Here is a 56,787-nt window from a genome sequence, read left to right on the forward strand (position 1 = left end):
GGGCAGTGTGTTTGCGTGGGTCAGTTTTGCGCGAGCATCACCCCGGTTGGCGGGTCAGTTTTCGGCGAGCGTCAACAGCTATAGATAATGCTGTTGCGTCGGTCGGAAAATTGAATCTATTGCAGCTTGGAGCGCAATATTGCACCAATTCTTTCTAGTGCAGCCTTCGGATAAGGGTTATTTTCTTCAACCCAGATCCAGTATTTTAGCCGGCCAATTATTCTATCTGCAAACAGTAAGTCATCAACTTTATCTCGATGATGAATCTCTGGCCTGCCTTCGGTGGAGAAGGCGCCTTGCCCCCCATCTACAATTGAATGCAAGTTCTTAATGAAAATATGGACTTGCATTCTAATTCTGCGCCTCACCTCCTTCGGCAGGCGTACTTCTCCGTCAATCAGCAAAAGTCCCGTGACATGCCGTGGGACAACCTTCTTGTCGTAGAATTTGGTCTTCTGGAAATTCAGCCTAAATCCAAATGATTCGGCCAAGACGTCAATTGAGGCAGGGACGCCGGATACGTCGGTGCCAGAAAATACCAAATCATCTGCGTATCGGGTGTAGATTAGATTATTTTCTTGGCAGAGCGCGGATGCTGCCACATCAAACTCACTCAGGACAATATTGCTTAGCAGAGGGCTGGTCGCAGCGCCTTGAGGCAAACTGCCATTCACGGTCAACAGCGCCGCGAGAGTCCTTGATACTGCGCCCGTATATCCTAGATCACTAAATACACGATAGATTTGCTGTGTCGATATTGATGGAAAAAAATCCTTAAAATCAAGCTTTACCAGTTGCTCGGCTTGAAGATGAGCACTAACGTGCGTCAATATAGACTTGCCCTTGGCATAGGCTGTAACACATTCTTCAACAGTAGGGTGTGCCGGTGTGAGCACATGTTTGAGGATCCACCTCTGCGCTGCATCCAGAGCTGGTGCAGGAGCCAAGATCTGCCTGACACCACCACTCTTCTTCGGGATGGAAAATTTCCGATAGAAAAGATGTGTCGCAAAGGACATTGCATGCAGCGTGTTGCCGTCCGTGCCCAGCATGGACGCCAAGTGCGAAAAACTCAATAGGGCAGGAAGGCCTTTGCTGGAAAGGCTCTCGATATAAGTATTATATCGACCAATTACCCTCGGCGCTTTATATCGCTTCGCGACGGCAGTAAGGAGTGCCGCGTTGCTTGAGCGATTAAATTCAAGCGTTGAAATAAGTGCTTCGCCCGCCACGATTAACAGAGATCGATAAACAACATAATACTTACCAGCAGCTAAGACCTTAGCTGCTCGCCACGTAGTGGCGACTAGTAGGACTCATGTACTCGTGAGGCCTACTAGTGGACCATATTCCACCATCTTCGAAAGAGGGCGAATACACCCACACTAGCGGGCGAAGCGGTCGAATCGTATTGACCATGCGTTTACAAGTCAAGTTTTTTTGGTAGCCGAAAACTGTCAGGGAGCGGCGCGTCACTAGGTAGAACGCCATCACTAGACAAGTCCGGCTGCGACATTATGTTTCTGTACCGCACTACAACTCGTGGCCAAAAGATGTTCCTTCTCTCTCGAATCGCCCACATACGCCCAGCTTTCGTTAGAGAAATTCCGTCTTCGCTTTCGGATGCATACCCCTCCTTTTGCAAAGCAGAAAATGAATGGGCAATCGCAGTTAGTGGCATCCTTAAGCGGTTCATCAGAAAACCGAGAGATGCCGGCTTTGTGGCGCCAAATAGAAAATGAATCAAGCGCCGATGCGCAACAATTCGCACTGACTCCTCATATTCCTCAAGCCAGTCATCGTCGGGCAAAAAGGGGGGTTCGTGGCCTTTTGTCTGCATATTCATCAGCCCAAAGAAGAGGGAAGTTATTATTGGGTATATTGAATCCTTCTAGGTAAAATGCTGCCTCGCTCTGCATGTAGCCGAAATTATATTTCCCGGGGTGATCGAAAATTTTCCCCTCGAGGGCGGACATGCCCGCAGCGAGCAAAGTCTTCCTAGGGTCGACGGCTTTGTCGGAAATGCATCTATCAAAATATCGATGGACGAGTAAATCGCCGTCCACCTGCGATGAAACTGCTGCGGCACCTTTGGACATTGCGGCGAAGCAGCAAATATGGATGCGATAGCTCTGTGTGTTAGGGTTCGCTTTCAACGCATCGATCTTCTTGGTGATCTTTTCACCAGTGCCGATGAAGTCATCAATAACCACAAGGTTCTTTCGCCCATTGCGCTGGCGAAAGGCAGAGTCAAAGGGAGTCCAGAACACGCCGTGCTCGCCCCATTTTCTAGGCAGCGCAACTTCAATAGCTCGGAGGTAAGCTCCAGAGCCGCAAGTCTTAGACCGCTCTGCCAAACCGACAACAAGCGTGTCGATGGGATTCAAGCACCAGCCAGACAAGATTTGTGTAGCGGCCTCCTGTGAGGCCGCTACCAGGTCTTCCGATGTGCAGTAGGTGAGAGCCTTAAGCACATGTTGAACTGCCTCTAGTTCGTCAGCAGATTCCGCATCTTTAAGAAGTGTGACCAAACCATGCTCGAAACGCTGCTTTGCCAGCCACGGCGCTTCTAGCACTGTGCTGAACATCGCTCGCAGTTTCGACTCTTGATCCATTCGGCCCCCTTGGCTTGTTGCTGGAATTTAGCCCGTTAAATGATCTCGTCGACCGTACTATGTCGGACGGCACGAGTATCTAGGAAAATAGCGGCGTTCACCCCGCAAGCAACGCGCTAGAGTCCAAGCCCTGCATCAGGTGATGTCTCGCCGGCGGCTGGCAATCGCGCTTGAAGACAACTTGTTGGGGCGCACGTCCGCTGTCGGTCGGGAGTTCGGCAGCCTTGACTTCGAGGGGTTGATAGCAGAAGACCATGGGCTTGGGCGGGGGGTGTTCGATCCTGCAGTTCGTCACGCCTTTGGAGACTCCTGAGCGTTTTGCGAACATTGAGGTTCCAGATGATCTGCCGCTGCAGCCGAAGGTGCCGATCTGACATGCCTTAGTCCTAGTTCATGCCGTTCGCGGACTGTGGATTTGTAAACATGCTTGGAGGCAGAAAATGGGGCGACTCCAAGAGCTATAGCTAAAAAAAGAGGCGACTTGTTAACAAACGCAAAAACATGAGCTCTAGAGGTGAAGTCGCAAATCTCTGACTAGACATCGTCAACAAGAAAAAAGCCCCAAGTGACAATCACTTAGGGCTACTTGTTGACAGATCCGAACCAGGTAGATCCTAGAACGGGATGTCGTCATCCATGTCGTCGAAGCCGGTCGACGCCTTGGGCGCCGGGGCCGGGGCGCGCTGGGGCGCCGGGCGTTGCGCCGCGGCCGGGCGGGCCGCCGGGCGGCTGCCGCCGCCGAAGTCGTCGCCACCGGCGTCGCCGCCACGGCCGTAGCCACCGCCGCCACCGCCGGCACCTGCACCGCGGCTGTAGCCGCCGCCACCCTCATCGCCGCCACCGCCGTCACGGCCGCCGAGCAGTTGCATTTCCTGGGCAATGATTTCGGTCGTGTACGTGTCACGGCCTTCCTTGTCCTGCCACTTGCGCGTCTTCAGGCGGCCCTCGACGTACAGCGGGCGGCCCTTCTTGACGTACTCGCCGACGATCTCGGCCAGGCGGTCGTTGAAGACGACGCGGTGCCATTCGGTCTCTTCCTGGCGCTCGCCGGTCTCGCGGTTCTTCCAGTTGCGGGTCGTGGCGATGCTCACGGTGCACCAGGCACCACCGCTGGGGTTGTAGCGGACCTCGGGGTCTTTGCCGACGTTGCCGATGATGATGACTTTGTTGACGCTGGCCATGACGCTCGCCTGAATTTCGATGGGGAAGGGGGCGAATTATGCCGGGCAGGGTTTGCCGCCCCTGTCAGCAACACCCCGCAGATTGCATCTTGCACCCTGGCCCCCGCACTTCGTCTCCCCACCCGCCGGGCGGCCGCCGGCCCTCCCTAAGATGACTGACATGACCCTGCCGGCCCCCCGTCACCGCAACCGCCGCCTCTGGATGGCGTACGGCGGCGCCTGCCTGCTGGCCTGGTGCCTGTTCGTGCTGGCCGGCAGCGAGTTCGACCGCGGGCTGGACCCGTTCTGGCTGGCCGTCTACCAGGCCACCACCATGCTGTGGGCGCCCATGCTGCTGGGCATCGCCGCGTGGCCGGTGGCGCGCCGCCTGCACGCCAGCGATGCCGCCGGGTCGGCCAACGCGATGGCCCACATCCTGGCTGCGGTGATCTTCTCGGCGCTGTGGCAGGCCGGGGAGTTCGGCGTCAACGCGGTGCTGTTCGGTGCCGACCATGCCGGCGCGGTGCTGGTGGCCGGGCTGCTGTGGCGCTCGGTGTGGGGGCTGGTGCTGTACGCGGCCATCGCGACGGCCTTCACGGCGGTGCTGCAGGCGCGCGCGGCGCGGGCGGCGGCCGTGGCCACGGCGCAGGCCGAGAGCGCGCTGGCCAAGGCCGAGCTGTCGGCCATCAGCGGCAAGCTGAACCCGCATTTCCTGTTCAACACGCTGAACTCGCTGATCGCGCTGACGCGCAAGGACCCGGCCGGCGCCGAGGCCGCGCTGCTGAAGTTCGCGTCCATGCTGCGCTACGTGCTGGACACCAAGCGCGGCGCCGAGGACCGCGTCATGCTGTCCGACGAGATCGACTTCCTGCGCGACTACCTCGCGCTGGAGGCGCTGCGCCTGGGCCAGCGCCTGCGCGTGGACTGGCAGCTGGAGGAGCGCGTGCTGGCCGACGAACTGCCGCCGCTCACACTCCAGCCGCTGGTCGAGAACTCCATCCTCCACGCCGTGGCGCCGCGCAAGGCCGGCGGCACCGTCACCATCACCGCGCGCCGCAATGCGCTCAACCAGGGCCTGGAACTGGCCGTGGCCGACGACGGCCCCGGCTGCGAGCCCGAGGCGCTGGAACCCAAGCCCGGCCAGCGCCGCGGCGTGGGCCTGGCGGCGCTGAAGAAGCGTTTCGCGCTGGACTATGGTGGCCAGGCCCGGCTGCGCATCCACACCGCTCCCGGCGCTGGCTTCCGCGTCGACCTCTTCATTCCCCAGAGCTGACCATGAGCACGACCACCGTCCTGATCGCCGAAGACGAACCGCTGGCCGCCGAGGCGCTGGCCGACTGGGTCAAGGCCACCCCGGGCCTGCAGCTGGTGGCGGTCTGCGAGGACGGCGAGGACGCGCTGGAGAAGATCCGCGCGCTCAAGCCCGCCCTCGTGCTGACCGACATCCAGATGCCCGGCCTGACCGGCCTGCAGGTGGTGCAGGCGCTGCAAGGCGATGCCCACCAGCCGCGCATCATCTTCACGACCGCCTACGACCAGCACGCGCTGACGGCCTTCGAGCTGCACGCGGTGGACTACCTGCTCAAGCCCTTCTCGCGCGAACGCTTCGACGAGGCCGTGGCGCACGCGCTGCGCGACGCCGCGCCCAGCACGGCCGAAGTCGCCCAGGCGCTGGGCACGCCGCACGACGCGCCGCTGACGCGCCTGCTGGTGCGCGACCAGGGCAAGATCTTCCCGCTGCAGGTGGCCGACATCGAGTGCCTGCGCTCCGACAACAAGTACACCGCCATCACAGCCAAGGGCCGCAGCTTCCTCGTGCGCCTGCCCATCGCCGACTTCGAGACGCGGCTGGACCCGGCGCGCTTCCTGCGCGTGCAGCGCGGCTGCATCGTCAACCTGGACTTCGTCGACAGCCTGACCCCCGACGAGAACTCGCAGCTCGTCGTGCAGCTGCGCGACGGCACGCGCATCACGGCCAACCGCGAGGTGTCCAAGATGCTGCGGGAGCAGTCGCTGTGAGGAACGCGCCGCTCGCCCAGTCTTGCCGCGCTGAACGCCGGCCAGCCCGATCGGCCCTCCGAGGGGCCGAGGCTGCCCGCGGCCTTGAGCCGCAGTCGGCCGCAGGGCGGGCCGGCTTGGGGGCGGCCCGGCGCGTGGCCCGCAGTGCGCTGCTGCTTGCGCTTGGAGTCGCCGCGGGCGCCGCGCTCGCGCAGACCCCGCCGGCGGCGCCCGCCGCGCCCGCGCAGCCCGCCCCGGCGGCCGCGCCGCAGCCTCCCGTGCCGCCGCTGCCGCCCGGGCCCGGCAAGGTCTACGCGCCGGGCGAGTTCGACCGCCTGGAGCTGGCCGGTGCCGCCCGCGTCGTGCTGGTGCAGGGCGAGCGCGACCAGGCCTTCGTTGCCGGCGACGCCGAGGCGCAGAAGGGCGTGGAAGTCGAGCTGCTGGACCGCATGCTGGTCATCCGCCCCGGCGGCGGCTGGAAGTTCTGGCACAGCGGCAAGCTGTTCGTGCAGGTGGAGGTTCGCCAGCTGCGCCAGTTGTCGGTCTCCGGCGCCAGCGACGTGCACGCGCCCGGCCCGCTGCGCACCGACCAGCTCAAGCTGACGATCAGCGGCGCCGGCGCCGTGCGGCTGGATCAGGTGCAGGCCCGCCAGCTCACCTTCGGCATCAGCGGCGCCGGCGACGGCCAACTGGGCGGCCGCGTGGACGAGCTGGCGCTGCAGATCTCCGGCAAGGGCAAGGTTGTCGCCGACCGGCTGCAGGCGCAGAAGGCCCGCGTCAACGTCAGCGGCCTGGGCAACGTCGTGCTGTGGGTGACGGACGACCTCGCTGCCCACATCTCCGGCGTCGGCACGGTCGACTACTTCGGCAACCCCAGCGTGCAGCGGTCGGTGTCGGGGATGGGGACGATCTCGGGCAAGGGCGAGAAGCGCTGAGCATCCGGGATATCCCGTCCCTGATTCCAGGAACAGGAAACCCCCTCGAACACCAGGCAGGGCCACTCCCCAGAATTCCGGCTTTGTGAAGCAGCGTAAAGAAGCTGCCCAAAGAGGGAGGTCGGGTGAAGTTTGCGTCGACATGCGCGCGGCGCGTGATGGTCGGCATGGCCGGTGTTTTGCTCCTGGCGGCAAGTCAGGCCCAGGATCGCAAGGAAGCGCTTGACGCCCTGGAGCGGGAGCGCGTTCAGCAGCTTCGTGACGCGCAGATCCGGTCCACACCGCAGTGGGCGGGGTCGCGAGGCGTTGCCTGGTTGGAGCCGGTCGCGGGCGAAGCGCCTTGCTTCATGGTTCAGCGCGTGCAATGGGAAGGGGCGCCGCGCGAACTGGCGGAGGCGCCGGACAACCTCGGTGCATTCGCCCAGGCCTGTCTGGGTACGCAGAGCCTCGAGCGCTTGCGCCAGAACCTCCGAGCGCGCCTGGTGGCGCTGGGCTATGTCACCAGCGACATCAGCCTGCCGCCGCAAAACCTCGCCGACGGCGTGTTGCGGCTGCAGGTACATCTTGGGCGCATCAGCCGCATCGAGCGTCGTGGCGCGGCGCAGGCGGTTGCCCGCAACGCGTTGGCCGTGCGGCCCGGCGAGGTCCTGAACCTGCGCGACATTGAGCAGTCGCTCGAGAACACGGCGCGCCTGCCCAGCCATGCCGCCCAGGTGCAGATTGAGGCGGCCGACACCGAAGGGGGCAGCGTGCTGGTGCTTGCCGCCGCCGAACGCCGCCGGTGGCGCGCGGTGCTTGGCGCCGACAACGCCGGCACGAGCGACTACGGCCGCTTGCAGCTCTCTGCCCAGGCGGTGCTGGATGCACCGCTGGGGCTGTCCGACCAGCTGTCGGCCTATGTCGCCGGAACGCCGGGTGGCGGCGCGTCCCATCAACGCACCGGCATGCTCAGCTACAGCATCCCGTGGGGCTATCACCTGTTCAGCCTGAACGGCACGCGCAGTTCGCATGCGCGACCCATCACGGGCCTGTCCACCACGTTCAGCCAGAACGGGCATGACAGCAGCTGGCAGGCGCGCTGGCAATGGACGGCCTGGCGCAGCTCTGTATCGCGCTGGGCCGTGTGGGCCGGGGCCAGCGCGCGCCGCACGCGCAGCTACATCGACGACGTCGAGCTGCTGCTGCAGCGGCGCAACGTGCGGTCCAACGACTGGGGATTCAACGGCTGGTGGCGGCGCGACCTGGGCGAGTTCCAGCTCGACTACGAGCAGGGCATCGGGCTGCGTCAGTCACTGGGGACCGACTTCGTGATCGACCCGCCTCCGCTGGCGCACACCCGGCGGGCACAGCTGGCGTGGCAGCGCGACATCGGCCCATGGCGACACGAAATGCGGCTCGCTTGGGCCGGCGTGCGCGATCCCGCCAGCGGCGCCGATTTCCAGACGCTCGGGTCGCGCTGGAGCGTGCGGGGCTTCGACGCACGCGGGCTGCTCAGCGGCACCGAACAGATCACGCTGAAGCAGGACCTACGGGCACCGGGCCTTGAATGGCGCGAGGGCTGGATGTTCCAGCCCTACGCCGCGCTGGACGTGGGACGCGTCGCGGGTGGCGCACCGGGTGGCCGCACTCTGGCCGGCATGGCCGCGGGCGTGCGGGTGCAGGCAGGCGGCTGGTTTGGCGACGTGGCCATCGCTGCGCCGCTGCACAAGCCCCAGGGTTTCGATGCGGCCGGTGCCGCGGTCTATGCCAGTTTGAATTTCAGTTACTGACACCGGGAGAGCCATGTTCAAGACGACAAAGGGCGCGACCAGAACGCGCATTGCACAGGCCGTGCTGCTGCTGGCGGGCCTGAGTGCCTGGCCGGTGGCGCAGGCCCAGACGGCCGCCGATCCGAACGCACCCGCCGGCCGCAAGCCCGTGGTGGACACGGCTGGCAACGGTGCCAGCGTCGTGCACATCGCGCCGGCCAACGGCTCGGGCGTGTCGCACAACCTGTTCAACCAGCTCAACGTGGGCGCGCCAGGCCTGGTGCTCAACAACGCGACTGGTGCGACCGGTACCCAGCTGGCCGGCACGATAGGCGGCAACGTGCTGTTCGGCGGCAACCCCGCCGCCCAGGCACGGCTGATCGTCAGCGAGGTGACCAGTGCCGCCGCCAGCACGCTGTCCGGTGGCATCGAGGTGGCCGGTCAGCGGGCAGACGTTGTCATCGCCAACCCCAACGGCATCACGTGCAATGGCTGCGGCTTCATCAACACGAACCGGGCCAGCCTGGTCAGCGGGCGGCCGTTGGTGGGGGCCACGCTGGATGGCTTCTCCGTCACCGGCGGGACGGTGGCCATTGGGGCGGGCGGCCTGAACGGCAGCGGCCTCACGTCGCTGGACCTGATCGGGGGCGCCGTCCGCGTGGATGGCAATGTCGACCTGCCCGCGGGCAACAGTGCCATCTACGCCGTGGCGGGGCCCAACCAGGTCAACTACGCCACGCTCGCCAGCACGCCCCAGGCGCGAGCGGGCGCCGCGCCGGCCGTGTCCATCGACATCGGTGCCGCCGTGGGCATGCGCGCGAACCAGATCTACCTGCTCGCCAACGAGAACGGGCCCGGCGTCAACGTCCGCGGGCGTGTGGAAGCCGGTAGCGGCGGCCTGACGCTGGATGCAGCCGGCAACCTGAGTTTCAGCGGCACGCTGAAGACGTCCGGCGGCGGCGCCGTGGTGGCCAGCAGCGCGGGCGTGTCGGCCACGGGCAGCGTGGATGCCTCCGGCTTCACGCTGGTCCAGTCGGCGGGAGGTTTGTCCTGGAGCGGCGGCGCAGTTAAGGGTAGCGACGTGATGCTGGCCTCCGCTGGCGCACTCATCGCGACCGACATGGCCGCTCAGGCCGGCGGTGACGTTCGCCTGAACAGCGGCGGCGACCTCACGCTGTGGGCGGGCAGCGTGAAGGCCGGCGGCGCGGTGGCCGCGACTGCTGTGGGCGACCTGACCTTCTCGCCGACCTCCAGCGCCAACCGTGTCTACGAAGGCAGCACCACACGAGACATCACGCGCTATACCCGCAGCACGGTGGACGCAGGCGGTTCGGTGGCGCTGCAGTCCACCGCCGGCATCGTCACGTTGGACGGCGCCCAGGTGCAGGCCGGCGGCAGCATCGCCGTGCAGGGCCACGGCGTGGCGCTGCTGGCCCGGAAGGACCTGACCAAGGAAACCACAGTCAACGGCAACACCACGTTGATGCCCACCACGGAGAACCTGGTGCAGGCCCGCCTGGTGGCCGACGGCGACATCGCGCTGCTGGCCAGCGGCGCTGGCACCGACCAGGGCAAGCTGTTCGTCACCGGCGCCAAGATCGAGTCCAGCAACGGCCACGTGTCGCTGCTGGCCGCCAAGGACCTGGACGTCGCGCATGACATCACGACCGACACCACCTACGAGCGCTTCTACGAGGTCAAGCGTGGCTGGTTCAGCAAGAAGGTGACGGACATCACCAAGACGACGCTTGCCGAGACCGCCAACCCCAGCGACATCAGCGGCCGTTCGGTGAGCCTGGGTGCCGGCGGCAACCTCAACGTCGTGGGCAGCCTCATCATGGCCGACGGCGCTGTGGGCTTGCATGCCGACCAGGACCTGAACCTGCTCGCCACCCAGGAGGCCAGCTACGCCTACGAGTCCCGCGCAGTCAAGAAGAGCGGCATCTTCGGCAATGGCGGCCTCTCCATCACCATCGGCTCCAAGAGCCGCACCGACATCACGCAGAGCCAGGAAACCCGCCAGGCCAGCACCAGCGTCGGCAGCCTCGCCGGCGACGTGCTGGCCACGGCCGGCGGCAGCTACCTGCAGCTGTCCAGCGACATCACGGCGCCGCTGGGCGACGTGCACGTGGCGGCGCAGAACGTTACGCTGCAGAGCAACAACAACACCCGCAGCGTGCTCAACATCATCCGCGAGCGGCAGAGCGGCCTGACGCTGGCTGCGTCCAGTTCACTGGTCAGCGCGGTGCAGACGGTGGACGAGATGGCCCGCGTGGCCAAGCGCACGCAGAGCGGCCGCTACCAGGCCATGGCGCTGCTCACCAGCGGGCTGACCGTCTACAACAACTACACCAGCTTCGCCAACCTGCTGCAGGCCAATACGCTGTCCGGCGCGGCAACGGCCGGCGGCTGGAGCTTCAGCGCCAGCATCGGCGCCAGCGCCAGCGACTTCGAAAGCCTCAGCAAGACCAGCACGCCCGTCGAGTCCAGCATCAACGCCGGCCGCAACGTCAGCCTGACGGCCACTGGCTCGGGCGAACTGGGCGATATCAACCTCGTCGGCAGCCGCGTCATTGCCAGCGAGAACCTCACGCTGCGTGCTGCGCGTGATGTCACGCTCGCGGCTGCCGTGGGCCGCGATACCGAGCAGACCAAGCGCACCAGCAGCTCGGCGTCCATTGGCATCAGCGTCGGGGCGAGTGGCAGCGGTGTCGGCGCCAACCTGAACCTGGCTGCCAGCCGCTCCAACGCCTGGAGCAACGGCTGGGGCACCACCTTCTTCAACAGCGAGCTGACGGCCGGCAAGCGGCTGGACGTCAGCAGCGGCCGCGACTGGACCCTGAATGGCGCCAAGGCCTCGGGTGAAACCGTCGTGGCCCGCGTGGGTACGTCGGGCAGCGGCAACCTGACGCTGGCCAGCCCGCAGGACGAATCGTTCTACCAGGCCAAGGAGCAGAGCTGGGGTGTCAACGTCAGCATCCCGTTGCCCAGCGGTGGCAATGCGCCACCCAGTCTTGGGCTGAATGTCAGCCAGCTCAAGCTGCTGGCCGAGTACGAATCCATCAAGCAGCAAAGCGCCATCGTGGCTGGCACGGGTGGCTTTGACGTGCGCGTCAACGGGCACACCCACCTCAAGGGCAGCGCGGTGGCCAGCAAGGCGGCCAGCAACTACTTCGAGACGCAGACGTTCACCCATGAGGACGTGGTGAACCGCGACGTGGCCAGCGGCCGCAGCTGGAGCGTGGGGCTATCGATCAGTGGTGACGCCAGCAAGGTGCCGGGCGTCAACCGCCAGGCCGGCATGGGCGGTTCGGCCATCGGTTTTGCCCGGCTGGACACCTACGAAACCTTCACCACCCGTAGCAGCATTGCCGGTGGCGTGAACCTCACACGGCCAGATCTGCAGGCCGTCAGGGCCACCGCCGAGCGCGCTCCGCTGGAGGCCCAGCGCAACAGCAAGCAGGCGCAGCTGGATGACCTGCTCGCCCACGAGCCCCCGCCTTGCAACGGCTGCGCCTACAGCGACCCGCAGGCCGTGCCCGCTCCGCGCGACGAGCTGCAGCTGCAGACCTCCACCGAAGCCTCATCGCCGAAGCTTCGCATCAGCAGCGCCAGCACCGCCATCGCCAAGCCGGTATTGGGCGGTGACGGAAGTGCCAGCCAGGCCGGGTGGGACCCCATCAACTACAACCCCGACTGGGTGGCGTGGCAGCAAGCCGTGCAGACCTTGCGCGACGAGATCTCGACGCTGGTGGGCCGCATCAGCGCCATCGACGCCAGGAACCTGGACCGCAGCACGTTGAGCACCAGCCCCAGCGGACTGCACCAGCCGCTGCTGCACACCTTCGACAAGAACAAGGCCACGCAGGAGCTCCGCGAAGGGGTGGCGGTGACGGCGGCGTTTGGGAAGGCGGCGTACAAGGCGGCAGGGGACTACGCGCAGAAGCAGTTCGACGACATCGTGTTGACGCAGTGCGGCGGGCAGCCTAAGGGCTGTGGGGCAGCGGACCCGTGGAGCGAGGGTGGCCGCTACCGCACCGCGCTGCACGCGGCCATCGGTGGCATCGCATTCGGCACGCCGGGCGCCACGGGAAACATTGCCGGCAGCTCGGCGCTGAACGCGATGGACAAGGTCGTCACGAGCCTGGGTATCACCGATCCGACGGCTATCAACACGCTGAAGAACTTGGCGGTGACGGTAGCAGGCGTTGGTGTCGGTGGCACGGCTGGAGCGGTGGCGGCGTTCAACGCGGACACGAACAATCGGCAGTTGCATCCGGATGAGTACGCGCGTGCGCGTTTGTTGGCGAAGAAGTGGGCCAGCCAGTTGAAGTTGTCGGAGTCCGAGTTGGAAGCGCGCATCCTGCGCGAAATTCAGCGCAATGTGGATTTCGAGATCGCCAAAGCTGATGGCTTTCGTATCGATGAATTTATCCGCTCCAAATTCGCGTGTATCGAGTTGAAGTGTGACTACTACAAAAGCAACTCGGATTACTACGATTCCACCGTCAATCAGCAGTTCATTCCGGCCAATCTAGCCGCCTACCGTGCTGCGGTTGCTCAGCGCGAGCGGGGTATATCGACGGCGGAACGGATCGAGCGAGCACAGCGCTCGTCGCTCCTTCTGAGCGTGGTGTCGGAGGTTTACAGCCTTGCCGAGTCGGCCTACATCTTGGCGGCGGGTAAGAATTTTTCCGGCGAAGATGACAGCCGCTTGTTAGCGAGCTTTGGCCTAGTCACGCTGAACGTAGGTCGCGTGGGCACCAAGCTCTATCAGTTGGAGCATGCAGAAAACTTTGGCAAGGTCCTTGTAGTCAACAGCTACAAGTTGGGTGGCAAGTGGGTTGATGGTGCTGGAAGCATCACTTGGCGAAACCCTTTAACCAATGCGATCGAGGCTGTGCCGGCTGGCAATGTGCTCACCGTGGATCATGTGCTGCCGAAGAACTTCATCGAAAATATGAAGGACTGGAACATCCTCTCGAAGACAGAACAAAGCGCGTTACTTAACAGCGTCGACAATCTGCAGCCTATGCTGAAGTCGCCCAACTGCTCCAAAGGCTGCAAAGTTGAGGTGCCTGGTGGCAGTGGCTGGGAGACTTGGCTTGGGCAACCGGTGAATGCCGACTACAGAAAGTGGCTTCAAGATTCGCAAGACGCGATTCGGAAAAAGATCGCTGAAGCGATTGAGGCAAAAAAGAGAGGATCTTAAAATGGGACAGGTTGCGTTGCCGAACGGTTACGGCCCAGGTCGCCGAGACGAGCTAGTGGATCGACATTACAGCATTGATGACGGCTTGGGCAGAGAGCTAGGGCCAGAGAGCCTGCACCTCATGGGACTAAGCCGCATTCAATTGAGTGATGTGGCGAATTGCATGTATGGAACCTCCGAGGAATATCAAGCTTTTAATTTGAGTGCTTATCAGGGAGTCCTCGAGAGCCTCCTGCCGGGTAATCGGCATCACCAATGGGCCATGCGGGTGCTGAACGCAGGGGTGGTTGGATGGTTTGACAGTTTTCGAGAACTGCAGCCGTTGTCTCACGCGATACTGACGGAGTCGGGTTCTCAATTGTTGAGTGGATTTCGACGCCTCTTTGTTAACGGTCCTCCCAACCCTGGCCATCATGTAATGGCTATGACGGTGCTGGTTGTGCGCGATCGCATCATCGAGTTAGTTCGCTACTACACCGACTGCCCCGAAGACGACGGCGTGGCAGGGTTTGAGAACGATGCATTGCCCGAAGTGCTGGTGCGCACTTGGTGGTATCGCACCGCCGGCTATCGGATCGTGCGCAGCGTGCCGTCATCCATCTACGAATGGGCTCAACCCTTGTTGCAGTATCCGGGTGCGGGCGGAACCGGCGTCAATCAGCTGGTTCAGGCGTTGGGGCCGAAGGCCAAGCGAACTTACATGCCGCTGCTGAAAGAGCAGTTTGGCGCGGAGGCGGTGACGAAGAACTTTCAATGCGGGAAAGTTGCCTTGCTTTGCATTTTGGATACGCGGCCGCCTGACACCATAGCATCAGCTTCGGGCGATCAGCTATTCATTCACATGGCGCGCAGTGACCAAACTGTTTACCACGTTCGCGCTTGTCGATTTGATCAAATGAAAAAAATAAATCCCGCGATGCTGGCTGAATGCTTTGATCGGTACTTCGCCCATGTTCTTGGTCGCAGTCCCGGTGAATTTGAGTTTTCGCCCTATCTTGTCCCCTTGTAGACGCCCGTGCAGCGGGGGCGCGTCTCGAATTCATAGCCGTCGTGATCCTAATAATGCAACGGCTGATGGATGACGCGGGGGGCTGGCCTTTATCGGCCTGTAGAACGAGTGCCCCTTCACGGCGAACCGAACGAATCGTAGGTGTAGTGAGGCGGGGCATTTGCGCTGCCTAATTATTAATCGTTATGCCTATGCTTCTTGAACTATCCATCCGCATTCGTTATCTGGGTTTCGCTGGTGTGGGTGCGTTCCTGTTGTCTGCCTGCGCTAGCGGATACCTGGCGCCAGGCAACGCGAAGTTGCCGCCCGACCGTTTGTCCGTCTCCTTTGCGCCAGATGCAGCGGTCTTGCAGTTGGCCGCACCGTTGGCCCGCGCCGATGTGATCAACATCAACGACCCGGCTCCTTGTGAACGCACCCTGCTAGGGGAACTGGTTGCCGACTACGCCAGGACGCCCGTGCAGGCGGTAGCGCCTGCGGGGTTGAGGGTCAAACCCGGAAGGCCCGTCAATCTGCACTTGATGAGTCAAGTCGGAGGGATGGCTTGTGGCGCAGCGCGAACTTTTGTCCTCGAAGCTCGACAAACGTATACGGTCTCGCCGGCAATCAGGCAGGGCGTCCCGATTGCACAAGCCTGTGACTTGCGGGTGGTCCGTGCCGATACCTTGGCGGAGTTGCCGCCTTCGACTGAACCTGTTCCTACAGACCCCAGTTGTCGGCAGTGAGCGCAAGCCGAGGGCTGGCGATGCCGGCTTCGTCAGCTCGTGCTGTATTGGCCCTGATGGGGCAGCTGCCCGCCAGCGACACAATGCCGCATGGACACCCCCAACGACTTCGAGAAGCGCCTCACGGACCTGGAGATCAAGGCCAGCTTCGCCGAGGACACCGTCGAGCAGCTCAATGCCGTCGTCGTGCGCCAGCAGGCGCAGATCGACCGGCTGATCCGCGAGCTGGTGGAGCTGCGCGACCGCGCGTCCGCCGCCGAACCCGGCGCGGCGCGCACGCCGCGCGACGAGCTGCCGCCGCACTACTGACGCCGGTTCAGGGCTCGCCGTCCCAGTAGTCCAGCCCCGCCTCGCGGCGCTGCAGCAGCCGCAGGCCGTCGCTGAACACGCCCACCTTGCCCGAGTCCGGGTACTCGCAGACCTCGGGCCGTGCCTGCGTGCTGATGGACAGGTAGTGCAGCGGCGCGTCGGACGTGTTGATGAGCTGGTGCGGGTACTCGGGCCCGGGCGGGATGGTGATGACGTCGCCGGCGCGCACGGGCACGCGCTCGCCCGCCACGCGCAGCGTGCCTTCGCCCTGCAGGATGATGAACATCTCCTCCTCGGCGTGGTGCAGGTGGTAGGGGCAGCTCATCTGGCCGGGCGCGACGGTGTCCACGCTCGCGCCCAGCTGGCGGGCGGCGGTGCCTTTCGTGAGGCTGGCGGCCTCGCTGTCGTACAGCGGCGCGCGCTGGAAGCGCTCGCGCGGCACGTCGTTGAAGTTGCGGATCAGCCGCTCGCGCAGTTCGGCAGGGGTGGGCATTCGAAGGCTCCTGGGACAATGGTTGAACCTGCATTCGGCAGTGGGCCGCTTGCTACTCATCGGAATGCTTGTCCAATCAACACTTTCGGCCATGGCCTCGTTCACCACTTCGGTGAACAACGCTGCACACCCGCTGGTCTGGCGCTTCGCGCCGCTGGCGGCGTTGCTCCTTCTTGTGGGCATGAGCCCACTTCGTCGTCGCGCCTTGCCAGCAGCGCGCCTCGCCAGCCCCTCGGGCGTGCCCCACTGCCGAATCCAGGTTGAATGAACCCGCCCGTGCATCTTCCAAGCCCCGCCGACGACCTGCAATCCGCTGCGCACCAGGTCCTGTCAGCAGTCTTCGGCTACACCGCCTTCCGCGGCCAGCAGGCCGAGATCGTCGAGCAGGTGGCCGCCGGCGGCGACGCGCTGGTGCTGATGCCCACAGGCGGCGGCAAGAGCCTGTGCTACCAGGTGCCCGCCATCGTTCGCCACACGCGTGGGCAGGGCGTGGCCATCGTCGTCAGCCCGCTGATCGCGCTGATGCACGACCAGGTCGGCGCGCTGGAGGAGGCCGGCGTGCACGCCGCCTTCCTGAACAGCAGCCTCACCGGCGAGGAGGCCAGCCGCATCGAGCGCGAGATGATGAGCGGGCGCCTGACGCTGCTGTACGCCGCGCCCGAGCGGCTGACGACGCCGCGCTTCCTGGCGCAGCTGGAGAGCCTGCGCGAGCGCGGTCTGCTGTCGATGTTCGCCATCGACGAGGCGCACTGCGTCAGCCAGTGGGGGCACGACTTCCGCTCGGAGTACCTGCAGCTGAGCCTGCTGCACGAGCGCTTCCCCGAGGTGCCGCGCGTCGCGCTGACGGCCACGGCCGACGACCTGACCCGCGCCGACATCATCGAGCGGCTGCAGCTGCAGGACGCGCGCGTCTTCATCAGCAGCTTCGACCGGCCCAACATCCGCTACCTCATCGTCGAGAAGAACGGCTCGCCGCGCGAGCAGCTGCTGCGCTTCATCCAGGACGACCACGACGGCGAGGCCGGCGTCATCTACTGCCAGAGCCGCAAGAAGGTGGAAGAAACCGCCGAGTGGCTGAAGAGCGAGGGCATCAACGCGCTGCCGTATCACGCGGGCCTGGACGCCGACGTGCGCCGCCGTCACCAGGACCGCTTCCTGCGCGAAGAAGGTCTCACCATCGTCGCCACCATCGCGTTCGGCATGGGCATCGACAAGCCCGACGTGCGCTTCGTCGCCCACCTGGACCTGCCCAAGAACATCGAGGCCTACTACCAGGAGACCGGCCGTGCCGGCCGCGACGGCGCGCCTGCCGAGGCGTGGATGACCTACGGCCTGGCCGACGTCGTCAACCAGCGCCGCATGATCGACGAGAGCCCGGCGGACGAGGTCTTCAAGCAGGGCCAGCGCGGCAAGCTGGACGCGCTGCTGGCGCTGTGCGAGGCGACGGACTGCCGGCGCGTGCGGCTGCTGAACTACTTCGGCGAGATGTCGACGGCCTGCGGCAACTGCGACAACTGCCTGAACCCGCCGGCCACGTGGGATGCCACCGAGGCGGCGCGCAAGCTGCTCTCGTGCATCTACCGCTTCCACCAGCGCGGCGAGCGCTTCGGCGCCGGCCACCTCATCGACGTGCTGCGCGGCAAGGCGACCGACAAGACCAAGCAGTACCGCCACGAGAGCCTGTCCACCTGGGGCTGCGGCGCCGACCTGTCCGAGCAGCAGTGGCGCGCCGTGCTGCGCCAGCTCATCGCGCTGGGGCATGTGGCAGCCGAGGGCGAGTTCCACACCCTGGCGCTGCAGGACAGCGCGCGCGGCGTGCTCAAGGGCGAGGTGGAGATCCGGCTGCGCGAGGCCGAGGAGAAGAAGCCGCGCGGCAAGGGGGCCAAGGCCGGCCGCACGGCCAAGCCGAAGGCCGACCCGGCGCTGGGGCTGGATGCCGACGCCACCGAGCGCTTCGAGGCGCTGAAGGCCTGGCGCTCCGAGGTGGCCAAGGAGCACGGACTGCCGGCCTATGTGATCTTCCAGAACACCACGCTGGCCGAGATGGCGCGGCAGATGCCGGCCGACCTGGCCGAGCTGGGCGAGATCAGCGGCGTGGGCGCCAAGAAGCTGGAGGCCTACGGCAGCGAGATCCTGCGCGTGCTGGGGCGTTAGCCGCCGCGCCGCCGGCCTGTCCGGCCGCCGCGCAGTTCGTCCGATCCGGGCTGCAGCCCGTCGGCCGCCGGGCGACCCGCCAGCGAGGGCTCCGAAGAATGCCGTGCGTCGCAACGGCATCACGGAGCTTCGCCATGGACACCTTCACCTCCGCCGGCCGGCCCAGCCGCCCGGTCGCGGCCGCCGCCGGCCTCTGGTACCTCGTCGCCGCCACGGGGCTGGCCATTTTTGCGCTGTACATCGGCGTCAGCTACGGGCGCGCTGCGCTGGGCGGGCCGCCGGGCGAGTCGCGTTGGGTGGCGGGCGACGGGCTGGGCAACGCGATGCTGAGCCTGCACCTGGTCTTCGCGCTGCTGATGACCGGCATCGGCGTACTGCAGCTCATCCCTCCGCTGCGCCGGCGCATGCCGGCCGTGCACCGCACGCTGGGCCGCGTGTTCCTCGCGGGCGCCCTGCTGGGCACGGTCAGCGGCTTCTACCTGATCTGGGTGCGCGGCACCGTGGGCGGCGTGGCCATGCAGCTGGCCACCAGTTTGAACGGCGTGTTCATCGTCACCTTCGCGGCGCTGGCGTGGCGGCATGCGCGGGCGCGGCAGTTCGAGGCGCACCGGCGCTGGGCGCTGCGGCTGTTCATCGCGGCCAACGGCGTGTGGTTCTTCCGCGTCGGCTTCATGCTGTGGATGCTGATCTGGCAGGCGCCCGTGGGCTTCGACCCCAAGACCTTCACCGGGCCCTTCGTCACGGCGATGAACTTCGCGCAGTTCCTGCTGCCGCTGGCGGTGCTGGAGCTCTACCTGCGCGCGCGCGGCCGGGGGCTGGTGCTGGCCTTCACGCTGGTGCTGCTGAGCGCGGCCACGGCCGTCGGCATCTTCGGCGCGACGCTGAGCATGTGGTTGCCGCGGCTGGTCTAGCCGCGGCGCTCAGTTCAGCGCGCTGCCGGCGCTGGCCAGCTGGGCGCCGTCGGCCGTCGGGTCGCGGCGGCCGGTGACCACCACGCGCGGCAGCTGCTTCACCTCGGCCACCTGGGTGTCGGCGCGCTTGCCTTCGACAACCACGCGCTCCAGCTGCACCACCGGCATGTCGTCGGCCGGCACCGTCAGCGTCATCCACGCGGCGCCGGTCAGCGCCACGAGGGCGACGAGGGCGGCGGCGCTGGCCGCCTGCAGGCGGGTGGCGACGCGGTGGCTGGTGGTGCTGATGCGGTTCATGTGGCTCTCCCGGTTTGGTGAGCGTGACTGTGCCCGCCAAGGGTTTGCCCGTCCTGGGGTTTGCGATAGGTCGTCGGAATCGGCGGATGAAATGCGGCTGGCGGCGATGAGGACCATCGTCACGCTTGGGGGCGACGGGCGTTCGGCCTGTCACGGCTAACGCGGATACTGCGCGCGCTCATCCAAGGGAGACAGAACATGGCACGCGGCAACGACGTCCAACTGGGCGGCATCACCGACCTCAACCTGCTGGCCGACATCAAGCGCGGCTTCGTCGACGCACTGGAAGTGGCCACCTACGTGGACCGGCTGCGCAAGGTGCTGAAGACGCTCAACGGCCTGCGCCTGGGCTCGCGCGAGAGCAGCGCGCCGGCGTCGCCCTACACCGACATCGTCGCGCGCTGGCGCATCGTCCACTCGTTCCGCTGGAGCATCGTGGAGGGCAAGGACGGCGCGCCCGACCGGCTGCTGCTGTGCGTCAACTTCGACGGCGGCTGGGAGCCCTACATGCGGGTCATCTGGGACCAGCTCGGCTCCACGCTGGACCTGATGCTGTGCCACACCGAGGGCTACACGCTGTCGCGCGACTGCAGCTTCGAGACCTACGCGCGCTGGGTGCGCGAGCACGAGGTGTCGGCGGATTTCCTGTTCATCGAATCGGGCCGCACCGTCAGCGATGGCGAGTACCTGGCCAGGCTGGAAGCCGCCCAGCGCGGCCGCGCCAGCGAGCTGGAGTTCAACCGCCTGCGCGCGCCGGCCTCCGGCGAGACGCAGCCGCTGCCCGCCGCCGACAAGGACCGCTTCGCGATGGCCGCGCGCGGCTTGGTGCCGCTGGCGGGGCTGTTCACGCTGCAGCGCTTCTTCGGCGCCGCCGCGCCCGACCGCGCCTGCCTGCTGCGCGCCACGCACGACATCCTGTTCGAGCTGCGCGAGCTGGACACTGCCAAGCAGTTCCCCAACGACGGCGGCAAGACGCCCGGCGGCGCGCTGCGCCAGCGGCACTACGAGATGCTGCAGTGGTTCGAGCAGCCGCTGCCCGAGCCGCAGCCCCAGGCGCGCGCGCTGTCGCTGAAGCCCGGAGACCTGCAGGCCTGCATCCTGACCAAGCCGCCCGGCAACCGCGGCGGCTTGGTGCTGCTGCGCGTGGCCAACGCGGCCCAGGCGGTGGCCTGGCTCAGCACGGCGCCGGTCAACCGTGACAACGACGGCACGAGCGCCGACGGCGTCTGGCGCCAGGTGGCGCTGACGCTGGCCGGACTGAAGGCGCTGGGCGTGCCCGCCGCGCGGCTGGAGCGCTTCCCGCAGGCCTTCAAGGAAGGCATGGCCGCCCGCGCCGGCCTGCTGGGCGACGTGCGTCACAACCACCCCACGCACTGGGCGCTGGCCCGCCACGTCAACGGCGTGGACCGCGTTGCGCCCGACAACACGCATGTGCTGGTGCAGCTGCGCTTCCCGGCCGCCGAGCCGGGCGACACTTTCACGGCGGCCGACGAGCAGCGCCTGCGCGCGCTGGCCGACGCGCTGACGGTGGGCACCGGCCTGGCGCTGGTGGCGCTGGAGCCCATGCGCAGCAACGCGGCCGACAAGGAGCACTTCGGCTTCAAGGATGGCATCAGCCAGCCCCAGCTCGCCGGGGCCGGCACGCCCGGCACCGCCTGGGACGACACCGTCAAGACCGGCGAGATCCTGCAGGGCTTCCCGACCGAGCGCGACAAGGGCTACGCGGTGCCCGAGCAGCCCGACGCGCTGCTGGACCGCGGCAGCTTCCTCGTCGTGCGCAAGCTGCGCCAGTACACCGGCCGCTTCGCCAAGCGCACCTACGAGCAGGCCAAGAAGATCGGGCTGGACCACGACCTCGTGCTCGCCAAGCTGATGGGCCGCTGGCAGGACGGCCGCGCGCTGGCCGCGCCGGCCGTGACCGGCAACGACTTCAACTACGCCAAGGACGCGCAGGGCGCCGCCTGCCCCTTCCACGCCCACATCCGTCGCGCCAACCCGCGCGACCTGGCCGGCACGGCGTTCTCGAAGAACCGCATGCCGCGCATCCTGCGCCGCGGCATGAGCTACGGCGCGCCGGTGCATGCCGACGCGCCCGACGACGAGGACCGCGGCCTGGTGTTCATGGCCTACAACGCCCACCTCGCCGAGCAGTTCGAGGTGGTGCAGCGCTGGATCGCCGGCGGCAACGCCAGCGGCGGCTACTCCGGCCAGCCGGACCCGCTGCTGGGCGTGGTGGACGGCAGCGCCGGCCCGCGGCTGTTCCCGTTCGAGCATGCCGGCAAGCCCTACGAGGTGGACCTGGGCCCCGACCCCTTCGTCACGCTGCAGTGGGGCGCCTACTTCTTCGTGCCGTCCATCGCCGCGCTGAAGGGCTTGCCGGGCCTCGTGGAGCTGGCCCTGCCGCTGCCGGCGCCCGTGCCGGTGCCCGAGCGCGTGCCCGACCTGCAGGACAAGGCCGCCATGCAGCTGTGGCTGGAAGACACCAACACCCGCGACCAGGCCTGGGCCTGGGTGCGTGCCCAGCCCGGCGGCGTGGTGGACACCGCCTACGGCGTGCTGGTGGGCGCGGCCGAGCGCGTCTGCGAGGTGCTGAGGAACGCCCCCGACCGCTACTCCAACAGCGGCTACGGCGAGCGCATGCACGACTCCATCGGCGTGGGCTTCCTGGGCCTGGACGACGACACCGGCCACCGCGAGCAGGCGCCGGCCGTCAATGCCGCCATCGAGGCCTACAGCGAGGCGCAGTGCTACGCCACGGCCTACAAGATCGCCAAGATGGGCCTGGAGAAGCTGAAGGGCGAGGCGCGTGCTTTGCTGGACGCCTTCCCCGCCAGCCAGAAACCCAAGGACCTGCCCGCCGACACGCCGCTGGACTTCGAGCGCCTGAGCGAAGGCGTGCTGGCCGCGCTGTGCACGGCCTGGTTCGGCCAGCCCGACGGCAAGCGCATCTGGGGCACGGAGTTCCATGCCGAGGCCTATGCCGGCGCGCCGGGTGTTGGTGCCGTGGCGCCGCGTTGCCCGCGTGACCTCTTCAAGGTGTCGCGCCATGTGTTCGGCCCCTACCCGACCGACGCCGTGAAGGCCGAGGGCCGTGCGGCGGGCCAGCGCTTCCTGGCGGCCACCCAGGCCTGGCTGGAGGAGCCGGGCACGCAGCTGCCACCGCTGGCTGCCAAGATCGTCGCCGCCGCCCAGGCCGTGCCCGGCGCCACGCCCGACCTGCCGGCGCGCACGCTGGCCGGCATCATGCTGGGCTTCCCGCCCACCACGCATGCCAACCTGTTGACCGTGCTGGCCGGCTGGGTGCAGACGAGGAAGCTGTGGGAACTGCAGCCGCTGTGGACCGAGGTGAAGCCCGACGCGGCCACCGGCATGCGGCCTTATGCCGAGGCCGTCGCGCGGCTGCGGCCCACGATGGTCGCGACGCTGAACCAGCGGCCCACACCGTTCCAGATCTGGCGCAAGGCGCGCGTGGCGCACAAGCTCGGGCAGGTGGACGTCGAGCCGGGCCGCGTGCTGGTGGTTGGCCTGGGCTCGGCCACGCAGCAGGACCCGCTGCGCCACCACATCGCCTTCGGCGGCGACCGCGCCGACCCCAACGGCGCGCCGCCGCACGCCTGCTCGGGCTACGGCATGGGCATGGGCGTGATGCTGGGCGTCATCGCGGCGGTGCTGGATGCCGGGGTCATGCGCTTCACGGGGGCGCCGACGGTGGTGGCGTTGGCGGTGTGATCGCCTTGCCGCTTGCCAAGCTCACCGAACGCCAGGAGCGTGTGACGCTGAGCGTGCTGCGCGTGGTGGGATATCTCAACCTGTTTGGGTTGGTCGCCCTGCTGCTCTCCATGAAAGGGCTGGCGCTGAATCAGCGGCTGCTGGCGGTGACTCCGCTCGTTGCGGTCTGTGGCTCCTTGTTTTACTACCTGGCTTGGAAGCATGCCGTTTCCCATGTGAGCAAGGGGGATGGGCGCAGCTACATGCGCCCGTATCTGATCGGCGCCTACTTGTTGGTGGCATCAGTCGCGTTGTTTGTACTTCTGTATCTCATCAAATGACTCCGCTGAGCCCGTTGGTGCCCTTCCGCTAAGGCGACCCTCACATTCAAGAAGGCATGAAAACTCTCTACGAAGCCGGCAGCGCCATCGAAGCCCACATGCTGGTGGACCTGCTGAAGCAGGAAGGCCTCACGGCGCACATTCATGGCGAATCGCTGCAGGGCGCCGTGGGCGAGATCCCGGCCAGCGGGCTGGTGCGCCTGGTGGTGGCCGACGAGGACCATGCCGCGGCCCGGGCCGTCATCGACCGCTGGGAGGCGACGCAGGTGGCGCCGACGCCCCGCGCTGCGCCCGCGCCGGCGCGCGGGTCGCGCGGCTGGGCCGGCCTGGCGCTGGGGCTGGCGATCGGCGTGGGCGCCACCTACGCGATGTACCGCGCGCCGGCGCGGTCCGACGGTGTCGACTACAACCGCGACGGCGAGCTCGACGAGACCTGGACCTTCTCGCCCAACGGCATGCCGCTCCAGATGACGCTGGACCGCAACCTGGATCGCAAGGTCGACTACATCGCACGCTACGACGCGCGCGGACACCTGGCGTCCGCCGAGTCGGACGACAACTTCGACGGCGTCTTCGAGACCCAGCAGTGGCTGAAGAACGGCAACGTCGAGATGACGCTGTCCGACTCGGATGGCGATGGCTACCCCGAGCTGCGCGCCACGTTCACGCATGGCGTGCTGGACACGACGGAAACCATCAACCCGGCGAGCGGCAAGCCGCTGCGGGTGGAGCACTACACGTTGGGCGTGCTCAAGTACGCCGACGTGGACACGGACAAGGACGGCCAGCTGGACACGCGGCTGCGGTACACGCCGCTGGCCGAGGTGGTGTCCCGGGAGCCGCTGCCCAGGTGAGCCTCGCTCGCGTCAGTGCTTAATCCTGACGAACGTCGAGATCACGTACTTGTCCCCCGACTCCGGCACATGCCCGCAGTGCATGTAGTTCCACCCGGCCGGGAACAGCACGAGCTGGCCGGCCCGCGGTGAGACCTTGAGCTGCTGGTGGAAGAACTCGGTCTCGCCGCCGCGCTCGACGTCGTTCAGGTACAGCACCATCGCGACGACACGGTCGCCGGTGGCGCCGCCGACCGAGTCGGCGTGCCAGTCGAAGCGGCCTTCACCGCGCGGGTACATCTGGATCTTGTAGCCGGTGACCTGCAGCGGGAACGACCGCAGGATGGGGCTGCGCGACAGGTAGTCGGCGATGCAGGCCTGGATGGGCGCGTGGATGCGCCGGAACAGTTCGCCCCAGTCGCCGTCGGGCCGGATCTCCAGGTCCCAGGAGCGCTTGGCCTGGTCGGCCAGCGCGGCCTGGCCGGGGCCGCCGGTCAGGCCCGGGCGCTTGCCGCCGTCGCGGTCGAAGCGCTGCACGATCTCGCGGCACAGCGCGGGCGCCAGGCCGTCGTAGATCGCGATGAAGTCGCGGTCATGAACCGCCTTCGTCGAGGCGGCGGCAGGGGCGGGCGCGGTGAGGACCATGGAGAAATCCTAAGGTCGCCCCCCGCCCCGCCTTCATGCGCTTTTCGAGCGCGGCCCGGCCGGAACCGAGCAAGGCCACGGCGCCGGGAGGGCGCCGTGGCGTGTGCCGGTCAGCAGCTCACCTTCGCCAGGTTCTTGCCCGCGCCGGCCGCGCTCGGCAGCTTCTGCTTCACGCAGGACGCCGGCTGCAGCGTGTAGCTGTACGGGATGCCCAGCGGGAAGTTGGCGGTCGTCGTCCAGTCGGTCGCGTCGCGCGACGGCGAGGACTCGCTGGCCACCCAGGTGATGCCGTAGGTCGCGAAGTCGGCCGGCGTGCGCACGTTGTTGTCGCGCAGCTGCCAGTAGCCGATGGCCGAGCTGTCGCGCGAGGTGACCGGGTTCTGCGAGTTCTCGAACCAGTTGCCCTCGATCAGCGAGTAGCCGCCCATGCGGATGTTGGCGCCCGAGGTCTTCACGCCGCTGTAGAGGTTGTTGTAGATGTGCGTGTAGCCGCCGCGCTGCAGCGGCACGCGCGAGCCGATGTTCTGGTACAGGTTGTGGTGGAAGGTGATGAAGCGGTCGCTCGCGTCGCTGTCGCTGGAGCCGATCAGGCCGACCTTGTGGTGGTCGTGGATGTCGTTGTACGAGTAGGTGATGTGGTGGGCGCCGGCCTTGCTGTCGATGAGGCCGTCGAACTCCAGGTCACCGGCGCCGCTGCATTCCTTCAGGCTGCTGAACAGCGTGTTGTGGTCGATCCAGATGTAGCCGGGGTACTTGCCGCCCTGGCCCTCGATGCCGATGGCGTCGATGGAGCCCGGCAGCAGGCCCAGCGTCATGTTGCGGATGATGACGTTCTGCGCGCCGCCCTTGATGGCGAGGCCGAAGTTGGCCGCCGAGCCGTTGGCGCCCTCGATGGTGACGTTGCTCTTGTTCTTGACCTCGACGATGGCGCCGGCCGGCTTCTTCCACTGCGTGCAGGCGTCGGGGATGGTGCCGAAGTCGAACGTGCCGGTGTAGCGCAACACCAGGCCGGAGCTGCCGTCGTAGGCGTTGATGGCGGCCTGCATCTGCTCGGGCGTGCTGACGGTCTGCACCGCGGCGCTGCCGCCGCCGGTCACGGTGCCGGCATAGCCGCCGCTGTGGCCGGCCGGGGCGGGCGCGGGCGTGGGTGCGGGGGATGGAGCCGGCGTGGGGGCCGGGGTGGGCGCAGGTGTCGGCGCAGGGGTGGGGGCGGGCGTCGGCGCCGGCGTGGGCGCGGGTGAGGCCACCGGGCCCAGCGCGCATTTCTTCGTGATGCCGGGGTTGGGGTCGCTGCCGAAGGTGGCGGTCGTGCAGGCGATGTTGCCGCTTAGGTTCTTGACGACCCACTTGTCCTTGATGCCGTAGGACACGGCGCGCGTGGCGGTGCCGACCTTGCAGGTCTCGCCCTGGTCGGCGCATTTCGAGTAGCCCGACGGCCAGTCCGCGGCATGGGCGCCGGTGGCGGCCAGCAGCAGCGACACGGCGGCGCCGGCGGTGCGCACGGTGGGCAGCGGCGGGGGAGTGATCTTCTTCATGGCGTTTGTCTCCTGGGAGTCGTGGCGGCGCGGTATCCGTCCAGGCACGCGCAGCCTGCCCGTGCCGGCGCTGCGGGGCGTGCCGGCACGGGAGTGGTGGGGTGGGAGGGAAACCAGTGCCGACGTCAGGTCGCAACCGGCCGATCCGCGCTCACGGCGCGGCGACGTCAGGTCGGCGCAGCCAGGCGGCCGCGCATCGCGCTGCAACTATGAAACAGCGTTCTGAAAATGTGGATGCGCGGTTTCACGTAGCCGGCTGCGGTGACGGCGCAGACGTAACAGGCATTGCCAGGCGCTGCTGCCCGGGCGCTCAGCCGCCGCGCAGGTGCTGGGCGCGTGCCAGGAAGCCGGCCATGCCCATGCGCTCGAACTCGGCCTGCGCGCGGTCCAGCGCGGCGCGCCAGCCGTCGTCCAGCCGCAGCTCGGCCTCCACCAGCGCGGTGACGGCGGCCTCGTGGTCGGAGTTGCGCTGCTCGCCGGCGCCGCGGGCCAGCGCCAGGTAGTGGCGGGCCTGGGCCGCGTCGCCGGCCTGGGCGGCCAGCCGGGCGGCGGCCCGGTAGGCCATGGCGCCGCCGATCCAGTCGTGCTGGCGGCCGCGCTTGAGCGCCTGCGCCACATGGCGGCGCGCGGCAACGCTGTCACCTTGCGTGACGCGCATGTCGGCCAGCCAGCCGTGGTTGAAGCTGCTGTACAGGCCGCCGCCGCGCGGCGCCAGCCAGGCGGTGGCGTCCAGCACGCGCTGCGGCGCGTCGGGGTCGCCGTCCTGCATCCAGGCGCCATAGGCGCCGGCCGCGTGGCCCATCGCGCAGGTGAACATGCTGCGCACCTGCGCACCCACGCGGTGGGCCACGGCCGCGGCGGCCTGCGCGTCGGCCCAGCGGCCCTGCCACAGGAAGACGGCGGCGCGCCAGCCCTGGATGCTGGCTTCCACGGCGTGGCCGCTGCCGTCGAACGGCGCCAGCGCCTCGGCGAAGGTGGCGTGTGCCTCGTCGAAGCGGCCGCGGTCGCCCAGCACGTAGGCGCGGCAGCACAGCGAGAACGACAGCCCGATGCGGTTGACGGCGCTCTTGCTGGCGCGCAGGCGCTGGCGCTCGATGGCGAGGTCCAGCATCGGCGTGGCCTCGGCGTAGTTGGCGGCAGCGGCCTGCAGCTGGCCGACGGTGCCGGGCAGCTGGGCCAGCAGCGCGTGGTCGCCGCATTGCTGGGCCTTCTCGACGGCGGCGCGCGCGTGGCGCAGGCTGTCGCGCGTCTCGCCCAGCGCGTAGCCCACGTAGGCCAGCCAGTACTCGGTGCGGGCGATGAGGCCGGCGTCGCCGTCGGCAGCGGCCAGCACGGCGGCGTGCTTGAGCACGCGCAGGTCGTCCTGCGACGCGTCGAACACGCAGGCCATGCCCAGGCGCTGCGCAATGGTGATCCAGCGGCGCCGGCGGTCGGCGTCGTCGTGCAGGAACTCCAGCGCGGCCAGCGCGGCGCGGAACTGCTTCTTGGCGCGGTCCAGCGCGGACGCGGCCAGCGCCTGGTCGCCCGCGGCCTCGGCATGCAGCGCGGCGGCGGGCCAGTCGTTGGCGGCGGCGGCGTGGTAGGCCAGCTGTTCGTGCAGCTGGCCCTCGGCGCCGCCGCGCGCGGCCAGCTCGGCGCGGATGTGGCGGTGCAGCGCCTGGCGCTCGTGCAGGCCGGTGGCCTCGTAGACGACGTCGCGTGTGATGCCGTGCTTGAAGCGCAGGTGGCCGGGGTGGCTGTCGGGGAAGATGAAGTCCTGCGCCGCCAGCGCCAGCACGGCCGGGTGCTGCTCGCCGCAGCCGGACAGCGCCTGCAGCAGCCACACCGGGATGACGTTGCCGATGACGGCGGCCAGCCGCACCAGCCAGGCCTGCTCGGGCGGCAGCCGGCCCACGCGCGACTCCACCAGCGCCGCCAGCCAGGCCGAGCTGCTCTGGCCCTGCACGAGCTGCTCGCCGGCGTCGGCCGCGGCGTGGCACAGCTCCTCGATGAACAGCGGGTTGCCGCCGGCGTGGCGCTGCACCTCGGCGGCGATGAAGGGGTCGGCCTGCGGCAGCAGGTGGTGCACGGCGCGGGCGGACTCGCACTCCGTCAGCGGCGGCAGCTCGATGGGCTGCGCGTCGGCATCGTGCGCGCCGGGCAGGTGGGCGGCGGTGAGCGGGCGGCTGGCGCTGAGCAGCATCAGCGGCAGGTGCTGGCGCTCGGCGCCGCTGCGCAGGCGGTGCAGCAGCCGCAGCGAGGCGTCGTCGGCCCACTGCAGGTCGTCGATGAACACCAGCTGCGGCGTGGTGCGCGCCAGCGCCAGCAGCAGCGCCAGCAGCGCATCGGCACGCTCGGCGGGCGCGGCGTGCTGGGCGGCGAACAGCTCGGGCGGCGCGCCGGCCATGCCGTCCATCGCCCGCAGCATCTGCAGGAAGGGCTGTAGCGGCTCGGCGCTGAGGTAGCTCTCGCAGTAGCCGCGGTGGATGCGGCAGGGCTGGTCGCCGGCGCGGCGCAGGAATTCCTCGGTGAGCCGGGTCTTGCCGACGCCGGCGCCCGCGCGCAGGCCCAGCCACACGTGGCCGCCGGCCAGCGCCCGGGCCAGGCCGGCGTCCAGCGCGGCCAGCTCGGTGCAGCGGCCGACGAACGGCGCCAGGCCGCGCCGCATGCTGGCCTCGAAGCGCCGGCCCACCGGCGCGCGGCCGAACACGCGGTAGGCGGCCAGCGGTGTCGCGCGGCCGCGCAGCTGCAGCGAGAAGCGCGGGCCGGTCTCGAAGAACTGGCTCTGCAGGCCCAGGCTTTCCTCGCTGGCGATGATCTCGTCGGCGCGCGCCGCCTCGCTGAGCCGCGCGGCGATGTTGGGCGCGTTGCCCAGCAGCTCGAAGCGGCCGCGCATCTGGTCGCCGTCGGTGACGAGCACGATGCCGGCGTGGATGCCGCTGTGCAGCGTCAGGCCCTTGAAGTCCGCGGGCCGCGGGCCGGGCGGCTGGATGCCGCGCACGGCGGCGTGCAGCTCCAGCGCGGCTTCGGTGGCGCGGCGGCCGTCGTCCTCGCGCACCTCGGGGTGGCCGAACACGGCCAGCATGCCGTCGCCCTGGATGCGGGCGATGACGCCACCGTGGTGGGGCACGATGCGCTCGTACAGCTCGCGCAGGGCCGCGAGCATGGCCGAGTAGTGCTCGGCCTCCATCCACTCGGCCATCGCGGTGGAGCCGCTGAGGTCGACGAACAGCAGCGTCAGCAGCCGGCGCTGGCCCGCGCTGGCGGGCGCAGCGGGTGCGGCGAAGGGGGCGGGAGACTCGGTCACTGCCCAGTCATCCTAGCGCTGCAGCCTCTGCAAGGGCCCGAGACCGACCGCGGCCGTCAGGCTTGCAGCGGGTGGAAGTCCGTGTCGGCCACCGTGCGCGGCGCGTCCGGGGGCAGGTCTTCCTCGCGCAGGCCCAGGTAGATGGGCTCGCCGTTGCGGCGGTGGATGTTGATCTTGGCGTTGTAGACGCGGTGAATCAGGCCGTGCTTGTCGGCCACCTGGTACTCGCTGATGCCCCACAGGCCGTCGGCGTCGCGCCGGCCGGTCAGGTAGCAGGCGATCTCGTCGACCTCGGAGCCGGCCAGCTTCAGGCCGTTGAGGCTGCGCAGCGGCGCGCGCGTGCGCTCGACGAAGTCCAGGCTGTCGATGCGCACGTCGCCGCCGGTGGCCTCGTCGTGCATCAGCGTGTTGAACTTGCCGACCAGGATCTGGCCGGGCTGCGCGTTCTCGATCATGCGCGCCAGCTCGATGGTGACCTGGCCCACCAAGTAGCTGAACGAGGTCGGGTTCAGGCCCTCGGACTGATAGAACTCGTAGTGCGAGCCGACGTGGAAGCAGGCGCGCAGCCGCGGCACCGACTCGGCCCGCGTCGCGCGTTCCTGCGCCAGCGCGTTGTCGGCCAGGATGAACTGCATCAGCTGGTACAGCTCGACGTTGGCCTCCACGCCGCGCATGCGGTTCCAGATGTAGAAGCCGTCGCCCGTCGTCGTGCGGGCGAAGTTGATGTTGATTTCCTGGTCCAGCAGCTTGGCGTAGGCGGCGTTGACGGAGCAGGACAGGCTGTTGAGCTGCACCACCTGCTGCAGCGGCGTCAGCAGCGAGAAGCCGACCGCGTCGAACAGGATGACGGCGCGGTCCTCCACCAGGCGCACGCCGTAGCGCGCGGCGATGGCCGCGATCAGCGGCAGGCCCAGGCCCTGCTCGGGCGCGAACGGCAGCGCGATGAGGCGGGGCGCCACGCCCAGCGCAGCGCTGACGGTGTCGAAGGCCTGGGCCTGCAGGTGTTCCTGGCTGGACAGCACGTCGTCCAGCAGCCGCGCGCGCCGCGCCAGCTCGGCCGCCGGCAGGTTGCCGTCGCCCAACGCGAACTCGGTCAGCATGGGGTGGGGCGCCACCAGCACGCGCAGGCCGCGCGCCTCGGGCGTCCACCCGAAGATGAGGTTGTGGCCCAGGTTCCACAGCTCGTACAGCGCCTGGTCCAGCAGGATGATGTTTTCGCGAAGCTGGGTCTCGCTCAGGCCTGCGGGGGCCGGGTAGGCCATGAAGCCATCCAGCCAGGACCGGCGTTTGCGCAACTCTTCTTTCACTAGCGGGCTCCGATGCAGAAGCCCGATTGTCTTTCAGACCTGTGACTTTCGTCGCAGGACGCAAGCCGACTCGGCGGCGCAGACCGGGCCGGCGGCCTGCTGCGCCGGCGACTCGGCTCGGGGGTGGGGCGTGCAACGCATCGTCAGACGGCATCAGGCGCGGCGGCCCGTGACGGTCACGCGGGGCAGTTGCTGGACCTGGGCGACCTCGCGCACCGCGTAGCCGGTCACGACGACGCGCGGCAGCTGGGCGATCTCCTTGACGGCCTTGCCGGTGACGACGACGCGCGGCAGCTTGTGCACTTCCTGCGGGGCGGCCTGGGCGGTCAGCGCGGTGATGGCAAAGGCGGCGACGGCGGCGGCCTGGATCAGAACGGTGGTCTTCATGGTGCTTCCTTCCGGGGTTTTCACAGCGGGATTGCTGTGTCGATGGAAGCAGTTTCGGCAGCGGGGCCGCGCGCCGCCACGCCGCCGCGACGAAGCGCAGGACCGGCGTCGTGAGCTGCGCGCGACGGCGACGAAGCGTCGGCCTATCATGGCCGGTTCGCTTGAAGACATTGCCATGGCCCTCCCGGAGTCCCCCGAATCCCGATTCATCCGCGTGCGCGGTGCGCGCACGCACAACCTGAAGAACATCGACGTCGACCTGCCGCGGCATGCGCTGGTCGTCATCACGGGGCTGTCCGGCTCGGGCAAGTCGTCGCTCGCCTTCGACACGCTGTACGCGGAAGGGCAGCGGCGCTACGTCGAGAGCCTGTCCAGCTACGCGCGGCAGTTCCTGCAGCTGATGGACAAGCCGGACGTGGACGTCATCGAAGGCTTGTCGCCGGCGATCTCCATCGAGCAGAAGGCGACCAGCCACAACCCGCGCTCCACGGTCGGCACCGTCACCGAGATCCACGACTACCTGCGCCTGCTGTACGCCCGCGCCGGCACGCCGTTCTGCCCCGACCACCACCTGCCGCTGGAGGCGCAGTCCGTCAGCCAGATGGTGGACGCGGTGCTGGCCATGCCCGACGAGAGCAAGCTGATGCTGCTGGCGCCGGTCGTGCGCGACCGCAAGGGCGAGTTCGTCGAGTTGTTCCAGGAGCTGCAGGCGCAGGGCTATGTGCGCTTCCGCGTCGACGGCGCGACGGTGGAGGCGCCGGAGATCCCGGCGCTGAAGAAGGCCGAGAAGCACGACATCGACGTCGTCATCGACCGCATCAAGCTGCGCCACGACGGCGCGGACCAGCTGCGCCAGCGCCTCGCCGAAAGCTTCGAGGCCGCGCTGCGGCTGGCCGAGGGCCGGGCGCTGGTGATGGACATGGACAGCCAGCAGACGACGCTGTTCTCCAGCAAGTTCGCTTGCCCGGTGTGCTCCTACTCGCTGCCCGAGCTGGAGCCGCGGCTGTTCTCGTTCAACTCGCCGGTGGGCGCCTGCCCCAGCTGCGAGGGCCTGGGCCAGGTCACCGTGTTCGACCCCGATCGCGTCGTCGCCTTCCCCACGCTGAGCCTGGCCAGCGGCGCCGTGAAGGGCTGGGACCGCCGCAACCCCTACACGTTCTCGCTGCTGGAATCGGTGGCGGCGCACTACAAGTTCGACGTCGAGGCGCCGTGGGAGAGCCTGTCGCCCGAGGCCCAGCAGGTGCTGCTGCGCGGCTCCGGCGAGGAAGAGATCAGCTTCACCTACCAGGCCGAGACGGCGTCGGGCAAGAAGCGCTCGGTCAAGCGCAGCCATCCGTTCGAGGGCATCCTGCCCAACCTGCAGCGCCGCTTCAAGGAGACCGACTCGGCCGCCGTGCGCGAGGACCTGGCCCGCTACATGGCCGCCAAGCCCTGCACGGCCTGCGAGGGCTCCCGCCTGCGCCGCGAGGCCCGCCACGTGGTGCTGCAGCCGGCCGACGCGCCGCCCGGCTTCAAGGGCCGGCCCATCTACGAGGTGGAGCATTCGACGCTGCGCGAGTGCCTGCACTACTTCGAGGGCCTGACGCTCAAGGGCAACAAGGCCGACATCGGCGACAAGGTCATCCGCGAGATCGCGTCACGGCTGCGCTTCCTCAACGACGTGGGCCTGAACTACCTGAGCCTGGACCGCAGCGCCGACACGCTGTCCGGCGGCGAGGCGCAGCGCATCCGGCTCGCGTCGCAGATCGGCTCGGGCCTGACCGGCGTCATGTACGTGCTGGACGAGCCCAGCATCGGCCTGCACCAGCGCGACAACGACCGGCTGATTGCCACGCTGCGCCGGCTGCGCGACCTCGGCAACTCGGTGCTGGTGGTGGAGCACGACGAGGACGCGATTCGCGCCGCGGACTGGGTGCTGGACCTCGGCCCCGGCGCCGGCGTGCACGGCGGCCGCGTGATGTCGCAGGGCACGCCCGACCAGGTGGCCGCCGACCCGAACTCGCCCACCGGCCGCTACCTCAGCGGCGCCGCGCGCATCGAGGTGCCGGCCACGCGGCACAAGCCGTTCGAGGACCAGAAGCTGCGCATCGTCAACGCGCGCGGCAACAACCTGAAGGGCGTCACCGTCGAGATCCCCGTCGGCGTGCTGACCTGCGTGACCGGCGTGTCCGGCTCCGGCAAGAGCACGCTGGTCAACGACACGCTGTACGCCGCCGTCGCCAAGAAGCTCTACCAGAGCCATGCTGACCCGGCCGCCTACGACGAGATCGAGGGCCTGGACGCGTTCGACAAGGTCATCAACGTCGACCAGTCGCCCATCGGTCGCACGCCGCGCTCCAACCCGGCGACCTACACGGGCCTGTTCACGCCCATCCGCGAGCTGTTCGCCGAGATGAACACGGCGCGCGAGCGCGGCTACGGCCCCGGGCGCTTCAGCTTCAACGTGGCCGGCGGCCGCTGCGAGGCCTGCCAGGGCGACGGCGTGCTGAAGGTGGAGATGCACTTCCTGCCCGACGTCTACGTGCCCTGCGACGTCTGCAACGGCAAGCGCTACAACCGCGAGACGCTGGAGGTGCTCTACAAGGGCAAGAACATCACCGACGTGCTGAACATGACGGTGGAGGACGCCTTCCAGCTCTTCAACGCCGTGCCGGCGCTGGCGCGCAAGCTGCAGACGCTGCTGGACGTGGGCCTGGGCTATGTGAAGCTGGGCCAGAGCGCCACCACCTTGTCCGGCGGCGAGGCGCAGCGCGTGAAGCTGGCGCTGGAGCTCTCCAAGCGCGACACCGGCCGCACGCTCTACATCCTGGACGAGCCCACCACCGGCCTGCACTTCGCCGACATCGCGCTGCTGCTCAAGGTGCTGCACCAGCTGCGCGACGCGGGCAACACCATCGTCGTCATCGAGCACAACCTGGACGTCATCAAGACGGCCGACTGGCTCATCGACATGGGCCCGGAGGGCGGTGCCGGCGGCGGCACGCTGCTGGTGGCCGGCACGCCGGAGGACGTGGCCGCCTGCGAGGCCAGCCACACGGGGCGCTACCTGGCGCCCCTGCTCAGAAGGTAGTCAGAAGGTCGTCAGGCCGCGCGGCTCAGCGGCGGCGCCGCGCGCGGTAGCCGACGACCACCAGGCCCGCGGCGATCAGCGCCCAGGTGCCCGGCTCCGGCACGGCCGGCGTGACGCTGGGCACCTCGGCCACGCGCACGGTGCCCGGCGGCAGGCCGGGCATGCCCAGCGTGATGGGAGACGGCGCGCCGCCGCCGGCCACCGTCGGGCCGCTGCTGCTGATCAGGTTGCCGCCCTGCGGTGCACCGCCGCTGCCGCTGGCCAGCGACGGCGTGCCGGACTGGCCGGCGAAGCTGTCCGGCGCGGTGGCGGCCATCGGGCCGGCCGCGGGGGCTTCGAACTCCAGCGGTGCGGTGTTCTCGCCCTCGCGCGTCGACGACGCCACATTGGCGGCGCCGGACGGCGCCACCGCGGCCGGCCGGGCCTCCAGGCGCTTGATGCGGCTGACGTTGCGGCACACGGTGGGCACCAGGATGCACTGGCCGTCCTCGCAGTAGACGAGGCCGCGTTCCTGCGTCTTGGCGGTCCACTTGGCGCGCGTGACGGTCTTGCAGACGGCGCCCGGGCCGAAGTGCATGTCGCGGATCTCCGGCGCGTATTCGGCCTTGCCCTGGCCCTTGATGCCGTCGCGCTCGATGACGGCGATGTCGTCGTAGCTGCGCGCCTTCATGCGCGCCTTGAGCTTCTCGCGCGTCGCGGCGGGGATGTCCTGGTACCGGTCCACGGCCGCCACCACGTCACCCATGAACGGGTTGGCGCCCGGGCGGTCCCAGCTGCATTCGGGCAGCGCGGAACCGGCGGAAACGGCGAGGGCGAGAGTGGCAATCAGGGACATGGGCAACCCGTAACAAAGGGTGACGCTCGAAACAGAACGCGTATCCCAAATGTTAGGGATGTCGAGGGTTTGTCCGCGTTGAAGACCCCCGAAGCCGGGGGAGGTTGCCGGGTGCGAAATGTCACGCAAATCCGCGGAAACGACGCCCGTCCCGCACCGGCCGAGGCGCCGGGCATTGCTGCTATCGTGCCGACCGCTGCAGCTGCCCCTCCCACGCCATGCCCGACCGCGCCGCGCCGCAGGTGCTCTACGTCGAAGACGACCGCATCCATCTGATCCTGATGGAGGAGGTGTTCCGGCTGCTGCCGGGCTGGGTGCTGCGCACGGCGGAGACCGGTGCCGAGGCGCTGGAGCTGCTGGCCGGTGGCCGGCCCGACCTGCTGCTGGTGGACATGCACCTGCCCGACATGACGGGGCTGGAGTTGCGCCGGCACGTGGCCGCGGACGCCGGCCTGTCGGCCGCGCTGGCGGGCGTGCGCTGGGTGGCGCTGTCGGCCGACGACCCGAGCGACGTCGTGCGCGCCGCGCGCGAGGCCGGCTTCGACGACTACTGGCTCAAGCCCATCGACGTGTCACGCCTGCAGGCCGCGCTGGCGCGGCTGCTGGGCTAGCAAGCGCGTCGAGGCAAAGAAAAAGCCCGGCAGTGCCGGGCTTGGTAGAGGCGAGGCCGCGGCGTGCGCGGCGCCGCTTCACTTCAGGTGGCTGTTGATCAGCTTGGTCATCTCGAACATGTCGGCCTTGGCCTTGCCGAAGATTTCCTTCAGCTTGGCGTCGGCGTTGATGACGCGCTTTTGCAGCTCGTCCTGCAGCTTGTTCTTCTTGATGTATTCCCAGACCTTCTTGGTCACGTCGGTGCGGGGCAGGGGTGCTGCGCCGACGATGGCGGCCAGGGCCGCGCTGGGGGTCAGGGCCTTCATGAAGGCGGCGTTGGGCGTGCGCTTCTTGGCGGGCGCCGCGGCCTTCTTGGCCGGAGCTGCCTTCTTCGCCGGCGTCGCGGCGGCCTTCTTGGCCGGCGTTGCCGCGGCCTTCTTCGCGGGCGCAGCCGCCTTCTTCGCCGGGGCGGCCTTCTTCGCCGGTGCAGCCGCCTTCTTCGCGGGCGCGGCCTTCTTCGCAGTTGCCATGTCGATTCACTCCATCAAAAGTTGTTGATGTGCCGGGTCCGGGTGAAGGCCGCGTAAGCCTTCAATACTCTCTAGCACCCTGCGGCGGCGATGGTACTGCGCTTCACCCAGGGAAGAGAAGGCTTTCTCCCAGGAGAAAACGCGTATCTGCCCAGGAAACATCGGGGTTGTCGCGGGGCTGCATCACTGCAGCGCCGCTCAATACACGTCGCGGCGGTAACGACCCTGCTCGATGAGGGTGTCCACGGTGGCTTCTCCGAGCGTTTCGCGCAGCACCGCATCGACCGCCGCGGCCATGCCTTGCAGGCTGCCGCAGACGTAGATCGCGGCGTCGCGGGCGACCCAGTCGCGCAGCGCGACGGCCTGTTCGGCCAGCAGGTGCTGCACGTAGCGCGGCTCGGGCTGGTCGCGCGAGTAGGCGCGGTCCAGCCGCGCGAGCAGGCCTTGCGCGGCCCAAGCGTGCAGCTCTGCGTCGTAGTGCGCATCGTGCGCGGACTGGCGCTCGCCGTAGACGAGCCAGGCCGGCGGCGCGCCGGCACCGGCGCGGGCCTTGAGGTGGGCGCGCAGGCCGGCCAGGCCGGTGCCGTTGCCGATGAGGATGAGCGGCCGATGGGCGTTGCCACCGATGCGGAAGCCCGCGTGGCTGCGCACGCGCAGCGCGATGGCGTCGCCCGGCTGCGCGGCGAGCGTCAGCAGGCCGGAGGCGAGGCCGGGACTGCCGTCGTCGCGGCGCGTCTGGCGCACCATCAGGTGCAGGCGGCCGTCGGCGGGCAGCGAGGCGATGGTGTACTCACGCGGCTGGCGTGGCTCGCTGTCGACCTGCACCTGCACGAGATCGCCGGCCTGCCAGTCGGGCAGCGGCTGGCCGGCAGGCGGCGTGAGTTCGAGGTGGAACACGCCGCCGCCGGCGCTGCCGGGGTTGAGGTGCTGGCGCGCGGCCAGCAGCCATGGCTGGAAGGGCGCCTCCTCCCAGGCGGGCAGGTCGGCGGTGCCGGCGATGTGGCCCAGCTGGTGGCGCCACTGGGCCAGCGCGGCGGCGTCGCTGCGGTCGACGTCGATGCGCTCGAACAGCGCGTTGGCGCCGGCGCGCTGCAGCCAGCCGTCCAGCTCGAGGCCGAAGCCGCAGAAGCGGGCGTAGCTGCGGTCGCCCAGCGCGAGCACGCCGTAGCGCAGGCTGGCGAGGTCGGGCATGCCTTCCGCCGCGGCGCGCCAGAACGGCGCGGCGGCGTCGGGCGGGTCACCTTCGCCGTAGGTGCTGACGATGAAGAGGGCGTGCGTGGCGCCGCGCAGCTCGTCGGGGCGCAGGCTGCCCAGCGCGGCCAGCCGCACGGGCTGGCCGGCCACGTGCAGCGCGCGTGCGGTCTGCAGCGCGAGTTCCTCGGCCTGGCCGGTCTGGCTGGCGTGCAGCACCAGCAGCGGTGTGCCGCCGTCCTGTGCCGGCAGCAGCTGGGCGGCGGCCTGGGCCTGCAGGCGCTGGCGCCGTTGGTGGCGCCACGCGACGAACGCGCACAGCAGCAGGTAGAGGGCGATCAGTGCGATCGCCGTGGGCAGGCGGCCGGGGATCACAGCGACAGGTCCCGCAGCGCGGGCGTCCAGGCTTCGGCAAAGCCGCCGGCGGCGTCGCGCCAGATGAGCTGGGCAGCCAGGCCCTGTTCGGTCGCGAGCGCGAGGCCGGCCTCGGGGCCCAGCACGGTCAGCGCGGTGGACCAGGCGTCGGCCCACATGGCGCTGTCGTGCACGACGCTGACGGACGCCGTGCCGTGCGCGATAGGGCGGCCGGTGCGCGGGTCCAGCGTGTGCGGCAGGCGCTGGCCGTCGGTACTGGTGAAGTGCTTGCGGTAGTCGCCCGACGTGGCGATGGCCAGGCCGTGCAGCGCGAGGCGGGTGGGCGCCAGGCCGCAGTCGGGCGCGGGCGGTTCGAGGTCCACCCACCAGGGCTGGCCGTCGGGCTTGAGGCCGGCGCCGCGCAGCTCGCCGCCGATCTCGACGAGGTGGTCGGGCAGGCCGCAGTCGGCCAGCACGTCGGCCACGCGGTCCACGGCATGGCCCTTGGCGATGGCCGACAGGTCCAGCCGCACGCCGCCGGGCTGGGTCAGGCGGCGCGTGGCGGCGTCCCAGGCGAGGCTGCGCCAGTCGCGGCGGGCGGCGGCGATGTCGGCGTCGCCGGGCAGCGTGAAGCCGGGCTCGTCGTGGCGGGGGCGCAGGCCCGCGGGGCCGAAGCCCCACAGCGCGACGAGCTCGCCGGCCGCGGGGTCGTAGGCGCCGTCGCTGGCGGCGGCCACGCGCAGCGCGGCGTCCATGACAGTGGCGAAGCCGTCGGGCAGCGCCTGCACGTGGCCGGCCGGCGCGGCGTTGAAGCGGCTCAGCGCGGACGTGGTGTCCCAGTGGCTCATCTGCGCGATGACGTCGTCCAGCGCGGCGGTGATGGCCTGCTCGACGGCGTCCAGCCGCAGCGGGCCGGGCCCCACGCAGCGCACCGACCAGGTGGTGCCCATGCTCTGGCCCTGCAGTGCATGGACGACCTGGCCCCAGGCTGGCGGCTCGCCGCGGATGGCGAGCGGCACCAGCACGCGGGGCGCGAGGTCGGTGGCCAGTGGCATTTACTTGGGCAGCACTTCGAAGGTGGCGCTCAGGGACGCGCGCTGCAGCGGCGCTTCACGCGTGCCCTGCGGCTGGCCGGGGGCCGGGCGGTCGCCGACGTTGGCGCCGATCAGGTAACGGCCGGGCTCGGTCCAGGTGACGGCGAACTCGCCCTTGTCGTCGCTCTTGAGCGCTTCTTCGCCCTGCTTGTAGCGGTAGCGGTTGCCTTCGCGCAGCAGGCGCAGCGCGGCGTTGGGCAGCGGCTTGCCGTCCAGCAGCAGGCGAAAGCGCGTGCTGTCGCCATGGCTCAGGTCGGTCACCTGCCCCAGAGGCAGCAGCTCCAGGCCCATGCCTTCGGGGGTGAACGTGAACTTGCTCGGGTCTTCCTTCGTGACGAAGGTCTGCTGGCGGGCGGTGGTGACGGCGAAGCTGGTGATCTCGGCGTCGGCCGGCACGTCCTTGGCGATCGTGGCCTGCGTGGTGCGGAAGCGCTTGGTCTCGCCGCCCTGCTTGTAGCTGCCCATGATGGCCTGGCTGACGTTGCTGATGCGGTAGGTGCCGTTCAGCGGCAGCTTGAGCTCGAAGCTCTCGCGATGGCGCGAGGCGACGCGGTTCTCGGCCTCCAGCGGCTTGCCGTCGGGGCCGGTGATGCGCAGCGTGTCGAGCTTGAGGGCGCGCTCGAAGTTGAAGAGGTCTTCGGACACGGCGGCGTCGAAGGCCGCGACGGGGGCCTCGCGGCCGGCGCCGAACTGCGTCTGGTTGGGCAGCAACCAGGTGATGTGGGCCTGGACGGTCAGCGGCAGCAGGGCGGCCGCGAGGGCGAGGGACGCGAGGCGGGGTGTGAAGCGCATGGGGGTCTCCGGTGGGGCCAGGGGCTCAGGGCTTGACGGTCAGCTGCACGGCGCCGAGCTCGTGCTCGCCCTGTGCCTTGGTGTCGGCCGCGGCCTTGATGGGCCACGTGAACGGCACGCGTTGCACCTCGCGGCCGCCGCCTTCGCGGCTGGACTCGACGACCAGCTCGTACTGGCCGGCCGGCAGCTTGTCGAGGTTGGGATGCTTGTCGAACGAGATGACGTGCTCGCCCGGCGCGCGCGTGGCGCCGCTGACGCCGTCCGCCGGCAGCGCCAGCTCACGGCCGCCCTGGCGCCACCACTGGCGCATGTCCTTCAGCCACTTGGTGCCGCCGTTGTTGGGCTTCTTCAGGTCGTACCAGACGGCCAGCTGCGCGGCGGCGCCATGCTGGCCGGGCTTCTCCAGCCACACGCCGATGTAGGGCTTGTGGTACTCGGCCACGTTCAGGCGCGGCACTTCGATCTTGAGCTGCACGGTGGCGGCCCAGGCGGAGCTGCCGACGCTGAGCGCGCCCAGGGCGCCGATGGCGGAAAGCGTGGGAGTGAGGCGATGACGGGTCATGGCGGTTCTCGTGTCGAGGGGGGGAGATTCAGTGGATGAGCAGCAGTGCCAGCAGCGCCGGCAGCACGAAGCCGAAGCCGACCAGCGGCCAGGTGCTGGGCCGCAGCGTGGCGTGGTATTTCAGGATCAGCAGGCCGGTGATGCAGAACACCAGGCAGGCGACGGCGAAGAGGTCGAGGAACCAGCTCCAGGCGGTGCCGGTGTGGCGGCCCTTGTGCAGGTCGTTGAGGTAGGAGATCCAGCCGCGGTCGGTGGACTCGTACTCGGCGGCGCCGCTGCGGCGGTCGATGCGCAGCCAGGCGTCGCCGCCGGGGCGGGGCTGGGCGACGTAGATCTCGTCGGCGGTCCATTCGGCCTCGGCATCGGCGTCGAAGCTGTGGTCGAGGTGCTTGGACATCCAGGCGTGCAGCGACGGCGGCACGGGCTTCTTCTCGTCCTTGGCGTCGCCCTCGGCGCGCACCAGGCCCAGCACCTCGGTCGGCAGCTGCAGCTGCTTCTGCACGATCTGCGGCTTGGACTCGATGCTGCTGGCGTGGTTGAGCGTGATGCCGGTGGCAGCGAACAAGATCATGCCGACCAGACACATGGCCGAGCTGATCCAGTGCCAGGTGTGCAGCTGCTTGAGCCAGCCGGCGCGGTGTTTGGCGTTGGAGGCGGGCTTCATGTTCACGTCCGGGCGCCGCAGCGCTGCGCAGGGTGGAGGGGCCAGCAGATGCCTGGGCCGAGCGCCGGGCCGCCCCAAGCCGGCCCGCTGGCGCTTGCTGGCGGCTGGATGCCGCTGGCAAGTGCGTCCCCGCGGGGGACCGGCCAGGGGCGCCCGCGTTCAGCGGCGCGGGCATGGACGAGGGGCCTCATGTCTCTGCCCACTGCCGCAGCAGGTTGTGATAGTGGTGGGTCAGCGCCTGGGTGTCGGCGTCGTCGCCGAGGCGGGCGCGCAGGCGCTGGATGGCCTGGTCCAGCTCGAACAGCATGGTGCGGCGCGCGTCGTCGCGCACCATGCTCTGCGTCCAGAAGAAGGAGCACACGCGTGCGCCGCGCGTGACGGGCTCGACGCGGTGCAGGCTGCTGCTGGCGTACACGATCATGTCGCCGGCCGGCAGCTTGACCTCGTGCTCGCCGTAGGTGTCGACGACGATGAGCTCGCCGCCGTCGTACTCGTCGGGTTCGCTGAGGAACAGCGTCGTGGAGACGTCGCTGCGCAGCGGCTGGTCGGTGCCGGCCTGGCGCATGACGGCGCCGTCCACGTGCAGGCCGTAGTGGCCGCCGTCCTCGTAGCGGTTGAACAGGGGGCTGAGCGTGCGCAGCGGCAGCGCGGCGGAGATGAACAGCGGGTGGCGAGCCAGCACCTGGCGGATGTGGTCGCCGATCTGGCGGCCGATGGACGAGTCCATCGGCAGCTGGCGGTTGCGCTTGACCTGCGCACCCTGGGCGCCGACGGTCTCGCGGCCGTCGGTCCAGTCGGCGGCGTCCAGCCCCCGGCGCATCTCGCGCACATCGTCCTGGCTGAGTACGGCGGGGATATGAAGCAGCATGGTGGCGTGGGCCGCCCGCAGCAGGGCCGCGGGCGGTGGGTCAGTGGCTAGCGGGTGGTCGTCATCAGAACGAGAAGCGGCCGGTCAGCGTCACCGAGCGCGGCGCACCGATGAACAGGCGCGAGCCGCCATTGTTCAGCGACGACATGTAGACCTTGTCGGCCAGGTTGGTCACGTTGAGCTGCAGGTTGACCGTCTTGGAGACGCGGTAGGCGGCCATCAGGTCTACCACCGTGAACGCCGGCAGGTTGGGCGTGTTCTGCAGCGTGGCGACGTCGGTGATGACGCGCTTTTGCTCGCCGGTGTGGCGCACGCCGCCGCCGACGGTCAGGTCGTTCCACTGGTAGGACGTCCACAGCGTGGCCGAGAACTCGGGCGACCAGCGCACGCCGTTGGTGACGGTGGTCGTCGTCGTGCCGTTGGTGACGGTGAAGCTCTGCTGGTTCAGCTGCTTGGTCTTCATCGTCTGCAGGCCGGCGGTGATCTGCCAGAAGTTGGTGATCTGGCCGACGGCGGACAGCTCGATGCCTTCCACGCGGGTCTTGCCGCCCTGCACGTTCTGCAGCGTGACGGGGTCCTGCGTGACCTGCTTGTCGTTCTCTGCGCGGTACAGCGCTGCCGACACGTTCAGGCGCTTGTCCAGCAGCTCCCACTTGGTGCCCAGCTCGTAGCTGGTGGTCTCCTGCGGGTCGGCGGCGCTGGCCTGCTGGCCGGTGGTGGACAGCGTGAAGTTGGCGCTGCCGGGCGGCGTCACCGAGTTGGCGACCGCGCCGTACAGCGTGCCGTTGGGCGCGACCTTGTAGACGGCGCCGAGGTTCCAGCTGGTCAGCCAGTCGGACGCGGACAGGTTGGTCGGCACGATGGCGCCGACACCGTAGCCGCGCGGCTGGTAGGTGGCCAGGTTGCCACCCGTGCCGCCCGTCACCAGCGTGCCGCTGTTGGTGGTGGTGTTGTAGTGCTCCACGCGCAGGCCGGCGTTGAGCTTCCAGTCGTCGTTCAGCGTGATGGTGTCGAACGCGTAGAGGGCCTGCGTGGAGGTCTTGCCCTCGGTGTCGGCGCCGGTCAGCAGCGGCTTGCCCAGCACGTCGCCCGTGTTGGGGCTGTAGAGGTTGGCCGCGGGGTTGGCGATGGCGGCGACGGTCTGGCCGTTCAGCACCACGGTGGTGGTGGCGGTGCTGCCGGTCGTCGAGCCGCGCGTCAGCTGGCGCTCGATCATCAGCTCCATGCCGGCCGCCAGGTCGTGCTTGATGCCGGCGGTGGTGAAGCTGGTGTTCAGGCTGGTCTGGTTGGCCAGGATCTCGTTGGTCTGGTCCACGAGCTGGCGCGAGCGGGCGATGGTCCACTGCTCCAGCGGCAGCACGGTGACGGTGGTGCCGCTGGTGGTGGAGGCGGTGATGCCGTTGATGCCGGTCAGCACGCGGTCCATGTGGGTGCGGCCGTAGCGCGACGTGTTGCGCACGACGGTGTTGCTGCCCAGGTCCATCTCCAGCTTGGCCGTCACCATGTCGGCGTCGACCTTTTCATAGTCGCCGGCGCTGCCGTAGAAGTTGCTCAGCTTGGTGCGCGGCGCGGCCAGCAGCGCGGCCTGCACGGTGGCGTTGGTGTTGGTCTGGCCAAAGCCGGGGAAGCCGACCGTGGACACGCCGCCGTCGGGCGTGTTGTCCTGGCGCGCGTGCTGCGAGAACAGGAAGAAGCGCGTGGGCGTGCCCAGGCCGAAGGCGATGGACGGGGCGATGGCCCAGCCCTTGTTCTGCACGACGTCGCGGCCCGGCACGCCGTTGTCCTGCGCCATCACGTTCAGGCGCACGGCGGCGGTCTCGCCCAGGCGGTAGTTGGTGTCGACCGTGCCGCGCTTGCGGCTGGCGTCGCCCAGCGTGACGGTGGCGTCGGTGAGGTTGTCCAGCTGCGGCAGCTTGCTGATCAGGTTGATGTAGCCGGCGCTGGCGCCGCGGCCCGTGTCGGCACCGGCCGGGCCCTTGACGATCTCGATCTGCTCCAGGTTGAACACATCGCGCGTGACGGCGCCCAGGTCGCGGATGCCGTCGACGAAGGTGGACGTCTGCAGCGAGAAGCCGCGCATCTGGAAGGCGTCGCCGGCCGAGGTGTTGCCGTTCTCGCCCAGCTGCATCGTGATGCCGGGGGTGTTCTGCAGCGCCTGCACCAGCGACACGGCGCCCTGCTCCTGCAGCGTTTCCTTCTTCACGACCTGCACGGTCTTGGGCGTCTCCAGCAGCGGCTGCGTGATCTTGGACGAGGCGCTGACATCGGCCTTGAACGGCACGTCACGCGCGGCCTGCACCTTCACGGTGGGCAGCGTCTGCTCTTCCTTCCTGGCGGTGTCGGCGGCCGGGGCGGCGGTGGTCTGCGCGGCCAGCGGCAGGCTCAGGCTGGCGGCCAGGGCGGCCAGCGCGTGGGGGGCAAGGGCGTGCTTGCGGCTCTTGATCATGGAGGGCTCCGAATGGGTCGACTGCTTGGATTGGCTGGCTGGCCGTTTCACGGTGGCCGGCGATCGGAGTTCGCTGGCCGCGGCCCGATCACGTCTGGCTGGCTGGGCGCGGCGAGCCAGGGCTCACCGCAAAAACGCGAATGATAATGATTCCTATTAACCTGTGTCAAAGCAGTTGACACCGGCATGGCTTCTGTCGCGCCGTGGCGACGCGGTGGCCGGGGCGCGGCGGCCCCGGCAGGTCAGCGCTCGGGTTCGCTGACGAAGCCGACCTTGCTCAGGCCGGCCTTGGACGCGTCGGCCAGCGTCTGCGCGACGGTGCGGTAGGCGGCGTCCTGGTCGGCGCGCAGGTGCACTTCGGGCTGCACCGGCTTCTTGCCTTCCACGGCGAAGCGCTGCTGCGCCTGCTCGCGCGTGACGGGTTCGCCGTTCCAGAAGCGCTGGCCCTGGGCGTCGATGGCGAACTCGATCTTGTCGGGCTTGACCGCGTTGACCTGCGAGCTGACCTTGGGCAGGTCCAGCTTGACCGCGTGCGTCAGCAGCGGCGCCGTGACGATGAAGATCACCAGCAGTACCAGCATGACGTCGATCAGCGGCACCATGTTGATCTCGGCCACCGGCGCGTTGGAGCGCTTGCTGTCAAAGGAGGCGAAGGCCATGGCGCGCCTCTCAGTGCGCCGCGGCGGGCTTGAGCGGCCGCACGTTGGCCGTCTGCGCGGCGGCACCCGGGGCCTCGCCCAGCGTCAGGAAGCTGTGCAGCTCGTAGGCGAACGCGTCCAGGCGCGCCGACAGCACGCGGTTGGTGCGCGTGAACGCGTTGTAGGCGATGACGGCCGGGATGGCCACGCCCAGGCCGATGCCGGTCATGATGAGCGCCTCGCCCACCGGGCCGGCCACCTTGTCAAGCGTGCCGGCGCCGCTCATGCCGATGGCCAGCAGCGCGTGGTACACGCCCCAGACGGTGCCGAACAGGCCCACGAACGGGGCCGTGGCGCCCACGGTGGCCAGCGTCGTCAGGCCGGACTCCAGTCGCGTCGTCTCCTCGTCCAGCACCTTCTTGATGGTGCGCGTGATGAAGTCGGTCGCCGTGCCGGCCTCGCTCAGCTTGGCCGCGCCGTGGCGGGCGTGGTGGGCCTGCGCGTGCAGCGCGTGGGCGCTGAGGTGCGAGAACGGGTCGTGCGCGCCGTGCGTGTTGAGCTCGGCCTGCACGGCGTCCAGGCTGCGGGCGTTCCAGAAGAAGTCCAGGAAGGTCGCCGAGCGCTTGCTGCGCAGGTATTGCGACACGCCCTTGGCGATGATCAGGCCCCACGAGATGACCGACATCAGCACCAGGGCACCGAGCAGGAACTTGCCGACGGCGTCGGACTGGGCGATGAAGTGGCCGAACCCCGGGGCGGGTGCGGCGGCAGCGATGGCGGTGGCGTCCATAGAGTCTTAGCGGGTGAGGGAGTAGTCGATCGGGACGATGACCTGGATGTCGACGGCCTTGCCGTCCTCCACGTAGGGCGCGAAGCGGGCGGTGCGGATGTCCATCAGCGCCGCCTGGTCCAGCCGCTCGAAGCCCGAGGACTTGTGCAGCCGGACGTCCTTGAGCAGGCCGGCCGCGTCGATGAGCAGGCGCAGCACGACGATGCCCTGCTCGCCGTTGCGACGGGACAGTGCCGGGAAGGTCGTGACCGGCAGCTTGGTGAAGCGCACGGCGCTGGCCGCCACCTGGCGCGGCCCGGGCGCGGGTGCCGGTGGCGCCGGCTGGGCAGCGGGCGGGGCCGGCGGCGCGGGTGCGACGGCCACCACCGGCGGCGGTGCCGGTTCGGGCGGCGGCGCGACGAAGGCGGGCGGCGCCGCCGTGGGCGTGGGGGCGGCCGCGATGACCGGCGCGGGCGCTGGCGCCACGCGCTGCACGGGGGCCGGCGGCGGGGGTGGGGGCGGAGGAGGCGGCGGCTCGGCCGGCGCCACCAGGTCCACCATCAGCACCGGCACCACCTGGGCGACGGCCTCGCGGACGGCGCTCACCTGTAGCAGCGCCCAGCCGCCCACCAGGTGGGCCACGACGACGCCGCCCACCAGCACGCGTCGGCCCAGCGGGCCCAGCTCGTCGCCACGCGCGGGCGGCGGCGGGAGCTGCGGCAGCACCCGGGCCGGGGCGGCCGGTGCGGGTTCGACGAGGACGGGGGTGGCTGAGGTCACGCCTGACAACGGGTGGTGAAAACGGGCTTGCGCAGCGAGCACCCGGCGGGCGCTTTACGCGACAGACAGGAATCCTAACATTGAATGAGAATGATTCCTATTGCTGTTGGGATGCGGGCCACGAGCGCTTGTATGCTCGCCAGCCATGAAGACACTCACCCGTTGGCTGCTGCTGGCCGGCGCGCTGCTGTTGGTGGCGCACCTCTACCCTGGCGTCGTCGTGACGAGCTTCACCTCGGCGCTCATCGCGGCGCTGGTGCTGGGGCTGCTGAACACCGTCGTGCGGCCCGTGCTGGTGCTGCTGACGCTGCCGGTGACGGTGCTGACGCTGGGCCTGTTCCTCTTCATCATCAACGCGCTGATGTTCTGGGCCGCGGCCTCCGTGCTGGAGGGCCTGGCCGTGACCGGCTTCGGTGCCGCGCTGATCGGCTCGCTGATCTACAGCCTGTGCGGCATGGTCATCGACGTGCTCATCGAGCGCCTGTTCCCGGGCGACTGAGCAGCATCTCGATGCTGGCTGCCGCAAACGCGGCCAGCGCCTCGCGCGCCTCGCCCGCACGGGCGCGCAGCGCCATCGAATGCAGCACGGCCGAGGCCAGCTGTGCGAGCAGCGCGGCATCAGAGCCGGCGGGCAATTCGCCCTCGTCCGCGGCCCGCAGCAGCCGGGCCTCGAACGCCGCCGTGAAGCCGCGCAGCGCCTCGTCCAGCGCCTCGCGGATGGCTTCATCGCGCGGCGCCTCGGTGGCGGCCGTGCCGATCAGCAGGCAGCCGCGCGCCGCGGCGTCGGCCGGGCAATAGAGCTGCAGCGCCAGCTCGTACACGCGCAGCAGCCCGTCGCGCAGCGGGCGCCCGGCCAGCGCGTGCGCGATCGCCGCATTGGATTGCTCGGTGTAGAGCCGCAGTGCCTGCAGGTACAGCGCGTGCTTGTCGCCGAATGCGCCGTACAGGCTGGGGCGGTTCAGCCCCGTGGCGGCGCTGAGGTCGTCCAGCGACGTGGCCGCATAGCCGCGCTGCCAGAACGTCAACGTGGCCTGGGCCAGCGTGGCCTCGGTGTCGAAGCTGCGCGGGCGGCCGCGCGGGCGCGGTGCTGGCTGATGCTCGCCTTCAGATTTTTGTACCACGGCGCATGAAATTCATTGACGACAGTGAATTCTATTCAATACAGTACAAAAACACTGCTGGAGCCCGTGATGGAACTGTTCTTCTCCCCGATGGCCTGCTCGCTGGCCAGCCGCATCGCGCTGTACGAGGCGGATGCCCAGGCGCTGTTCACGCAGGTCGACAAGGCCAAGCGCACGACCGACGGCCGCGACTACCGGCAGATCAACCCCATGGGCCAGGTGCCGGCGCTGCGCACGCCCGGCGGCTGGCTGCTGACCGAGAACGCGGCGGTGCTGCAATATCTGGCCGAGGCCTTCCCGGCCGCCGGCCTGCTGCCCGAGGATGCCGACGCGCGCGCCCGCGTGCGGCAATGGCTGGGCTTCATCGCCACCGAGCTGCACAAGGCCGTGTTCGTGCCGCTGCTGGACCCGCGCGCACCGGCCGACGTGAAGGCCTACGCGATGGACAAGGCCGCGCTGCGGCTGGACGTGCTGCAGGCCCACCTGCAGACGCGCGAGCACCTGGAGGGCGGCTACGGCATCGCCGACATCTACCTGGCCGTCGTGCTGAACTGGGCGCCGTTCGCCGGCGTGGACCTCACGCCCTGGCCGGCCGTGCGCGCGTTCCATCGGCGCCTCCAGGCGCGTGACGCCGTGGCGCGTGCCACGCGCGAGGAATACGTGCTGTTCCAGGAAGAGCAGCGCCTGCGCGCCGCCTGAATCGCGCCGTCGGCCGGTCAGTCCGGCAGGCGCGCGTCCGGCGGGATGTAGCGGCCGGGGAACATCTCGCCCAGCATGGATTGGCGCTCGTAGGTCAGCGCGCGCAGACGGGCCTCGATGACCGAGGCCTCCACCTGGTCGGCATCCGGCCGGCGCGACTGGCGCAGGCCCGAGCTCATGCGGTCGATGGCGCCGTTCAGGTCGCCGGCGGCGGCGTAGACCTCGGCCTGGGCGCGCACGGCGCGCAGCGGCTGGCCCAGCTTCTGCCAGACCAGCGCCAGCTGCGCCCACGCGAACGAGTCGCGCGGCTGCAGGCTCACGTGTGTCTGCAGCGCATCGGCCGCGTCCCGCAGCGCGGGTGCGCCGGCATCGGCCACCAGCGCCAGGCCCACGCGCTGCATCAGCATCGGGCGCGACTTCTCGCCGGCCAGCGTGTCCAGCGCGGCCGTGCCCTCCATCGCGCGGCCGCGGGCCTGGGCCAGTTCGGCGCGCAGATAAGTCAGCTGCCGGCGTGCGGCGACAGTCTCGGCAGGGCTGGGGTTGATGAGCTGCAACGTCACCTCGGCGCTGCGCAAGGTGGCCTCGGCGCGGTCGAAGTTGCGCAGCTTGATGGACGACAGCGCCGCCGCATAGCGCGCGCCCAGCTGCTCGTAGCCGCCGCTCTCGCGGATGTTGCGGGCGCCGGCGTCGTAGTTCTCCAGCACCTTCCAGGCGTCCACGCGCGGGTCCATCAGCGCGCGGGCGCGGGCGGCCATCAGCGCATGCTCGGCCAGGCCGCGCGGGCGCGCGAAGGGCTCCAGCGCCAGCCGCGTGCGGGCGTCGCCGATGCGCTCGCTGGTCAGCGGGTGCGAGCGCAGGTAGGGGAAGGCGCCGTTGTCCATCAGGTGGTAGGCCTGCTCCATGCGTTCGAACATGCTGACCATGCCGCTGCCCGCAAAGCCGGCCTCCACCAGCACGTTGAAGCCCACGCGGTCGGCCTCGCGCTCCATGTCGCGCGAAAAGTTCAGCGACAGCTGCGTCGCCGCCGCCTGGCCGCCCACGATGCCGGCGTTGGCCAGGTCGATGTTGCCGCGCGTGGCGGCCAGCACGCCCAGCAGCAGGCCGGCGATGGCGATCATGCTGTTCTTGGAATCGCCGGCGATGCGGCGCGCGATGTGGCGCTGCGTCACGTGCGAGATCTCGTGCGCCAGCACCGAGGCCAGCTCGTCGCGCGACACGGTCATCGCGATCAGCCCCAGGTGGGTGCCGATGTAGCCGCCCGGCAGCGCGAACGCGTTGACGCTCTTGTCCTCGACGAGGAAGCTCTCCCATGCGAAGCGCGTCTGGATGTCCTCGCCGATGTGGCCCAGCTTGCGCGAGCCGGCGATCAGCGGCTCGAAGATGGTGGCCATGTATTCCTGCAGCAGCGGGTCCTGCACGACGGCCGGGTCCAGTCGGATCTGGCGCATGTAGCGCTCGCCCAGCTGGCGCTCGGCGCTGACGTCCAGGTCCTGCGACACCGAGTCGCCGAGCGCCGGCAGGTTGACCTGCGCATTCAGCGGCGTGCCGGGCAGGGCCAGCATGGCGGCGGCGATCAGCGTCAGCAGGGGGCGGGTGGCGAACGAGGTGGTCATCTGGCAGGGGCTCCGGCCGCCGGCGGCTCAGGCCCGGGCGGCTGTCTATGATGCCTGCAACCCGCCGACCCAATGTTTCGTGAAGATGAAGCCCCTCGCCCAGGCTTGCGCCGCTGGACGCGGCAAGCCTGGTCGGTCCCCCGAGGGGACGGCGATGCTTGGCGGATTGACCGCCAAGCATCGCCCTGGCGGGCCGGCTTGGGGCGGCCCGGCGCTCGGCCCCACATGACTGGACCACTGACATGACTTCCCCGCTGACCCATTTCGACGCGCAGGGCCAGGCCCACATGGTGGACGTGTCCGCCAAGGCCGAGACGCACCGCGTGGCCGTGGCGGCCGGCGAGATCCGCATGCGGCCCGAGACCTTCGCGCTGATCGCCAGCGGCACCGCGAAGAAGGGCGACGTGCTGGGCGTGGCGCGCATTGCGGCCATCCAGGGCGCCAAGCGCTGCAGCGACCTGGTGCCGCTGTGCCACCCGCTGCCCATCACGCGCGTCAAGGTGGACTTCGAACTGGACGAGGTCGGCAGCCGCGTGCTGTGCCGCGCGCAGGTGGAGACGCTGGGCCGCACGGGCGTGGAGATGGAGGCGCTTTGCGCCGTGCAGGTGGGCCTGCTGACCGTCTACGACATGTGCAAGGCCGCCGACCGCGGCATGGTCATCGCCAGCGTGCGGGTGCTGGAGAAGCAGGGCGGCAAGTCGGGCGACTGGCACGCCCTGGATTCAGCGGAGTGACCGCCAGTCGATGATGCCGGATGCCGGCTGGCACTGCACCATGACCGGCCCCGAGGCCGGCTCCGCACAGCTGGCGAACCAGCTGTCGCCCGTCGGGTTGCGGAACTCGCGCAGCCGGTCAGCCAGGTAGCGCGCGCCCTCGATATCGCCTGTCGCCTCCAGCGAGCGCGACCAGTACATCAGCAGCCGCGCGTCGATGAGACTGAAGCCGGTGCGCTGCGCGGCGGCCAGCGCGGCCGGGCCCGGCGGCTGGCTGGTGGCGGCCGCGTAGTCGGCCTGGTGGGCGAAGAACAGCGAGCGCTGGCCGCTGGCGATGCGCTTGCCCAGCGGCACGGCGTCCTCGCTGGGCGCGTAGATGGCGACGACGCGCTGGTAGTCCATCACGGCGAAGGCGCTGCCGGCGATCAGCAGCACGCCGACCAGGCCCAGCGGCAGCGGCGATGCCGGCCGCGCGGTGTCGGCCTCGCCATCGCCGTCGCGGGCCGGCAGCGTCAGCCCCAGCGCGAAGCAGGCGGGCAGCAGGAAGTAGGCGTACCACAGCGGGTACTCCAGCAGGCTGTGCAGGCCGATGGTCAGCACGATCATCAGCGCCGCGCGGCGCAGCCGGGCGTCCTCGCCGCTGCTGCGCGCCGCGCCGCGCCAGGCCTGGACCAGTGCCCAGGCGAGCAGCGCCAGCACCGCGCCCGCCCACGGCAGGCCCAGCTCGACGGCCAGCTGCGAGGCGATGTTGTGCGTGTGGTCGAAGAAGGCGATGGGCCGGTTCGGGAAGGGCGTCAGGCTCCATGCGAAGTTGAACTCGCCCCAGCCCACGCCCAGCCACGGGTGGGCCAGCGTCAGCGCCCACGCGTCGCGCAGGATGGCCAGGCGCGACGGCGAGCCTGCGCCTTCGGCCATGCGCGCCGCGCCACGGAAGGCGTGGCCGCTTTCGGCGGACCAGAGGGCCATCAGCCACCAGCTCACGCCCAGCATCAGCAGCGTGCCGGCGAGGTTCCAGCGCGCGGTGCGCGACAGCTGGCGGTCCAGCGCGCCCCACAGCGCCAGCATCGCGATGCCGATGTAGCCGGTGCGCGATGCGCTCAGCACGACGGTGAACACGCAGGCGAACAGCAGCGGCGTCAGCAGCCAACGCCAGCCGCGCCTCTCGGTGACGAAGACGGCGGCGACGGCGGCCCACATCATCAGGCTGGCCAGGTGGTTGGGCTGGCGCAGGTTGCTGACCGCGCTGCCGACGACGCCGGAGCGCGCGATGACGGTGCCGTCGGCCAGGTCAGGTGCGAACACCTGCACCAGGCTGATGGCCACGCTGAGCAGCCCGGTGATGAGCAGGCCCCAGCACAGCCCCTCAGCGGCGAGCCGGCGCGCGGTGCCGGACAGGCCCTGGGCCAGCAGCAGCACGGCCAGGCCGGCGCCGATGACGGCCGCCGCGCCCAGGCCCAGCGACAGCGGCAGCGAGCGCCACAGCACGGACGTCAGCGGCGCGATGAACAGCAGCGCCAGCGCCAGCGTCGCGGGGCTGGTCAATGCGGCGCGCCAGCCCGGCGCGGCGCGCGACCACAGCAGCAAGGCCAGACCCCAGCCGGCCAGCGCGAGCAGCTGGTTGTAGAGCGTGGCGGCGGGCGTCTGGTTGAAGGCCAGCAGCGGCGGCAGGGCGGCGGCGATGACGAGGCCGAACGTCGCCGCGTCGGCGGAAGCAGGGGTCTGGGTGGACATGGGCGCGCATGATGGCACGCCCCCCGCGGTTCAGGACTTGCCCGCCGTGTCCTCGTGGTAGTCGTCGTCGATGTTGACGGCCCAGATGGCGTCGCGCCCGGCACCGCCGGCCATGATGGCCTGCGCGGCCAGCCGCGCGGACAGCATGGAGTGGTCTTGGTTGTTGTAGCGGTGCATGCCGTTGCGGCCGCACAGGAACAGGTTGTCCAGGCCGTCCAGCCAGCCGCGCAGTTCGTCGAAGCGCTCGAACGCCGCGCCGAAGTAGCCCGGGTAGGCCTTGGGCTGGCGCAGCACGGTGGCGTCCAGCAGCTCCGCCTCGTCGGCCATGCCCAGCTGCTGCATCTCGCGCACGGCCAGCGCCTTGAGCTGCTCGTCGTTGAGGGCCCACAACTCATCGTCGTCGCGGGCGAAGAACTCCAGCCCCAGCCAGACGGTGTCCGGGTCGGCCACCATGTAGGGGCTCCAGTTGTTGAACACCTGCACGCGGCCGACCTTGACGCCGGGCTCCTGGATGTAGATCCAGTTGTCCGTCACGCAGCGGGCCTTGCCGGACACCTTGGGCGACATGCGCCGGTAGAGCAGGCCCACGGTGATGAAGTCGCGGTATTGCAGACCGGAGGCGACGGCCAGCGCGGGCGCATCGGGCGCCGGGCGCAGTGCCTGGGCCAGCTCGCGGATGGGCATGGTGGACACGACGGCGCTGGCGTCGAAGCTTTGGCGCTGGCCTTGCGCATCGCGTGCGACGACGCGCTCGACCTTGTTCTCGCGGCGGTGGATCTCGTCCACCGCCAGCCCGCGCAGCAGCCGCCCGCCGCGGCGCTCGAACTCGGCGGCGGCCGTCTCCCACATCTGGCCGGGGCCGTACTTGGGGTAGAGGAAGCTCTCGATCAGCGAGGTGTGCTGGGTGTCGGTCTGGCCGGTGACGATCTTCTTCAGCGCCTGCTTCGCCGCGCTGCCGATGGACAGGCTCTTGATGCGCTGCGCGCCCCAGTCGGCGCTGATGTCGCGGCAGGGAACGCCCCAGACCTTCTCCGTGTAGCTCTTGAAGAACTGCAGATAGAGCTGGCGGCCGAAGCGGTTGATGAAGAAGTCTTCCAGCGTGCGCTCGGGCGCGATGGGGCGCGCCGCGGCGGCCATGTAGCTGCCGGCGAACTGCAGGCAGCGCAGCGGGCCCATCTTGCGCACCAGGTCCATGCCGGGCTTGAGCGGGTAGTCGAAGAACTGCCCGCCGAAGAAGATGCGCGACTGCCGGCTGCGCACCAGCAGCACGTCGTCGTCGGCCTCGCTGGCGGTGACCTCGTGGCTGCCGAGCAGGCGCTGCTGGCCCTGGTAGGCGAGCTGGGTGTCGCCACCGTGCGCGGGCTTGGCGACGGGCAGCACGTCGCGCCACCAGTCCATGACCCAGTCGGACTTGGAGAAGAAGCGGTGACCGCCGATGTCGATGCGGTTGCCCTTGTAGTTGACGGTCTTGGAGATGCCGCCGATGGCGTCGGTGGCTTCCAGGATGGTGACCTGCGGGTAGCCGGCGCGCAGCAGCTCCAGGCCGGCGGTCAGCCCGGCGGGGCCGGCGCCGATGATGAGGGTGGTGGGCGAGGTCATGCTTGCGGGCGGAGCGCGGCGCGGCGTGCGGTGAACAGCAGGCTCTTGCGCAGCGCGAAGTTGAAGAGGAACACGCCGCAGGCGGTGGTCAGCTTGGCGGCCAGCGGCGCCATGCCCAGCCGCTGCACCAGCAGCCACAGCAGCGCCTCGGTCAGCAGCAGGCCAGCGACGCCGATGAGCGCGAACAGCGCGAACTCACCCCGGCGGTCGGCCAGGCGGTGCTGCGCGAACACATGGCGGGTGCTGAGCGTGTAGACCAGCACCAGCCCCAGGCAGAAGCCCAGGCCCGCCGCCACGGCCAGTGGCAGGCCCAGCCGCAGGCCGAGGCTGAACGTGGCCGTGTCCAGCGCCAGCGCGGCGGCGCTGGCGGCGAAATACAGCAGGAACTCGCGCAGGTGCTGCGGCATGTCAGGGGGCCTCGGCGGGTTTGAGTTGGGTGCAGGCGTAGAGGTGGAAGGTCTGCGGCGGCTCGCGGTGCGGGGGCGGTTGCCAGGTGGCAAGCGGCACCTTGCCGGTGAGCGGGCCGCGCAGGATCAGGAAATCCGGCGCGTCGAACTCGGCGCACAACGTCATCAGTCGGTCGGTGCTGGGCATGTCGCAGCGCAGCCAGTTGGGCTGGCTGCGGCTCAGCGCTGCCCCGGTTCGGCATCGTCCGCGATCCTCGTTGATCAACCGGTAGCTGGCCTTGCGCGGGCCGAACATCAGTCCGGTATCGCGGTTGAAAAGCACGCCGGCGCCCTGTTGTGGCGCGTAGTGGCTGCTGCGCTCCAGCAGCCCCCACACGGGCAGCAGCTGGTCGGGCCAGTACACGGTGGCGTCGGGGGGTATATAAGCCGCGAAGGGCTGTCCGGCGGTCGGCGGTGATTCGACGGCATGCGCCAGGTCCTGGCGTTGGTCCCAATGCAGGAAGGTGGCACACAAAAGCACCACGCTCACGCCGCTGGCGACGACGGCACCCGCCGTTCCCCGGCCGGCGACCTGCAGCAGCGCGGCGAATGCCGCCGCCGCGACAGCCGGAAAAGCTGCGAGCTTGAAGAGGCCGTCGCCCCACAGCGTCGATGGCGATTGCCAGCTCAGCTGTCGCAGCTGACCGTCGAGCTGCTGCGCCGACAGGCCCAGCGCACACAAGGCGATGCAGCCGCACGCTAGATGCACGGTGGTGCGGGAGGCACTGCGCACACGCCAGGCCACGAGGGAGGCGAGCGCCCACAGGGACAGTGTTGCAACGCCATGGTCTGTGCCGATGTGGGCGTTCAGCAGCGCCAGTGCCAGCGCGCAGGCGCTGACCGGCCACAGCCCGCCGTGCTGCCAGAGGCGGGCGAGCAGCCACGGCGCCAGCGCCATGGCGAGCAGATGCGCCACCCAGTGCGCTCGCCACAGCTGCAGTTGCGTGAGCAGGACGATGTGCAGGCCGTCGACGCAGAGCGCCGTCAGGCCGATGAAGGCGACCGTGATCAACACCACGGCGTAGATCAGACGGGTGCCGGCGTCTGCCGGACGCAGCCGGGTGGCCGCGAGCAGCACGGCCAGGTCCAGCACGACGGTGAGGTGGTCCTGCAGCGTCCAGTTGGCGAGCAGGACCTGGCGGTTGCCCGTCTCCACGAGCGCCCACCAGTACGGGTCGTAGACCTTGAGCAGGCCAATCCACGGGGGAATGCCCGCGAAGCCCGCGAGCAGCGCCACGGGAATGCCGGCCAGCAGCCACCACCAGCGACGGTCGGCCTCGGCGAGGTGGCACCAGCTGATGGCCATGACGGGCAGCGCCATCAGCGGATGGAACAGCGCCGCCAGCAGCTGCAAGCCCACCACGGCGCGCCACTTGCCCGCCAGCAGAGCCACGAGGCTCCACAGCAGTGCGGGCTCCGCAAAGCTGCGTGCCGTGACGAAGGGCTCGCCATAGCTGAACACCCAGGTGCCGCCGTAGGTTGGCGACATGACGGCAAAGGCCAGCAGTCCCCACAGCGGCAACGGCCCGGTCGGCTCGAAGCGGCGCAGCAGCGCCAGCATCGCGCCCAGCATGAGCGCCCAGCCGACCAGCAGCACGGCGACATGGGTGCCCATCTGGCCCAGGTGCGCGTAGAGCGGCACCGTCAGGTGCGAATAGATCGAGTAGCGATCCTGCGAGCCGCCGGCGAAGAAGACGTCCTGGGCGAGGCCCGGCACGCGCGAGTTCAGCAGCGCCTGCCCGAAGTACAAGATGCCGTCATGCCGTAGCCCCTGGTAGGGATGGGCCAGCAGCATCCAGGCCGCGATGGCGATCAGCGCGGCCAGGGTGGTGAGACGGTGCTTGAGGGGCATTCGCAGGGAAGGTAGACGAAAAGAAAGGGGCCGAAGCCCCTTGTCTTGGTCAGTGCCGCCGGGGCGGCACCTTGAAACGTCATGCTTAGCTGCTGACGTTGTTCTTCTCCAGCGATTCCTTGATCACCGTGTCGGTGATGCTGGTAGTCGTCTTCCAGATAACGGCGTTGCCGACGATTTGGTCCACGTCGAAAACGATCTTCTCGTTCTCGGTGCCCGCG

At 69.1% G+C, this 56,787-nt stretch carries 47 protein-coding genes (1 of these 47 only partly in view); 18 read left to right on the forward strand and 29 right to left on the reverse strand.

Going from position 1 to position 56,787, the window contains the following annotated elements:
* Positions 1 to 116 precede the first annotated feature (116 nt).
* The 3 genes from AC1Q7O_RS08175 to ssb form a co-directional block, all read right to left on the reverse strand.
* A complete protein-coding gene (locus AC1Q7O_RS08175; protein WP_492662612.1) occupies positions 117 to 1,232 on the reverse strand; it encodes a reverse transcriptase family protein in 1,116 nt (371 codons plus the stop codon).
* Positions 1,233 to 1,796: 564 nt separating this feature from the next.
* Positions 1,797 to 2,615, reverse strand: coding sequence for a phosphoribosyltransferase-like protein (locus tag AC1Q7O_RS08180; RefSeq protein ID WP_492662613.1), 819 nt, complete (start codon positions 2,613 to 2,615; stop codon positions 1,797 to 1,799).
* Positions 2,616 to 3,229: 614 nt separating this feature from the next.
* Positions 3,230 to 3,796, reverse strand: a complete 567-nt coding sequence (gene ssb / locus AC1Q7O_RS08185; protein WP_492662614.1) for a single-stranded DNA-binding protein — start codon at positions 3,794 to 3,796, stop codon at positions 3,230 to 3,232.
* A gap of 160 nt (positions 3,797 to 3,956) precedes the next feature.
* Between ssb and AC1Q7O_RS08190 the strand changes: the two genes are divergently transcribed.
* The 7 genes from AC1Q7O_RS08190 (at position 3,957) to AC1Q7O_RS08220 (ending at position 15,711) form a co-directional block, all read left to right on the forward strand.
* A complete protein-coding gene (locus AC1Q7O_RS08190; protein ID WP_492662615.1) occupies positions 3,957 to 5,048 on the forward strand; it encodes a sensor histidine kinase in 1,092 nt (363 codons plus the stop codon).
* A gap of 2 nt (positions 5,049 to 5,050) precedes the next feature.
* Positions 5,051 to 5,794 (forward strand): LytR/AlgR family response regulator transcription factor, encoded by a 744-nt coding sequence (locus AC1Q7O_RS08195; protein WP_492662616.1) that lies wholly within the window; start codon positions 5,051 to 5,053, stop codon positions 5,792 to 5,794.
* Between the two features lie 134 nt (positions 5,795 to 5,928).
* A complete protein-coding gene (locus tag AC1Q7O_RS08200; RefSeq protein ID WP_492662684.1) occupies positions 5,929 to 6,708 on the forward strand; it encodes a head GIN domain-containing protein in 780 nt (259 codons plus the stop codon).
* Positions 6,709 to 6,833: 125 nt separating this feature from the next.
* Positions 6,834 to 8,477, forward strand: coding sequence for a ShlB/FhaC/HecB family hemolysin secretion/activation protein (locus tag AC1Q7O_RS08205; protein WP_492662394.1), 1,644 nt, complete (start codon positions 6,834 to 6,836; stop codon positions 8,475 to 8,477).
* Positions 8,478 to 8,490: 13 nt separating this feature from the next.
* On the forward strand, positions 8,491 to 13,668 hold the full coding sequence (locus AC1Q7O_RS08210) for a hemagglutinin repeat-containing protein (protein WP_492662393.1): 5,178 nt from the start codon (positions 8,491 to 8,493) through the stop codon (positions 13,666 to 13,668).
* A gap of 121 nt (positions 13,669 to 13,789) precedes the next feature.
* A complete protein-coding gene (locus AC1Q7O_RS08215) occupies positions 13,790 to 14,677 on the forward strand; it encodes a hypothetical protein (RefSeq protein ID WP_492662392.1) in 888 nt (295 codons plus the stop codon).
* Between the two features lie 815 nt (positions 14,678 to 15,492).
* A complete protein-coding gene (locus tag AC1Q7O_RS08220) occupies positions 15,493 to 15,711 on the forward strand; it encodes a SlyX family protein (RefSeq protein WP_492662391.1) in 219 nt (72 codons plus the stop codon).
* 7 nt (positions 15,712 to 15,718) lie between these two features.
* Here the strand turns inward: AC1Q7O_RS08220 and AC1Q7O_RS08225 are convergent, their stop codons facing one another.
* The gene (locus AC1Q7O_RS08225) at positions 15,719 to 16,204 is read right to left on the reverse strand and encodes a cupin domain-containing protein (protein WP_394400989.1); all 486 of its coding nucleotides are present in this window, start codon (positions 16,202 to 16,204) and stop codon (positions 15,719 to 15,721) included.
* Positions 16,205 to 16,295: 91 nt separating this feature from the next.
* On the opposite strand from AC1Q7O_RS08225, the gene AC1Q7O_RS08230 reads away from it, so the two are divergent.
* The 3 genes from AC1Q7O_RS08230 to AC1Q7O_RS08240 all read left to right on the forward strand — a co-directional run bounded on the left by AC1Q7O_RS08230 (position 16,296) and on the right by AC1Q7O_RS08240 (position 19,269).
* Positions 16,296 to 16,472, forward strand: a complete 177-nt coding sequence (locus AC1Q7O_RS08230; RefSeq protein ID WP_492662390.1) for a hypothetical protein — start codon at positions 16,296 to 16,298, stop codon at positions 16,470 to 16,472.
* Positions 16,469 to 18,358: a DNA helicase RecQ gene (gene recQ, locus AC1Q7O_RS08235; RefSeq protein WP_492662389.1), complete on the forward strand. Its 1,890-nt coding sequence runs from the start codon at positions 16,469 to 16,471 to the stop codon at positions 18,356 to 18,358. Before AC1Q7O_RS08230 ends, recQ begins: the two co-directional genes overlap by 4 nt.
* A 134-nt stretch (positions 18,359 to 18,492) precedes the next feature.
* On the forward strand, positions 18,493 to 19,269 hold the full coding sequence (locus AC1Q7O_RS08240) for a DUF2306 domain-containing protein (RefSeq protein WP_492662388.1): 777 nt from the start codon (positions 18,493 to 18,495) through the stop codon (positions 19,267 to 19,269).
* Positions 19,270 to 19,278: 9 nt separating this feature from the next.
* On the opposite strand, the gene AC1Q7O_RS08245 is transcribed toward AC1Q7O_RS08240, so the two are convergent.
* Entirely contained in the window at positions 19,279 to 19,566 is a 288-nt protein-coding gene (locus AC1Q7O_RS08245) for a hypothetical protein (RefSeq protein WP_492662387.1), read from the reverse strand.
* A gap of 198 nt (positions 19,567 to 19,764) precedes the next feature.
* Here AC1Q7O_RS08245 and AC1Q7O_RS08250 point away from each other — a divergent pair, with 198 nt between their 5' ends.
* From AC1Q7O_RS08250 to AC1Q7O_RS08260, 3 genes are read left to right on the forward strand one after another with little or no spacing between them, the layout of a single operon-like run.
* Entirely contained in the window at positions 19,765 to 23,295 is a 3,531-nt protein-coding gene (locus AC1Q7O_RS08250; RefSeq protein WP_492662386.1) for a Dyp-type peroxidase, read from the forward strand.
* Positions 23,292 to 23,615 (forward strand): hypothetical protein, encoded by a 324-nt coding sequence (locus tag AC1Q7O_RS08255; protein WP_492662385.1) that lies wholly within the window; start codon positions 23,292 to 23,294, stop codon positions 23,613 to 23,615. Before AC1Q7O_RS08250 ends, AC1Q7O_RS08255 begins: the two co-directional genes overlap by 4 nt.
* A gap of 56 nt (positions 23,616 to 23,671) precedes the next feature.
* Positions 23,672 to 24,469: a putative signal transducing protein gene (locus tag AC1Q7O_RS08260; RefSeq protein ID WP_492662384.1), complete on the forward strand. Its 798-nt coding sequence runs from the start codon at positions 23,672 to 23,674 to the stop codon at positions 24,467 to 24,469.
* 12 nt (positions 24,470 to 24,481) lie between these two features.
* Here AC1Q7O_RS08260 and AC1Q7O_RS08265 read toward each other — a convergent pair whose 3' ends face one another.
* The 5 genes from AC1Q7O_RS08265 to AC1Q7O_RS08285 all read right to left on the reverse strand — a co-directional run bounded on the left by AC1Q7O_RS08265 (position 24,482) and on the right by AC1Q7O_RS08285 (position 31,608).
* Entirely contained in the window at positions 24,482 to 25,093 is a 612-nt protein-coding gene (locus AC1Q7O_RS08265; protein WP_492662383.1) for a 2OG-Fe(II) oxygenase family protein, read from the reverse strand.
* 110 nt (positions 25,094 to 25,203) lie between these two features.
* On the reverse strand, positions 25,204 to 26,628 hold the full coding sequence (locus AC1Q7O_RS08270) for a pectate lyase family protein (RefSeq protein ID WP_492662382.1): 1,425 nt from the start codon (positions 26,626 to 26,628) through the stop codon (positions 25,204 to 25,206).
* Between the two features lie 310 nt (positions 26,629 to 26,938).
* The gene (locus AC1Q7O_RS08275; protein WP_492662381.1) at positions 26,939 to 29,914 is read right to left on the reverse strand and encodes an ATP-binding protein; all 2,976 of its coding nucleotides are present in this window, start codon (positions 29,912 to 29,914) and stop codon (positions 26,939 to 26,941) included.
* 56 nt (positions 29,915 to 29,970) lie between these two features.
* On the reverse strand, positions 29,971 to 31,176 hold the full coding sequence (locus AC1Q7O_RS08280) for a hypothetical protein (RefSeq protein WP_492662380.1): 1,206 nt from the start codon (positions 31,174 to 31,176) through the stop codon (positions 29,971 to 29,973).
* 198 nt (positions 31,177 to 31,374) lie between these two features.
* Positions 31,375 to 31,608: a hypothetical protein gene (locus AC1Q7O_RS08285; protein WP_492662379.1), complete on the reverse strand. Its 234-nt coding sequence runs from the start codon at positions 31,606 to 31,608 to the stop codon at positions 31,375 to 31,377.
* Between the two features lie 175 nt (positions 31,609 to 31,783).
* Here AC1Q7O_RS08285 and uvrA point away from each other — a divergent pair, with 175 nt between their 5' ends.
* Positions 31,784 to 34,678 (forward strand): excinuclease ABC subunit UvrA, encoded by a 2,895-nt coding sequence (gene uvrA / locus AC1Q7O_RS08290; protein WP_492662378.1) that lies wholly within the window; start codon positions 31,784 to 31,786, stop codon positions 34,676 to 34,678.
* 25 nt (positions 34,679 to 34,703) lie between these two features.
* Here the strand turns inward: uvrA and AC1Q7O_RS08295 are convergent, their stop codons facing one another.
* Positions 34,704 to 35,513 carry an MHFG family PEP-CTERM protein gene (locus AC1Q7O_RS08295; RefSeq protein ID WP_492662377.1) on the reverse strand — a complete coding sequence of 270 codons (810 nt, stop codon included), beginning with the start codon at positions 35,511 to 35,513 and terminating at the stop codon, positions 34,704 to 34,706.
* Positions 35,514 to 35,731: 218 nt separating this feature from the next.
* Between AC1Q7O_RS08295 and AC1Q7O_RS08300 the strand changes: the two genes are divergently transcribed.
* Positions 35,732 to 36,124: a response regulator gene (locus AC1Q7O_RS08300; protein ID WP_492662376.1), complete on the forward strand. Its 393-nt coding sequence runs from the start codon at positions 35,732 to 35,734 to the stop codon at positions 36,122 to 36,124.
* 78 nt (positions 36,125 to 36,202) lie between these two features.
* On the opposite strand, the gene AC1Q7O_RS08305 is transcribed toward AC1Q7O_RS08300, so the two are convergent.
* The 11 genes from AC1Q7O_RS08305 to AC1Q7O_RS08355 all read right to left on the reverse strand — a co-directional run bounded on the left by AC1Q7O_RS08305 (position 36,203) and on the right by AC1Q7O_RS08355 (position 46,792).
* A complete protein-coding gene (locus AC1Q7O_RS08305) occupies positions 36,203 to 36,634 on the reverse strand; it encodes an SWIB/MDM2 domain-containing protein (protein WP_394509526.1) in 432 nt (143 codons plus the stop codon).
* Between the two features lie 198 nt (positions 36,635 to 36,832).
* Positions 36,833 to 38,200: a sulfite reductase subunit alpha gene (locus AC1Q7O_RS08310; protein ID WP_492662375.1), complete on the reverse strand. Its 1,368-nt coding sequence runs from the start codon at positions 38,198 to 38,200 to the stop codon at positions 36,833 to 36,835.
* Complete coding sequence (locus AC1Q7O_RS08315) at positions 38,197 to 39,234, reverse strand: FAD:protein FMN transferase (protein WP_492662374.1); 1,038 nt, start codon at positions 39,232 to 39,234, stop codon at positions 38,197 to 38,199. Before AC1Q7O_RS08315 ends, AC1Q7O_RS08310 begins: the two co-directional genes overlap by 4 nt.
* Positions 39,235 to 40,065, reverse strand: a complete 831-nt coding sequence (locus tag AC1Q7O_RS08320) for a DUF4198 domain-containing protein (protein WP_492662373.1) — start codon at positions 40,063 to 40,065, stop codon at positions 39,235 to 39,237.
* Between the two features lie 25 nt (positions 40,066 to 40,090).
* The gene (locus tag AC1Q7O_RS08325; protein WP_492662372.1) at positions 40,091 to 40,627 is read right to left on the reverse strand and encodes a DUF2271 domain-containing protein; all 537 of its coding nucleotides are present in this window, start codon (positions 40,625 to 40,627) and stop codon (positions 40,091 to 40,093) included.
* A 28-nt stretch (positions 40,628 to 40,655) separates the two neighbouring features.
* Entirely contained in the window at positions 40,656 to 41,291 is a 636-nt protein-coding gene (locus tag AC1Q7O_RS08330) for a PepSY-associated TM helix domain-containing protein (protein WP_492662371.1), read from the reverse strand.
* Positions 41,292 to 41,478: 187 nt separating this feature from the next.
* Complete coding sequence (locus tag AC1Q7O_RS08335) at positions 41,479 to 42,159, reverse strand: Fe2+-dependent dioxygenase (protein WP_492662370.1); 681 nt, start codon at positions 42,157 to 42,159, stop codon at positions 41,479 to 41,481.
* A gap of 64 nt (positions 42,160 to 42,223) precedes the next feature.
* Positions 42,224 to 44,605 (reverse strand): catecholate siderophore receptor Fiu, encoded by a 2,382-nt coding sequence (locus AC1Q7O_RS08340; protein ID WP_492662369.1) that lies wholly within the window; start codon positions 44,603 to 44,605, stop codon positions 42,224 to 42,226.
* Positions 44,606 to 44,847: 242 nt separating this feature from the next.
* On the reverse strand, positions 44,848 to 45,264 hold the full coding sequence (locus AC1Q7O_RS08345) for an ExbD/TolR family protein (protein ID WP_492662368.1): 417 nt from the start codon (positions 45,262 to 45,264) through the stop codon (positions 44,848 to 44,850).
* A 10-nt stretch (positions 45,265 to 45,274) separates the two neighbouring features.
* Entirely contained in the window at positions 45,275 to 46,033 is a 759-nt protein-coding gene (locus AC1Q7O_RS08350) for a MotA/TolQ/ExbB proton channel family protein (RefSeq protein ID WP_492662367.1), read from the reverse strand.
* 6 nt (positions 46,034 to 46,039) lie between these two features.
* Complete coding sequence (locus tag AC1Q7O_RS08355; RefSeq protein ID WP_492662685.1) at positions 46,040 to 46,792, reverse strand: energy transducer TonB; 753 nt, start codon at positions 46,790 to 46,792, stop codon at positions 46,040 to 46,042.
* 145 nt (positions 46,793 to 46,937) lie between these two features.
* On the opposite strand from AC1Q7O_RS08355, the gene AC1Q7O_RS08360 reads away from it, so the two are divergent.
* Positions 46,938 to 47,291 carry a phage holin family protein gene (locus AC1Q7O_RS08360; protein ID WP_492660978.1) on the forward strand — a complete coding sequence of 118 codons (354 nt, stop codon included), beginning with the start codon at positions 46,938 to 46,940 and terminating at the stop codon, positions 47,289 to 47,291.
* On the opposite strand, the gene AC1Q7O_RS08365 is transcribed toward AC1Q7O_RS08360, so the two are convergent.
* Complete coding sequence (locus tag AC1Q7O_RS08365; protein ID WP_492660979.1) at positions 47,263 to 47,913, reverse strand: TetR/AcrR family transcriptional regulator; 651 nt, start codon at positions 47,911 to 47,913, stop codon at positions 47,263 to 47,265. The two genes, AC1Q7O_RS08360 and AC1Q7O_RS08365, sit on opposite strands and share 29 nt — an antisense overlap.
* Before the next feature lie 69 nt (positions 47,914 to 47,982).
* Here AC1Q7O_RS08365 and AC1Q7O_RS08370 point away from each other — a divergent pair, with 69 nt between their 5' ends.
* Entirely contained in the window at positions 47,983 to 48,612 is a 630-nt protein-coding gene (locus tag AC1Q7O_RS08370; protein WP_492660980.1) for a glutathione S-transferase family protein, read from the forward strand.
* Between the two features lie 17 nt (positions 48,613 to 48,629).
* Here the strand turns inward: AC1Q7O_RS08370 and AC1Q7O_RS08375 are convergent, their stop codons facing one another.
* A complete protein-coding gene (locus AC1Q7O_RS08375; protein ID WP_492660981.1) occupies positions 48,630 to 50,225 on the reverse strand; it encodes a M48 family metalloprotease in 1,596 nt (531 codons plus the stop codon).
* A 242-nt stretch (positions 50,226 to 50,467) separates the two neighbouring features.
* On the opposite strand from AC1Q7O_RS08375, the gene moaC reads away from it, so the two are divergent.
* Positions 50,468 to 50,959: a cyclic pyranopterin monophosphate synthase MoaC gene (gene moaC / locus AC1Q7O_RS08380; RefSeq protein ID WP_492660982.1), complete on the forward strand. Its 492-nt coding sequence runs from the start codon at positions 50,468 to 50,470 to the stop codon at positions 50,957 to 50,959.
* Here the strand turns inward: moaC and AC1Q7O_RS08385 are convergent.
* The 5 genes from AC1Q7O_RS08385 to AC1Q7O_RS08405 all read right to left on the reverse strand — a co-directional run.
* The gene (locus AC1Q7O_RS08385; protein WP_492660983.1) at positions 50,948 to 52,669 is read right to left on the reverse strand and encodes a PglL family O-oligosaccharyltransferase; all 1,722 of its coding nucleotides are present in this window, start codon (positions 52,667 to 52,669) and stop codon (positions 50,948 to 50,950) included. The genes moaC and AC1Q7O_RS08385 overlap by 12 nt on opposite strands.
* 30 nt (positions 52,670 to 52,699) lie before the next feature.
* Positions 52,700 to 54,268: an NAD(P)/FAD-dependent oxidoreductase gene (locus AC1Q7O_RS08390; protein ID WP_492660984.1), complete on the reverse strand. Its 1,569-nt coding sequence runs from the start codon at positions 54,266 to 54,268 to the stop codon at positions 52,700 to 52,702.
* The gene (locus AC1Q7O_RS08395; protein ID WP_492660985.1) at positions 54,265 to 54,675 is read right to left on the reverse strand and encodes a GtrA family protein; all 411 of its coding nucleotides are present in this window, start codon (positions 54,673 to 54,675) and stop codon (positions 54,265 to 54,267) included. Before AC1Q7O_RS08395 ends, AC1Q7O_RS08390 begins: the two co-directional genes overlap by 4 nt.
* Before the next feature lies 1 nt (position 54,676).
* The gene (locus AC1Q7O_RS08400; RefSeq protein ID WP_492660986.1) at positions 54,677 to 56,566 is read right to left on the reverse strand and encodes a hypothetical protein; all 1,890 of its coding nucleotides are present in this window, start codon (positions 56,564 to 56,566) and stop codon (positions 54,677 to 54,679) included.
* Positions 56,567 to 56,651: 85 nt separating this feature from the next.
* Positions 56,652 to 56,787, reverse strand: partial view of a pilin gene (locus tag AC1Q7O_RS08405; RefSeq protein WP_492660987.1) — the 3' end only. 332 nt of this gene lie beyond the right edge of the window; the window shows 136 of its 468 coding nt (coding positions 333-468); its start codon lies beyond the right edge, outside the window; its stop codon occupies positions 56,652 to 56,654.

Source organism: Roseateles sp. GW823-FHT07B05, from assembly GCF_058794515.1.

Excerpts from the sequence above, each read along its gene's own strand:
- AC1Q7O_RS08180 (WP_492662613.1), bottom strand. The coding sequence starts at position 2,615 with ATGGATCAAGAGTCGAAACTGCGAGCGATGTTCAGCACAGTGCTAGAA.
- ssb (WP_492662614.1), bottom strand. The coding sequence starts at position 3,796 with ATGGCCAGCGTCAACAAAGTCATCATCATCGGCAACGTCGGCAAAGAC.
- AC1Q7O_RS08190 (WP_492662615.1), top strand. The coding sequence starts at position 3,957 with ATGACCCTGCCGGCCCCCCGTCACCGCAACCGCCGCCTCTGGATGGCG.
- AC1Q7O_RS08195 (WP_492662616.1), top strand. The coding sequence starts at position 5,051 with ATGAGCACGACCACCGTCCTGATCGCCGAAGACGAACCGCTGGCCGCC.
- AC1Q7O_RS08210 (WP_492662393.1), top strand. The coding sequence starts at position 8,491 with ATGTTCAAGACGACAAAGGGCGCGACCAGAACGCGCATTGCACAGGCC.
- AC1Q7O_RS08215 (WP_492662392.1), top strand. The coding sequence starts at position 13,790 with ATGGGACTAAGCCGCATTCAATTGAGTGATGTGGCGAATTGCATGTAT.
- AC1Q7O_RS08220 (WP_492662391.1), top strand. The coding sequence starts at position 15,493 with ATGGACACCCCCAACGACTTCGAGAAGCGCCTCACGGACCTGGAGATC.
- AC1Q7O_RS08225 (WP_394400989.1), bottom strand. The coding sequence starts at position 16,204 with ATGCCCACCCCTGCCGAACTGCGCGAGCGGCTGATCCGCAACTTCAAC.
- AC1Q7O_RS08230 (WP_492662390.1), top strand. The coding sequence starts at position 16,296 with ATGGCCTCGTTCACCACTTCGGTGAACAACGCTGCACACCCGCTGGTC.
- recQ (WP_492662389.1), top strand. The coding sequence starts at position 16,469 with ATGAACCCGCCCGTGCATCTTCCAAGCCCCGCCGACGACCTGCAATCC.
- AC1Q7O_RS08240 (WP_492662388.1), top strand. The coding sequence starts at position 18,493 with ATGGACACCTTCACCTCCGCCGGCCGGCCCAGCCGCCCGGTCGCGGCC.
- AC1Q7O_RS08245 (WP_492662387.1), bottom strand. The coding sequence starts at position 19,566 with ATGAACCGCATCAGCACCACCAGCCACCGCGTCGCCACCCGCCTGCAG.
- AC1Q7O_RS08250 (WP_492662386.1), top strand. The coding sequence starts at position 19,765 with ATGGCACGCGGCAACGACGTCCAACTGGGCGGCATCACCGACCTCAAC.
- AC1Q7O_RS08260 (WP_492662384.1), top strand. The coding sequence starts at position 23,672 with ATGAAAACTCTCTACGAAGCCGGCAGCGCCATCGAAGCCCACATGCTG.
- AC1Q7O_RS08265 (WP_492662383.1), bottom strand. The coding sequence starts at position 25,093 with ATGGTCCTCACCGCGCCCGCCCCTGCCGCCGCCTCGACGAAGGCGGTT.
- AC1Q7O_RS08270 (WP_492662382.1), bottom strand. The coding sequence starts at position 26,628 with ATGAAGAAGATCACTCCCCCGCCGCTGCCCACCGTGCGCACCGCCGGC.
- AC1Q7O_RS08280 (WP_492662380.1), bottom strand. The coding sequence starts at position 31,176 with ATGGCCTACCCGGCCCCCGCAGGCCTGAGCGAGACCCAGCTTCGCGAA.
- AC1Q7O_RS08285 (WP_492662379.1), bottom strand. The coding sequence starts at position 31,608 with ATGAAGACCACCGTTCTGATCCAGGCCGCCGCCGTCGCCGCCTTTGCC.
- uvrA (WP_492662378.1), top strand. The coding sequence starts at position 31,784 with ATGGCCCTCCCGGAGTCCCCCGAATCCCGATTCATCCGCGTGCGCGGT.
- AC1Q7O_RS08295 (WP_492662377.1), bottom strand. The coding sequence starts at position 35,513 with ATGTCCCTGATTGCCACTCTCGCCCTCGCCGTTTCCGCCGGTTCCGCG.
- AC1Q7O_RS08300 (WP_492662376.1), top strand. The coding sequence starts at position 35,732 with ATGCCCGACCGCGCCGCGCCGCAGGTGCTCTACGTCGAAGACGACCGC.
- AC1Q7O_RS08305 (WP_394509526.1), bottom strand. The coding sequence starts at position 36,634 with ATGGCAACTGCGAAGAAGGCCGCGCCCGCGAAGAAGGCGGCTGCACCG.
- AC1Q7O_RS08315 (WP_492662374.1), bottom strand. The coding sequence starts at position 39,234 with ATGCCACTGGCCACCGACCTCGCGCCCCGCGTGCTGGTGCCGCTCGCC.
- AC1Q7O_RS08320 (WP_492662373.1), bottom strand. The coding sequence starts at position 40,065 with ATGCGCTTCACACCCCGCCTCGCGTCCCTCGCCCTCGCGGCCGCCCTG.
- AC1Q7O_RS08325 (WP_492662372.1), bottom strand. The coding sequence starts at position 40,627 with ATGACCCGTCATCGCCTCACTCCCACGCTTTCCGCCATCGGCGCCCTG.
- AC1Q7O_RS08330 (WP_492662371.1), bottom strand. The coding sequence starts at position 41,291 with ATGAAGCCCGCCTCCAACGCCAAACACCGCGCCGGCTGGCTCAAGCAG.
- AC1Q7O_RS08335 (WP_492662370.1), bottom strand. The coding sequence starts at position 42,159 with ATGCTGCTTCATATCCCCGCCGTACTCAGCCAGGACGATGTGCGCGAG.
- AC1Q7O_RS08340 (WP_492662369.1), bottom strand. The coding sequence starts at position 44,605 with ATGATCAAGAGCCGCAAGCACGCCCTTGCCCCCCACGCGCTGGCCGCC.
- AC1Q7O_RS08345 (WP_492662368.1), bottom strand. The coding sequence starts at position 45,264 with ATGGCCTTCGCCTCCTTTGACAGCAAGCGCTCCAACGCGCCGGTGGCC.
- AC1Q7O_RS08350 (WP_492662367.1), bottom strand. The coding sequence starts at position 46,033 with ATGGACGCCACCGCCATCGCTGCCGCCGCACCCGCCCCGGGGTTCGGC.
- AC1Q7O_RS08360 (WP_492660978.1), top strand. The coding sequence starts at position 46,938 with ATGAAGACACTCACCCGTTGGCTGCTGCTGGCCGGCGCGCTGCTGTTG.
- AC1Q7O_RS08370 (WP_492660980.1), top strand. The coding sequence starts at position 47,983 with ATGGAACTGTTCTTCTCCCCGATGGCCTGCTCGCTGGCCAGCCGCATC.
- AC1Q7O_RS08375 (WP_492660981.1), bottom strand. The coding sequence starts at position 50,225 with ATGACCACCTCGTTCGCCACCCGCCCCCTGCTGACGCTGATCGCCGCC.
- moaC (WP_492660982.1), top strand. The coding sequence starts at position 50,468 with ATGACTTCCCCGCTGACCCATTTCGACGCGCAGGGCCAGGCCCACATG.
- AC1Q7O_RS08385 (WP_492660983.1), bottom strand. The coding sequence starts at position 52,669 with ATGTCCACCCAGACCCCTGCTTCCGCCGACGCGGCGACGTTCGGCCTC.
- AC1Q7O_RS08390 (WP_492660984.1), bottom strand. The coding sequence starts at position 54,268 with ATGACCTCGCCCACCACCCTCATCATCGGCGCCGGCCCCGCCGGGCTG.
- AC1Q7O_RS08395 (WP_492660985.1), bottom strand. The coding sequence starts at position 54,675 with ATGCCGCAGCACCTGCGCGAGTTCCTGCTGTATTTCGCCGCCAGCGCC.
- AC1Q7O_RS08400 (WP_492660986.1), bottom strand. The coding sequence starts at position 56,566 with ATGCCCCTCAAGCACCGTCTCACCACCCTGGCCGCGCTGATCGCCATC.